Origin of the sequence: Labrys sp. WJW (genome assembly GCF_001676615.1) — a bacterium.
Taxonomy (GTDB): Bacteria; Pseudomonadota; Alphaproteobacteria; order Rhizobiales; family Labraceae; genus Labrys; species Labrys sedimenti.
Genome location: NZ_LYXZ01000022.1, coordinates 169,411 through 226,882, shown reverse-complemented (window position 1 = coordinate 226,882; position 57,472 = coordinate 169,411). Strand labels below are relative to the sequence as shown.

The window sequence follows — 57,472 nt, the reverse complement described above, 5'->3', positions numbered from 1 at the left end:
CAAAGCTGGCGCGCTCGGTTCGCCAACTTCAAATCCAGCAAGCCCTGCTTTTACGCAGCAAGCCGGTGCGTCTCGACTATTTACCGGCACTGCGGAAGGGAGTGAAAGCCAGCTATCTTGCAATATCACTGCCAAGATTACCGTGCATGTCGCAATGAAGCTCCAAGCAGTTTTGGCATCGAAACTGGAAGGCCGATACAGCAGGCGGGATAGCCGTCATGCAAGGGGAACTCGGGCCAGAGGCTCAGTGGTTCGCGCCCCCTGGCCGTCTCTCACCGGGGAGAGCGAATCCCTGTGACCAGTCCAAATACACCGATCAGTTAGGCCGCGGCGTGTCCGATAAATCGAGGGATTATCCAAATGGCATTGAAATGCATCCCAGCGGGTCCATTTGGCGCGGCTGGTCCTATGGATCAGTGAGACGGCAACACGCTGAGTCGATTGACGATCTTCATGACGCTCAATTCGGACTCACGGACCCTCCGCTCAAAAGGCTCCCCTATGCTCTTGATCCTGTAAATGGGCTCAGGTCCATCAGCTGGCAACAGCCGTATAATTTCATAAGCCTTGTCTTGCTGGCGGATGGGAGCAAGCTTCAAGACAACAAAATCGCCAATCCCGAAAGTGTGTATACCCATCCCCTATCCTTTGTTTCGATCGTGTTCTGGAATGGTTCAGCACTGACACCCCATCTTCCCTTGAATTGGATTTCGGCGTTCGACGAAGCAGGCCAGGAAGGCGGAATGCCTTGAGTTTTGGGAGAGTGAGGCTTGCGGACGAGCATAAGGCCCGCCGCATCATTTCTGCCTCTACTTGGATACTTTCATGCGGTCGACATCCCTCATTGCCAATGACGATGAGCAAGAACTCTCACACGGGATGACTGGCTTGATGAGAATTGTCGAAAGCAATGTTATCAAGCTCCCGCAGCAGCCTCCTGGGCTCAGCCCACCCTGAGGTCGCCGGCCGAAGATTTTCCCGTCTTGCGGTCACGAACCAATTCGAAGCTAACTTTTTGACCTTCAGTCAATTCGCGCAAGCCCGCACGCTCCACAGCGCTGACATGTACGAAAACGTCGGGTGTTCCATCGTCCGGCTGGATAAAACCATATCCCTTGGTGGAATTGAACCACTTCACAGTACCTGTGCTCATATCGTGCCCCTTTGAACTTCCTTCCCACCTTCCAGGTGGAAGACCATGCCAATTCACGCCGGTGAAAGGCTAGCTGATTCAAGGGCTTATTGGCCGCTGAAGATCGAGCTCACCGGCCAAAATCGACTTCACCAGTGTGCGCCGCACGTTGGAGTCCGTCAAGCTGCAAGTGGCAATCGGCTTCTCACTGCACCTGAACCTGCAGCCTTCATGCTCCCTTTGATCAAGAGCCTGGAAAAGGCAAGATGGCCGCTCTGCCGCCGTCGTCGCCCCAACCGCTGTGACAACCCGGAGCCTGCCATGCCCAAGGTCGACCTTGCCGCCGTCCCCAGCCACAAGGGTTCGGGTTACCCGCCGCCCTTCGATGTTCCCTGTGCGGAACGGGTGCGACAGCGCCTGGGCGATGCCGGCGGTCTCCAGGATTTCGGGGTCAATCTCATGCAGTTGCCACCGGGCAACTGGTCGAGCCAACGCCACTGGCACACGGCCGAGGACGAATTCGTCTATGTCCTGCAAGGCGAGCTGACGCTTGTCGAGGATTCCGGCGAGACCATCCTGCGTGCCGGCGATTGCGCCGCCTTTCCCAAGGACTCCGGCAACGGCCATCACATGATCAACAGATCCGGTGCCATGGCGGTCTATCTCGAAGTCGGCTCGCGCTCGTCCGCCGACGTGATCCACTGCTCCGACATCGACATGATGAGCCCCAGCTCCGACGGCCGCTTCCTGCACAAGGACGGCACGCCCTATGCCGAGGCCTGAAGCCGCCTTGCCATTTTCGAACCGACCGGCGTGCCGGCGCCATGTCGCAGCAGATAATGATATGGTTCAGATCCCGGACCGCAATGCGGCCACCCGAGGCCCTCAGCCGTGATGCGAACCAGCCCAGGCCTCGAGCCAACCGATGGCAAATTCGAGCATGGGCTGTGCATCCACCAGCAGGGACGGCGCCTGGCCAATGAGCCCTTGCCGGCCGCCGCCTTGCGCAACGAAGGCCGTCACGATCTGCTCGATATAGTTTGCAGGCATGCCGTCGAGAACGGGCTCGGACGTGTCGAATTCCTCGATGAAACGCCAAACTACGCCATGGTCGCCGGCGAAAGGCACCTCATAGCGCAGGATGCGCTTGCCGGGCATACGCGCCAGATGGTCGGCGTGGTGGATCAAGGTCATAGTGTCCCAGGGCGCTCCAGCCATCAGCACCCGGCCGCCGCCCGCGACGAGCTTGGCCAGAGGCGAGCCCTCGCCATAACCGTAGTCCTGCGGGTGATCGGCCGTCAGCCAGGCCGCACGGCCGCCGATCGCTGCCATCGAAGCGCCGGGATTGCCGCTGCGATGAGCGCCGGGCATGGTCCGCACGAATTCGGCGATCACCCCATTGGCGCGGACGGCGCGCGAGGCCTGCGGGTCGAAGCCCGGCACATGATCGCGCCATGCCGGCAGGACGCGCCCTTCCCGATCGAGGAAATCGGTGTGGACGCTGTCCCAATCGGTATAGACCATCATCGTTCCCTGTGGGCCGACGACATCGAGCAGGGCATGGGACAGCGCATCCGGACCGTTGAGCAGCAGCCCGACCCTGCTCATGGCGGCATGCAGCATGACCGTATCGCCCGCCCGGATGCCGAGCCGGCACAGATCATCGCGCAACGAGGCCCGGCTGCGATAGACCGGCAAGGCTCCCGACATGACAACACTCCACGGAGCCGTCCGCGTCAGTCACGCAAGGCGGCGCCCTGCCCCGCGCTCTGCGACGACAAATATTCGGCATATTCCGCCATCAGCGGCTGATAGAGCTCGGGTGCCGGATAATGCTCGAAACTATGCCGGGCCGAAGTCGAGGCCCAGCCCAGCTTCTCCGAAGTGCAGGTTTCGATGAAGGGTTCCGTCCATACCGGCTCGGCCAGCATGGTCGGGCGGACATTGACGAAGAAATCCATGCCCTCGGGCCTGGTGAACAGCCAGCTCTTGCAATGATCGCAGTAGAAATGCCGCGTCGGCCCATGCAGGGCGCCGATCACGGGCTCGCCGCGGGTGACCCGGAAGCCTTCCGAAGGAATTGCCGCGCTGAGGGAATAGGCGCTGCCGGTCATCTTCTGGCAGCCGCGGCAATGGCAGGCCATGGTGATCAAGGGCGCAGCGGCAACCTCGAACTCGACCTGCCCGCAGCGACAGCTTCCTGTCATCGGCGTTGATTGATTCGGCATGCGTGCACCTACCCGGTCATGGCTGCGATCGTCACGCCCCTGCTACTGCGCCGGCATGGGAATGTCGAGCCGGGGAATCGGTCTCGCCCAGCCAGCCCTCGAACAGCGTGACGATGGAATCATGATAGCTGACGTCCGGGCCGGCCTCGAGGCCGAGCTTGCGGGCGATCCGGATCGAAGCCGTGTTCTCCGGCGCGATGATTGCCGTGACCTTCCGGCCCGGATGCATGCCGCGCGCCCAGTCGAAGGCGGCCTGGCTGGCCTCGAAGGCGATGCCCCGGCCATGGGCATGGGAGGCGAATACCCAGCCCGCCTCCAGCGTGCCCACCAGGCTCGGCTCGATGGCGCGCATCGCATCCTGGAACCCGGTCATGCCGAGATAGCGCCCGCTCGCCTTCTCGATCACCGAAAAATAGCCGAAGCCGAAGAAGTGCCAGGTGCCATGGGCCTGGAGAAAACGCTGCCACAGTTCCTCGCGACTGCGCTGCTTGCCCGAGATATGCCTGTAGACCTCCGGCTCCGCCCACATGGCGGCATAGGGCTCGAAATCGTCGAGAATGGGCTTGCGCAAGAGAAGGCGCGGCGTCTCGATCATCTTGGAAACTCGCTCCGATATGAAATTTCGCGTGTTTTCCTGCAGGACCCGCTCAGACCTTGATCCGCCATCCGGTGCGGAAAATCACCGCGATCGCAGCCAGGCATAGCAGCATGAAGACCAACGTCATGCCCAGGCTCTGCCCGAAATCGACATCGGAAGCGGAAGCGCCGTAGAAGGCCCAGCGAAAGCCGCTCACCAGATAGAGAACCGGGTTGATGTAGCTGACGCCCTGCCAGAAGTCGGGCAGCATCTTGATCGAATAGAAGCTGCCGCCCAGGAAGGTCAGCGGCGTGATGATCAGGGTCGGCACGATCTGCAGTTTTTCCCAGCCATCCGCCCAAATGCCGATGAGAAAACCGAACAGGCTGAAGGTCACCGAGGTGAGCACCAGGAAAGCCAGCATCCAGAACGGGTGCTCGATGGAATAATGCGAAAAGGGCCAGGCGGTGATCAGAATGATGAAGCCGAGCAATATGGATTTGGAGGCGGCCGCGCCGACATAGCCGATGACGATCTCCACCACCGAGACCGGGGCCGACAGCACTTCGTAGATGGTGCCGATGAACTTCGGCATGTAGATGCCGAAGGAGGCGTTGGAAATGCTCTCGGTCAGGATCGCCAGCATGACCAGGCCGGGCACGATGAAGGCGCCGTAGTTCACACCGCCGACCATCGGCATATGGTTGCCGATGGCCGAGCCGAACACGATGAAATAGAGCGAGGTCGAGATCACCGGCGAGGCGATCGACTGCAGGAGCGTGCGGAAGGTGCGCGACATCTCGAAGACGTAGATGGCGCGAATGGCGTGAATGTTCATCAATGCGCCCCTACCAGGCTGACGAAGATGTCCTCGAGCGAGGACTGGCTGGTCTGCAGGTCCTTGAAGCCGATGCCGGCTTCGCCGACATCGTGGAGCAGGCGCGAGAGCACTTCCGGATCGTCCTTGGCGTCGAAGGTGTAGACGAGCTGGTTGCCGTTGTCGGCGATATCGAGCCGGTAGGCGGCAAGCGCGGCCGGCACCGCTTCGAGAGGCTGCTGCAGGCTGAGGGTGAGCTGCTTCTTGCCGAGCTTGCGCATCAGCTCGGTCTTGTCCTCCACCAGGATGATCTCGCCCTTGTTGATCACGCCGATGCGGTCGGCCATCTCCTCGGCTTCCTCGATATAGTGGGTGGTGAGGATGATGGTCACGCCGTTCTCGCGCAGCCCGCGCACCATCTCCCACATGTCGCGGCGCAGCTCGACGTCGACGCCCGCCGTCGGCTCGTCGAGGAAAAGGATGGTCGGCTCGTGCGACAGGGCCTTGGCGATCATCACGCGGCGCTTCATGCCCCCCGACAGCGCCATGATCTTGCTGTCCCTCTTCTCCCACAGCGAGAGGTCGCGCAGGATCTTTTCGAGGAAGGCCGGGTTGGACGGCTTGCCGAACAGGCCGCGCGAGAAATTCACCGTCGCCCACACGGTCTCGAAGGCATCGGTCGACAATTCCTGCGGTACCAGCCCGATCTTGGTGCGGGCGGCCCTGTAGTCCCTGACGATGTCGGAGCCGTCGGCACGGATGGTGCCACTGGAGGGATTGACGATGCCGCAGATGATCGAGATCAGCGTGGTCTTGCCGGCCCCGTTCGGGCCGAGCAGGGCGAAGATCTCGCCGCGGCGCAGGTTGAGATCGATCTGCTTCAGGGCCTGGAAGCCCGTCTTGTAGGTCTTGCTGACGCCGGACACCGCGACGATGACGTCCTCGGCGGACGGTGAATTGTTGGCTTTCATGCGTGCCTCCCTGCGGGGAAATGGCGTCTTTCCAAACCAAGTGCAACCATGTTTCTTGAAAGATGCGGAAGCGCTTTGCGATCTGGCTGTATCGCCAAGAAGCGCAAAGGCGCGTCGCAACAAGGAGCTAGAGCAAAGAGCCGTTCATGCCTGAAGGCGCTTTGCTCTAGTGACCGGGAGGGGTCTTAGGGGGAATGAAGATGATTAGCCACAGCCTGAAGGCAGGCTTGTTCTGTACGGTCTTCGCCGCAATCTCGGCACTCGGTTCAGCCGGCGCCAATGCCCAGGAGAGCAGACCCGCCGATACTGTCTATCTCAACGGCACGATCTACACCGCCGACAGCAAGGACAGCATGGCCGAGGCCCTGGCCGTGCGCGAGGGGCGAATCGTCTTCGTCGGTACGGGTGCGGATGCCAAGCCCCATATCGGTCCCAAGACCAGGGTGGTCGATCTCGGCGGCCGCATGGCCATGCCCGGCCTGATCGACGGCCATATGCATCCCCTCGGCGGCGGCAAGAGCCTGACGGGATGCAATCTCAACTATGCCGCCCTCACCCTCGACCAGACCCTGGCCGCCATCCAGGCCTGCCTCGACCAGGAAGCGAAAGCGGGGGACGACGACTTCCTGATCGTCAACAACTGGTTCCGCCAGAAGATGCTGCCCGCCGGCACCGACATGGCCCGCGGCGAGCTCGACAGGCTCAAGACCAAGCGTCCCATCCTGGTGATCAATTTCGACTACCATTCCAAGCTCGCCAACAGCCGGGCCCTGACGCTGGCCAAGGTCACCAAGGACACGCCGGACCCGAAGGACGGCAAGATCGTGCGCGACGCCGCCGGCGAGCCGACCGGCATGCTGGAAGATGGCGGCGACGCGGCCGTGATGGCGGCGATGCCCAAGCTCTCGCCCGAACAGGAGGCCGAGCAGAATCTCGCCTTCGGCCGCACCGCGCTGGAGGCCCTGCGCAAGGGCGGCATCACCAGCTTCCTCGAAGCGGCCGCCGAGCCCGGCGAGATGAACGCCTGGGCGACCTTGCAAAAGCAGGGCGAGCTGACGGCGCGCGCCCATCTGGCCCCGAAGATTCCCACCGATTCCGACCAAAGCGCCGACGCCCTGGTCAAGACCATCCGCGACTACGCGGCCAAGTTCGATCAGGGTCCGCTGCGGCCGGAGCCCGGCATCACGCTGCGCAACGCCAAGATCTTCATGGATGGCGTGATCCAGGCGCCGGCCCAGACCGGCTATACGTTGGCGCCTTATTTCGTCAACAAAGGCAGCGCAGAGAAACCCGACTGGCAGCCGGGTACGGAGCGCGGCGCACTCTATGTCCAGCCCGACCGCCTCACCCCGCTGCTGATCGGGCTCGCCGAAGCCGGCATCGATCCCCATCTGCACACGGATGGGGACGGCGCCGTCAATGTCACCCTCAACGCGATCGAAGCCATGCGCGCCAAGGTGCCGGGCAAGGACATCCGGCCTGCGCTGGCGCATAACGAGATGGTCGATCCGGCCGACCTGCCGCGCTTCGCCAAGCTCGGCGCCATTCCCGTGCTCTCCTTCCAATGGGGCGCAGCCTCGCCCGACCAGGTTGCGGCCATCAAGGAACAGGCCGGCCCCAAGCGCCTGCCCTTCGTCGAGCCCTATGGCCAGATCTTCAAGGCTGGCGCACGGGTCGCTTTCGGCAGCGACTGGCCGGTGGATCCGCTCAACGAATGGTATGCCTTCCAGATCGCCGTCACCCGCAGCGATCCGAGCAATCCGGGCAAGCTCAATGCCGATCCCGGCCTGAGCATCGGCGAGGCCTTGAAGGCAGCCACCATCCACGCCGCCTATGAGCTGCATCAGGACGAGGTCACCGGTTCGCTGGAGCCCGGCAAGTTCGCCGATCTGATCGTGCTGGATCGCAACCCGCTCAAGATTCCCGTGGAGGAGGTTTCCAGGACCGAGGTGCTGCTGACGGTGGTGGGCGGCAAGGAGGTCTACCGCGCCGAAGGGTTCAAATAGGAGAAGTCATCCCGCACGCATTGCAGTGCATAGCGATGCGATGCAGATGCGGGACCGCCCTCAAGAGAGGGCGCCTTTCTCCTCCCGCGGTCCCGTGTCTGCGCCGCACCGCTCCGCTCTGCAGCGCGCACGGGATGACGCCCTTCAATCTCCTGCCCTTGCCGAATGGCGAAGCATTCGGCTACCAATCCTCGTCAGACAAATCCAGTCAGAGGGAACCTCGCCGCATGGCCTCAGTCGATGTCGTCGACGTCAAGAAATCCTATGGCGCCCAGAAGGTCATCCACGGCGTGTCGATCACCATCGAGGACGGCGAGTTCGTCACCCTGGTCGGGCCCTCGGGCTGCGGCAAGTCCACGCTGCTGCGCATGATCGCCGGCCTGGAACCGATCACCGAGGGCACCCTCAAGATCGGCGACCGCCAGGTCAACGACCTGCCGCCGCGCGATCGCGATATCGCCATGGTGTTCCAGTCCTACGCGCTCTATCCGCACAAGACGGTGGCGGAGAATATGGGCTTCGCACTCAAGATCCGGAAGACGCCGAAGGCCGAGATCGACGAACGCGTGAAGCGGGCAGCCGAGATCCTCGACCTCGGCCCCTATCTGGCGCGCTATCCGCGCCAGCTTTCCGGCGGCCAGCGCCAGCGCGTCGCCATGGGCCGGGCCATCGTGCGCGCGCCCCAGGTGTTCCTGTTCGACGAACCGCTCTCCAATCTCGACGCCAAGCTGCGCGTGCAGATGCGTGCCGAGATCAAGGAGCTGCATCAGCGCCTGAAGACCACCACCATCTATGTCACCCACGACCAGATCGAGGCCATGACCATGGCCGATCGCATCGTGGTGCTGCATGACGGCATCATCGAGCAGATCGGTTCGCCGCTGCAGCTCTACGATCGTCCGGCAAACCTGTTCGTGGCAGGCTTCATCGGTTCGCCCGCCATGAATTTCATCAAGGGCCGCCTGGAAACCAGCCCTGCGCCGCGTTTCGTCACCGATGACGGCGTGGAATTGCCGGTGCCGGCCGTCCCGGCCGGCAGCGAGGGCCGGCGCGTCGTCTATGGCATCCGCCCCGAGCATTTTTCGCTCGGCGGCAGCCTGCAGGCGAGGATCACCGTGGTGGAGCCCACCGGCGCCGAAACCCAGGTCTTTGCCCAGCTGGGTGCGCAGAAGATTCTGGGCGTCTTCCGCGAACGTGTCGGCGCGGGTTCTGGCGAAACCCTGGCGCTGCAGCCCGATCTGGCCGCCGTGCACCTGTTCGATGCCGAGAGCGGTTTGAGATTGAATTGAGACCCGAAATGGTCTGACCTTTTTGTTGACGAGAGCGGGGTGCCTTCCTAGCATCCGCACACTTCGCCACAACCCGACGTTGCCGAAGCTTCAGAAAAAGACACCGTCCGCTGCCACACGGCCAAGAACAAGACCAGCCATTCAGACCGGGAGAATCGACGTGAAAACGGAAGACTACAAACATCTCCTCGCCCTGCAGGCGAGCCGCCGCGGCTTGCTCAAGGGAGCCGCCAGCGTCGGCGCCATGGCCGCCATGGGCAGCCTCGGGGTCGCCGCCGCCACCCAGCCGGCGATGGCGGACGAAGCCAGCGACCTCAGGGCCAAGATCCTGCAGATCCCCGGGGTCGGCAAGGGTTCGCCCACCGATGCGGACTGGCAGAAGGTCGGCGAGCTCTGCCTCGGCGCCACCAAGGCTTCCATCAAGGAAGGCGAGTTCAAGGGCGTCGAGCTTTCGTTCATGGGGCTCAACAACCAGAACCTGCACAATCTGCTGTTCCGCGGCTTCCTCAAGCCCTGGGAGGCCTATACCGGCGCCAAGATCAACTGGATCGACCTCGCCCAGGCCGACTACAATCCACGCCTGCAGCAGGCCATTGCCACCGGCACGGTCGATTTCGACCTGCTCGAGATGGGCGCCCCCTTCGAGGGCGACGTCTGCGGCAAGGGCCTGGCTTCGGAAATGCCGGACTGGGTGAAGAAGCAGATCGACATGGACGATCTGGTTTCCTACCTCAAGCCGCCCGTCGGCACCTGGGACGGCAAGCAGTACCGCGTCACCATCGACGGCGACACCCACAATTTCAACTACCGCACCGACTACTTCAAGGACGAGGCCCTGGCCAAGGCCTGGAAGGAAGCCGGCAACACCACCGAATGGGCGGTGCCCCGTACCTGGCAGCAGGTGCAGGCGGTGACCAAGTTCCTCAAGGGCAAGCAGGTCGACGGCCAGGATGCCTATGGCTACCTCGACGCCTGCAAGGCCTGGGGGGGCTTCGGCTTCTATTTCCTCGGCAGCCGCGCCACCGCCTATGCCAAGCACCCCGACGACAAGGCCTGGCTGTTCGACGTCGACACCATGAAGCCGCGCATCAACAATCCGGCCTGGGTGCGCGCCATCCAGGACGTGCTCGATGCCCTGCCCTCCGAGCCCGCCGACCAGCTCAATGCCGACCCCAACACCACGGGCTTCCAGCAATTCCTCGGCGGTACCGGCTCGATGTGCGTGTGGTGGGGCGACATCGGCTCCAACGCCAAGACCAACGACTCCTCGGTCATCGGCGACAAATGCGGCTTCGACATCCTGCCTGGCTCCGACGACGTCTACAATGCGAAGACCGGCAAGTGGGACAAGCTGGCAAGCGGCCCCAACTTCGCACCGAACCTGGCCTATCTCGGCTGGGGCGTCTATGTGATGGCCCGCGTCGACAAGGACGAGAAGAAGCATAAGGCTGCCTGGAGCGCCGCCGCCCATCTCGGCGGCAAGGACCTGGCGCTGTGGACGGCGGTCTATCCCTCCGGCTTCCAGTGCTATCGCAACAGCCAGCACAATATCGACGAGTGGGTGGCGGCCGGCTACGACAAGGCCTTCATCTCCAACTATCTGGACTCGCAGTTCAACTCCTACAACCACCCCAACGGAGCGATCGAGCCGCGCATCCCCGGCATCTTCCAATATTACAGCCTGGCCGAGGACATCCTCGCCAAGATCTATGCCGGCCAGCTCAAGGCCCAGGAAGGCGCCGACCAGATCGCCGCGGCCTGGGAAAAGCTGACCGACCAGATCGGCCGCGACAAGCAGATCAAGCTCTACAAGGCCTCGCTGGGGCTGTAGTCTGCGTACTACCGCCGCCGACGAAAGTTCCTTCTCCCCTTGCGGGAGAAGGTCCCGGCAGGGGGATGAGGGGTGGATGCGCCATACCCTGTAAGCTTGGCGAGCCCCCTCATCCGCCCCTTCGGGGCACCTTCTCCCGCAAGGGAGAAGGAAGGCTGCGCCTCTATAATTTGCTGTTGCGTCAACAGGCTCCCGATGTCCTCACTTGCCACGGCTTCCGCCAGGAATTCTTCCGCCATCCCGAGCAGTCGCATCCTCCTTGGGCGCGTCCTGATCGGGCTGGCCTCCGTCCTCCTCGTCGTTGCCGCCTTGGTGCAGTTCCTGCACGAGAACCAGGGCCTGGCCCTCGGCTTCGACAACTGGCGGCCTGTGCTCTACGCCTTCGTGCTGTGGTCGGTGGCGCTCGGCGTCGCCCAAGTGCTGATGCGGGGGGAAGCGGGCGAGCGCGCTTTGTTCATCCTGCCGGCCGTGCTGTTCACCGTGGCGATGGTGATCTTCCCCACCATTTTCGGCTTCTATATCGCCCTGACCGACTGGAACCTCTCCTCCTTCGCCGGCCAGCGCTTCAATGGCATCGACAATCTCGTCACGCTCTTCCACGATCCCGATTTCTGGAACGCCCTCGCCAACATGGTGTTCTACGTGGCTATGGTGCTGGTGGAATACGCCATCGCCTTCGGCCTTGCGCTCCTGCTCAATGCCGAGATCAAGGCCCGCAAATTCTTCCGCGTCGCCTTTCTCCTGCCCTTCATGCTCAGCCCCGTGGCGGTGAGCTGGATGGTCGGCAAGTCGATGATGGAATATCGCTACGGGCCGGTGGCGCGGCTGATGCGGGAACTGGGCTGGTCGCAGCCGACCTTCTTCACCCAGCCCTGGATCGCCCGCCTCTCGATCGAGGCGATGGATGCCTGGGTTTCCATTCCCTTCCTGATGATCCTGCTGCTCGCCGGCCTGCAGGCCTTGCCCAAGGAGGTGATGGAAGCCTCCAAGATCGACGGCGCCTCGGGCTGGCAACAGTTCAAGGAGATGATCTTCCCCCTGATGCTGCCCGTCTCGATCACGGCGATCGTGCTGCGCATCATCTTCAAGCTCAAGCTCGCCGACATCGTGATCAACACCACCTCCGGCGGGCCAGGCGGGGCGACGGATACGGTATCGAGCTTCATCTACCGCGAATACCGGGATCGCTCGAATGTCGGCTACGGCACCATGCTGGCGATGTTCTATCTGGTGGTGATCATCGTCTTCGTCACCGCGCTCCTGAACATCGCCAACCGCTTCATGCAGCGCAGCAGCTGACCGGGAAGGGATCGACATGACGACGACAGCCATCCCGACCGCGGCGCCCCGCGATACCGCCTTCCGCCTGACCACCGTGCTCAGCCGCGTGCTGATCTATGGCGCGCTAATCGCCTGGGCCTTCGTCTGCCTGTTTCCGATCTATTGGACGCTGACCACCTCGATGAAATCGGCGGTCGACGTCACCCAGGGCCATCTCATTCCCTGGCTCGACTTCCAGCCCGACTGGAAGGGCTGGCGCTCGCTCGGCCTGTCGCCCGATACGCTCGGCTCGACCTCGACGGTGCGTTCGGAATTCCTGTCGCGTTTCCTGAACAGCGTGATCACCTCGCTCGGATCCTCGCTGCTCGCCGTGGTGCTCGGCTCCCTCGCCGCCTATGGCCTCAGCCGTTTCCAGTACAAGTTCGGCTGGATGCGCAACCGCGACATCTCCTTCTTCTTCCTGTCGCAGCTGATCCTGCCGCCGGTGGTGCTGGCCCTGCCCTTCCTGGTGCTTTACCGCGAGCTCGCTTTGCTCGACACCCGCATCGGCCTGATCCTGCTCTACACGCTGACCGTGCTGCCGATCGTAATCTGGATCATGCGTGACCAGTTCGACACCATCCCCACCGAGCTCGACGAGGCCGCTTTGGTCGACGGCCTGTCGCTGTGGGGCGCCTTCTGGCACATCATCCTGCCGATCGCCCTGCCCGGCATGGTGGCTGCCTTCATCCTGGCGCTGGTGCTGACCTGGAACGAATATTTCTTCGCCGCCTTGCTGACCTCCTCGGATGCCAAGACCCTGCCGGTGATGGTGGCGAGCCAGACCGGCTCGCAGGGCATCAATTGGTGGTCGATGGCGGCGCTCGCCACCACGGCGATCGCCCCGCTCGCTCTGATCGGCATCTTCCTGGAGCGCTATATCGTCAAGGGCCTGACGGCCGGCTCGGTGAAATGACGGGTAAGCCCGATCGTGGCGTTTGTACCACGGTCGGACTGTCGAAAGGCTTACGTCAAAGTTTCCTCTATCCGACCATCAAAAGTCTCTTGACGTCATCCTCGCCGCAGCGCATACGGGCTGCGGGACATTCCTCCCCAACGAGGAACGCCCATCTGCGAGGATGGAGACATCGCGATGACACTGCAAGTGCCAGCGGCAAAGCCCGCTGTCGTCAACTTTTCGTCCGGCCCCTGCGCCAAGCGCCCCGGATGGACCCCCGAAGCCCTCAAATCCGCCGCCCTCGGCCGTTCGCATCGTGCGAAGCTTGGCAAGACCAAGCTCGAGCAGGCGATCGAACTGACCCGTGACGTGCTCGGCGTGCCGGCGGACTACCGCATCGGTATCGTGCCGGCTTCCGACACGGGTGCCGTCGAGATGGCGCTGTGGTCCCTGCTCGGCGCCCGCGGCGTCGACGTGCTGGCCTGGGAATCCTTCGGTGCCGAATGGGTCACCGACGTCGTCAAGCAACTGAAGCTGGATGATGCCCGCATCTTCAAGGCCGGCTATGGCGACATCGTCGATATCAGCGAAATCGACGCCAGGAATCGCGACATCGTCTTCACCTGGAACGGCACCACCTCCGGCGTGCGCGTACCGAATGCCGACTGGATCCCGGCCGATCGGGAAGGCCTCACCATCTGCGATGCCACCTCGGCCGCCTTCGCCCAGCGTCTCGACTGGGCCAAGCTCGATGTCGTCACCTTCTCCTGGCAGAAGGCCCTCGGCGGCGAAGCAGCCCATGGCATGCTCGTCCTCTCGCCCCGCGCCGTCGCCCGGCTGGAGAGCTATACGCCGGCCTGGCCGCTGCCCAAGATCTTCCGCCTGACGAAGGGCGGCAAGCTGATCGAGGGCATTTTCAAAGGCGAGACCATCAACACGCCCTCGATGCTCTGTGTGGAGGATTATCTCGACGCGCTGAACTGGGCCAAGGCCATGGGCAGCCTCGACGGGCTGATCGCCCGTGCCGACGCCAACCTCGCCGCCATCGAGCGCTTCGTCGAGAAGACGCCCTGGATCGACTTCCTGGCCAAGGACCCGGCTACCCGCTCCAACACCTCGGTCTGCCTGAAGGTGGTGGATGAGCGGGTGGCGGCCCTCCCGCCCGAAGGGCAGGCCGCCTTCGCCAAGGCTCTCTCCTCCGCCATCGAGGCGGAGAAGGCAGGTCTCGACATCGGCTCCTATCGCGACGCGCCTCCGGGCCTGCGCATCTGGTGCGGCGCCACGGTGGAGACCGCCGATGTCGAGGCGCTGATGCCCTGGCTCGACTGGTCGTTCCACAAGGCGATTGCCACGCTCGGCTGAATTCTTCCCTGGGACCGCCGGCATCCTGCCGGCTCTTCGGAAACACGGCGTTTCCGGAATGAGGCCGACAAGAGATCGGCGGCCCCAGCAGCATCATCTTCTGCAAAGAATCCCGTTTCCATAAGCGGGCAGATGCCCGCGCTCCAGGAGAGCTTCCATGACTGCTCCCAAAGTCCTGATTTCCGACGCCCTGTCCCCCGCCGCCGTCCAGATCTTCAAGGATCGCGGCATCGAGGTCGATTTCCAGCCCGCCCTCGGCAAGGACAAGGACAAGCTCGCCGAGATCATCGGCAATTATGACGGCCTCGCCATCCGCTCGGCCACCAAGGTCACCTCTGCCATCCTCGCCAAGGCCACCAATCTCAAGGTGATCGGCCGCGCAGGCATCGGCGTCGACAATGTCGACATCCCGGCCGCCACCGCCCGCGGCGTGATCGTGATGAACACGCCCTTCGGCAACTCCATCACCACCGCCGAGCACGCCATCGCCATGATGTTCGCGCTGGCCCGCGAGATCCCCGCCGCCGACGCCTCCACCCAGGCCGGCAAATGGGAGAAGAACCGCTTCATGGGCGTCGAGATCACCGGCAAGGTGCTCGGCATCATCGGTTGCGGCAATATCGGCTCGATCGTCGCCGACCGCGCGGTGGGCCTGAAGATGCGCGTCATCGCCTTCGACCCGTTCCTCAGCGCCGAACGCGCGCTGGAACTGGGCGTGGAGAAGGTCGAACTCGACGACCTGCTCGCCCGGGCCGAGATCATCACCCTGCACACGCCGATGACACCGCAGACCCGCAACATCCTGTCGCGCGAGGCCCTGGCCAAGACGCGCCCCGGCGTGCGCATCATCAACTGCGCCCGCGGCGGCCTGGTCGACGAGGAGGCTCTCGCCGAGCTCCTGAAATCCGGCCATGTCGCCGGCGCCGCCCTCGATGTCTTCGTCGAGGAGCCGGCTACGGCGAACCCGCTTTTCGGCCTGCCCAATGTCGTCTGCACGCCGCATCTGGGTGCTTCGACGACCGAAGCCCAGGAGAACGTCGCCCTGCAGGTCGCCGAGCAGATGTCGGACTACCTCCTGCGCGGCGCCATCTCCAACGCCGTCAACTTCCCCTCGATCACCGCGGAAGAGGCCCCGCGCCTCAAGCCCTATATCTCGCTCGCCGAAAAGCTCGGCTCCTTTGCCGGTCAGCTCACCGAGACCGACATCAAGACCATCCGCATCGTCTATGAGGGCGATGTCGCCCACATGAAGATCAAGGCGCTGACGTCAGCTGCGGTGGCGGGCCTGCTGCGTCCGGCTTTGGCCGACATCAACATCGTGGCCGCGCCGAGCGTGGCGCGCGAACGCGGCATCGTCATCGAGGAAACCACGCGCGAAAAGACGGGCGACCATGACAGCCTGATCACGCTCGAGGTCGAGACCGAGAACCTGACCCGGGCCGTCGCCGGCACCATCATCGCCGGCACCAAGCCGCGCATCGTGCAGATCAAGGGCATCAATGTGGAGGCGGACCTGCTGCCGCGCATGCTCTACATCACCAACCACGACCGCCCCGGCTTCATCGGCCGCATCGGCACGCTGCTCGGCGAGAACGGCATCAACATCGCCCATATGCAGTTCGGGCGAGATTTCGAGGGCGGCAATGCCATTGCCCTGGTCGGTATCGACCAGGTGGTGGGTGAGACCCTGCTCAAGGAGATCAACACCATTCCGAACGTGGTGCAGGTGAAGGCGCTGACGTTCTGATAGAGCGACAGCCATTGGCAACGCGCCGGTGTCCATTCTGATTGAGGGGACACCGGCAAGGAAGGGTGCAATATGGCCAGCGTAACACTATGGCGCCCTGTCGGTCCGGAGGAACTGGCACTGATCCGCGTAAGCGGGATGAAGGCGTTTCCTCCGCGCCTTCCCGACCAGCCGATATTCTACCCCGTCACGACGCACGCCTATGCCGTGAAGATCGCCCGGGACTGGAACGTACCGGCCAGTGGCTCCGGTTTCGTGACTCGCTTTGAAGTCGAGCAGGCCTTCCTTAAGCGCTATGCGGTCCAAGAGGCCGGCGGCAGGGATCATCAGGAATACTGGATCCCGGCGGACGATCTTCCCGCCTTCAATGCCGCCATCATCGGCGAGATCGAGATCGTCGACTCCTTTCCCTGAGCGAGGCCCTGCTCCGCCCGATCTATGCCGAGAAAATCTTCCAGGGGCGCATACCAAACGCTTCATTTTGCCGCTCTGCCCCCCATCTTGTACGGATCGTTACTCTTCGCTCTTCCCCGCCGGCCCGCAGGCTGCTAAACCCGGTCGCGGCAAAATGTGATCACAGGTGAGCAATGCGTCTCCTCGTCGTCGAAGGCAATGTCCGTGCAGCGCGTGAACGTCATCGCGCGACCTACGGCCTCACGCCGTCGGAATCCTATGCGGCGGTGCTGAAGAGCCTGGCGCCGGACGCGATCTGCGACATCGCCCTGCCCGCCGACGAGGGTGCCAACCTGCCGGATGCTGCCGGCCTCGAGAGCTATGACGGTGTCGTCATCACCGGCTCCGGCCTCAACATCTGGAAGGCCGAGCCTGAATCGATGCGCCAGGTCGAGCTGGCCCGCGAGGTCTATAAATCGGGCACGCCCTTCTTCGGCTCCTGCTGGGGCCTGCAGGTGGCGACCGTCGCCGCTGGCGGCTCGGTGCGATCCAATCCTAGGGGCCGCGAAGTCGGCATCGCGCGCGACATCACGCTGACGGCCGAGGGGCGCGAGCATCCGCTCTATACCGGCAAGGCGCCCATCTTCACCAGCCCGTGCGTGCATGGCGACGAGGTCGAGGCGCTGCCGGAAGGTGCCATCGTGCTCGCCAGCAACACGGTGAGCGACGTACAGGCCGTCGACATCAGCCATGATGGCGGTCGCTTCTGGGGTATCCAGTACCATCCCGAATTCTCGCTCAACGAGCTGACGGTGATCATGCGGCGCTACAAGCCCACCTTGCTCGCCGAGAGCTTCTTCCGCGACGAAAAGGCTGTCGATGGCTGGATCGCCGACCTGGAGGCACTGGTCGCCGACAAGCGCCGCACCGACATCTCCTGGCGCTACGGCATCGGCCCCGACATCCTCGACGCCCGCCGCCGGCTGCGGGAGATCGAGAACTTCATCGAATTGCGCGTGAAGCCGGTGATCTCCGAACGCGGCCGCGGCTGAGACAGACATTACCGCGTCAGCGGTGCTGACGCTCAGAGCGCAAGCCAGCCTTGGTGTGCCGATCTCCAGATCGGCATTCTCGAACGCGTAGCGTCTCGCTGAAGGAATACCGATCTGGAGATCGGCACACCGTGCTTCCGGGGCTTCACCTTAAAGGTACCGCCCTGTTTCCTCCGATACAGCTCAAGGTTGCCGTCGCCATGCCGCCGCAATCCTGTCCTCCGATGGCGGTCCCGCAACGGAGATCCACCATGTCCCCCGTCCCCCGCCTCGCTCTTACCGCCTTTCTGCTACTCGGCACCGCGCCGGTCTTTGCAGGAGATCTGGGGGTGCAGTCGAAAATCGACGCCGTTTCTGTCTATCCCGACGGCGCCACGGTCACGCGCGTGATCGAGTTCGACATACCGGCGGGCGAGAGCGTGCTGGTCGCCAAGGATTTGCCCTCAGGTCTCGACGCCGCCTCGATCCGGGTCGACATGCGCGAGTCCGCTGGTGTCTCCCTGGCGGGAACCGACATCGCCAATGCCCTGAGCGACGGCCCCGTGCCGGATGCCGCTGCCAGCAAGAGCCTGCAGGATCTCAAGGACCAGCGCGAGGGCCTGGCCGGGGTCGGCAAGGCCCTGCTCGCCAAGCGCGGCCTGATCGAGCGCTTCGCCAACGGCGCCACCTTCAACGCTGCCAAGGAGGGCAGCAACGTCGCTGCCCTGCGCGGCGCCTGGAACGCCGTCGGCGACGACATGATCGAAGTCAACGAAGCCCTGCGCCAGAACGCGCTCAAGATCCGCGATCTCGACGAGGACATCGCCAGGCTGCAGAGCCAGCGTGACGGCCGCCCCGAAGGCCAGAAGCGCACGCAGTTGCGCCTCTCGGTCAATGCCGAGCAGGCCATCAAAGGCCGCATCGCGATTTCCTATCTGATCGGCAATGCGGGCTGGACGCCGCTCTATGACGCGCGGCTCGACAGCGAGAAGGGTGAACTCGAACTCGTCAGGCGAGCCAAGGTTACCCAGGCGACCGGCGAGGACTGGAGCGACGTCGCGCTCACCATCTCGACCGCCCGCGCCACCACGGGCGCCGCGCCTCCCAGGCTTGCCAGCTATGTCCTCAATTTCCAGCCCGACTATGACGTGCTGCCGGCCGATGCCCTGGCGCGCAGCCGCGCCGAAGAGAACGAAGCGCGCCAGGCCCCGCAGGCTACCCAGGCGGCACCGGCCAAGCCGCGTCCCGGGCGTGAGGTCGAGGCCCAACTGAACACCGCCGGCTACCAGAGCGTGTGGGCCCTTCCGGCCCGCGCCAGCGTGCCCTCGGGACCGGGCTCCAAGGCGCTCCGCCTCGCCTCCGCCACGCTCACGCCGGACATCGTGGCACGCGCCGTGCCATCCCTGCAGCAGACCGCCTTTCTCGAAGCCAGCTTCAGCAATGGCGAGGACACCCCGCTCTTCCCGGGTTCAGTCTCGATCTATCGCGACGGCCTTTATGCCGGCCAGACCGCCATGCCACTCGCCACCAAGGGAGAACCCGTGCGCCTCGGCTTCGGCGCCGATGATCGCATCAAGGTGGAACGGGCCGTGACGCGCAAGGTGGAAAGCAACACCGGCATCGCCCGCCCCACCACCAGCGAAAGGCGCGACTACAAGATCAGCCTGCGCAATGGCCGCGCCACCGCCATCAAGCTATCGATCGAGGAAGCCCTGCCGGTCGCAGAGAACAAGGACATCAAGGTGGAACCCTCCGCCCAGATGACCCCGCCGACCCAGCGCGATGCCGACAACCGCCGCGGCGTGCTGGTCTGGACGGTGGATCTCGCCCCCGGCGCCGCCAAGGACATCAATTTCGGCTACAAGGTCACCTGGCCGGGCGCCGAGACGATCAATCTGGATTGAGGCTTTTCAGAATGTATCGCGACTGCCTTCTCCCCTTGCGGGAGAAGGATGCGATACCCCCCTCACGCCGTCTCGACCAGCAGCGCCTCCAGGGTCTGGCCGGCGGACGTCGCCTGGATTGAGGCGACATAGCCGGCATAGAGCTTGGCGAATTCCAGATGCTCGGCGAGGCCGAGCTTGGCGAAGGGGCTGGTGCGCAGGAGGTCGAGCGGGTTGCCGCCGCGGACGAGCTCCCAGTCTTGCTCGCTGAGGCGCGGCTCGACGACATCGAAAGCCTCGCCCCTGTCGTCCTTGCCATTGAGATAGGCCCCGAAACAGGCAAGGAAGAAGGCCTCGCGCCGGAGGTCGCCGCCATCGGCCAGCAGCATTTCCAGGGTCCTGGAGTGGAAGACCGGGATCTTGGCCGTGGTGTCGAAGGCGATGCGCAGCAGTTGATCATTGATCGCCGGGTTGGAGAAGCGCTCGAGCACCGCGTTCTTGTACGCCTCCAGCGAGACGCCCTTCGGCCCCTCGATGCGGGGAATCGCATCGCGATCGAGGAAGGTTTCCAGGAGCCGATACAGGCGGGTGTCACCGAGCGCCTCATGCACGATGCGGTAACCCAGGAGGATGCCGGGCATGGCCAGCAGGATGTGTGAGGCGTTGAGCATGCGCCCCTTCATGAACTCGAAGGCCGGCACATCGTCGCGCATTTCGACCCCGACCTCTTCGAAGGGCGGGCGCCCGGCCCGGAAATCGTCTTCCAGCACCCATTGGCTGAAAGTTTCCCCCAGAGCGGGCACGGCATCGTCGATGTCGCTGCGCTTGTTGAGGCGCTCCTTTACCTCGGGCGGAATCTGCGGCGCGATGCGGTCGACCATCGAATTGGGGAAATCGACCTCGGCTTCGATCCAGGCCGCGAGCCCGGCATCGCGAGCGCGGGCAAAGGAGACGATGGCCTTGCGCGCCGTACCGCCATTGTGGCGGAGATTGTCGCAAGACATCACCGTGAACGGTTTCGTCCCCTGTTCGCGCCGGCGCCGCAGGGCCTCGACGATATAGCCGAAGGCCGTGCGCGGCGGACCGCCGGCCAGGTCGAGCGCCACCTCCGGCGTATCGAGCTTGAACACGCCGGTGGTCTCGTCGAGGTTGTAGCCGCCCTCGGTGATCGTCAGCGAGACGATGCGGGTATCGGCATGGCTGAGGCGGGCCAGCACGGCTTCGGGATCGTCGGGCGCATGGAGATAGTCCACCATGGCACCGATCACGCGAGTGGCCGCCGCGCCGTCGGGCGCATATTCGGTGACGGTGTAGAGGCAATCCTGGGCACGATAGGCCTCAGCCTTGGCCCGGGTGGCGGGGACGTCGATCAGTTCGACACCGCAGATGCCCCAGCCTTCATTGCCGGGCTTGTGCAGGCAGCGATCGACATAGACGGCCTGATGAACGCGATGGAAATTGCCGAGGCCGAAATGCACGATGCCCGGACGCACGGCGGAACGATCATACCCGGGAACGGCGATGGCAGCGCCGAGGCTTCCGAGGGTCTTCGAGGAAAGCTTCTTCAAGATCGTCTCCATGATGGCGGCGGCAGCCGCGATCCGGCGCCGTCTGTCGCAAAAGCGTCTTGCGATCCGATGCATCATCAGGAATCGCAAAGGCGCGTCAAAACAAAGAGTTAGAGCAACGAAGCGTTTACGGTTAAACGCGCTTTGCTCTAGCTCGAGCCGGCAAGACGGGCCTGCCCGAGCCTCCATGCTTCGGTGATGGATGCCGGACCGGGAACGGGGCTGCCCCTCCTGTTCTCGTCCAGCTGAAAGCGGCGACGCCCGACCGCAATCCGAAGGCGTGCCTGCAACAACCTATACTTGCCCCTCCTTCCGGCATTTTGGCAAGGACTTGTTGCAGGTGGTCATTTTTCAGCTCGAAAATTCATTTGCACACTAACGAATTTTGCCTAAAATCAGGGCGTCCACCGTGGATCGGTTCTAATTCACGCAATTCCTTGTTTATTTATTTGATTGCCAGATTATTTGCGGATATCTCCTCGGTGAGAATGAGTGACGACCTGGACAGAGTTTCCTGGCGAGGCCCATGGACGAGCCTCGCCAGGACACTCTGGAAAGTTTGATATCCTGCAGGTTCCTCCTGATCGGGCCGCGGTCCGATCAGGAGGAACCTGCCTAGTGGCAAGGCGGCCAGCATGAGCAATTTCAACGAGGAACGGGTTCTGAGCGTCCATCATTGGACCGACAGGCTGTTCAGTTTCACCACCACGCGCGATCCGGGCTTCCGCTTCGAGAACGGCCAGTTCACCATGATCGGCCTGCCGGTCAATGGCCGTCCCCTGCTGCGCGCCTACAGCCTCGTCAGCGCCAACCACGAAGAAACGCTCGAATTCTTCTCCATCAAGGTTCAGGACGGGCCGTTGACCTCGCGGCTGCAGCATCTGAAGGAAGGCGATGCCATCATCGTCGGCCGCAAGGCCACCGGCACGCTGCTGCTCGACAACCTCAAGCCCGGCCGCAACCTCTACCTGGTCGGCACCGGCACCGGGCTTGCTCCCTTCCTCAGCCTGATCAAGGATCCGGAGACCTATGCCCGCTTCGAGAAGATCGTGCTGATCCATGGCTGCCGCCAGGTCCAGGAACTGGCCTATGGTGAGCGCATCACCCATGAGCTTCCCGCCCATGAGTTCCTGGGCGAGGCCGTGCGCGAGCAGCTCATCTATTATCCGACCGTGACGCGCGAGGCGTTCCGCAACACCGGCCGCATCACCGACCTGATCAAGTCCGAAAAGCTGTTCGAGGATATCGGCCTGCCGCCGCTCGACGTCGAGCAAGACCGTGTGATGATCTGCGGCAGCCCCGAAATGCTGCGCGACCTCAAGGGCCTTCTGGAAGAACGTGGGGCCGTCGAGGGCAATCATGGCGAGCCGGGCGATTTCGTGATCGAAAAGGCCTTCGTGGACAAGTAGGCTCGGCGTCCACGCCTCGATTCGCCGCCAGGCAGATTCCTCCCGATCGAACCACAGGCTCGATCGGGAGGAATCTGCAGAATTTCAAACGCTTGCAGAATTTCTCGATATCGCCCATTCGTGGGCAATATCGAGAAATTCTGCTTGGAATGCCATGACCGATTACAGACTGGACGATCAGATTGGCTTCATTCTGAGGCAAGTCTACCAGCGGCATGCCGTCCTGTTCTCCGACGGCCTCGGCGAGGACCTGACTCCGATGCAATGGGCAGTGCTGGCCAAGCTTGCCGAGCTCGGCACCTCCTCCCAAAATCTCCTGGGTCGGCTCACGGCCATGGACGTCGCCACCGTCAAGGGCGTAGTCGAGCGGCTGTCCCGCCGCGGCCTGATCGAGACCAGGCCCGATGCCGAGGATCGCCGCCGCCTCGTCCTCTCCCTGTCCGCTTCGGGCGAGGCTCTCTACGCACAATTGGTGGCCAAGGCCTCCGCCGTCACCGATCTTACGCTGGCGCCGCTCAGCGATGCCGAGCGCGGCACGCTACGCGGGCTGCTGGACAAGCTGCGCTAACCCCCATCTCCAATGCCAGAAGCGTTCCCATCGAGGCCTGTCCCGAACGTTACGGGACTAAAATCGTACCTTTGCTCGATGCCGACGCTTGCGCCGCTACCCGATGAATGCATTCTAGGTTATAAATCTGGGCGTTCGCAACCAGCTTGGGCAAATACTCGGAGGGATGGGACATTATGAGCGACCTCGGAGACCTGCAGAGCCGCAAGCTCGATCTCGCTACCCGCGCGGCCTGGCTCTACTATATCGACGGAGCGACCCAGGACGAGATCGCCGCCCAATTCGATATTTCGCGCCAGAGCGTGCAGCGCCTGGTCGCGCTGGCCGTCTCGGAACGCGTGATCGAGTTTCGCATCCAGAGCCCCGTCGCCGAATGCACTGCCCTGGCCAAGCAGTTGCGCGAACGCTACGGCCTGACCATCTGCGAGGTGGTGCCAAACGGCCTGCACGACCCCTTGGCGGCGGTCGGGCTGGCCGCCGCGCAGATCCTGGAAACCCAGTTCGGCCAGCGCGGTTCGGGCGTATTCGGCTTTTCGACCGGACGTACCTTGCTGCGTATGGTCCGCGAGATCTCGGCCAAGCCACGCCCCGACCTCAAGATGGTCTCGATCGTCGGCAATGCCGCGCGCGACGGCTGCGTCAGCCCCTTCGAGATTGCCATGCGCCTGGCCGACAAGCTCGACGCCAAATGTTACCCGCTGCAGATGCCGGTGCTTGCCGACACCATCGAGCATTGCCAGGCCCTGAGAAGCCAGCCGGTGCACACTTTGCTGCAGGATCTGGTGGAGACGGCGCGGGCCGTCTATGTCGGCGTCAGCGACGTCAGCTACGGTTCTCCGATCCACCAGGACGGCTTCGTGCTGGAATCGGAAATGCACTATCTGATCGAGAACGGCGCCATCGGCGAGATCGCCGCCTGGCCCTTCGACCGTAACGGCCGCATCCTGCAGAACGATTATACCGAGCGCCTGCCCGGCTTCCGTCCCGACCGGCTGGCACGCCTCGTGCCGGTGGTCGGCGTCGCCGCCGGCCAGCGCAAGATCGCACCCATCCGCGCCGCCCTGAAGGGCGACCTGCTTTCCGGCCTGATCACCGACGAACAGACCGCCACAGCTCTGCTCGAACAGACCTAGAGCAAAAATGCGTTCAGGTGTGAACGCTTGCTTGCTCTAGCTCTTTGGTTCGACGCGTCTTTGCGATTCTAGGCGATTCCCTGGGATCGCAAAACGCTTCGCCCCTGCCCAAAACCGAAAATCGACCGACGCGCGGTTCTTTTCCGCGCGCACTGGCACCTGCCTGCCTCTCAGGCGCAATCCCGGCGCATGAGACAACTTGACATTAAGCCGCACCGCTGAGAATATGCTCTTGTATTGGGCGTCTGCCCACGCCCACAAGCCGTGACAAGCGGTGCGCATTTTTAACGGGAGGTTCTGGTGCAAACGGCAAAATCACTGATTTCGCTTGCAGGCGCGCTTGCCTGCGGCGTTTCTCTCGCCTGGTCCTCGATGGCCGGCGCTGCCGAGACGCTGACGATCGCCACGGTGAACAATGGCGACATGGTCCGGATGCAGAAGCTTTCGGAGGATTTCACCAAGGCCAATCCGGACATCACGCTGAACTGGGTCACCCTCGAGGAGAATGCCCTGCGCGAGAAGGTGACGACCGACATCGCCACCAAGGCCGGCCAGTTCGACATCCTCACCATCGGTACCTATGAAGTGCCGATCTGGGCCAAGAAAGGTTGGTTGGTTGCGCTCGACAAGCTCGGCGACAACTATGACGCCAATGATCTGATCAAGCCGATCCGCGACGGTCTGACCTATGAAGGCAAGCTCTACGCCGCTCCGTTCTACGGCGAGTCCTCGATGATCATGTATCGCAAGGACCTGTTCGAGAAGGCCGGGCTGAAGATGCCCGACAGTCCGACCTGGGACTTCGTGGCCGACGCCGCCAAGAAGCTGAAGACCGCCGACACCTACGGCATCTGCCTGCGCGGCAAGGCCGGCTGGGGTGAGAACATGGCCTTCCTCACCGCCATGTCGAACTCCTTCGGTGCTCGCTGGTTCGACGAAAGCTGGAAGCCCCAGTTCGACCAGCCCGAATGGAAGGCGACCCTCACCTTCTATGTGAACCTGCTCAAGGAAGCCGGCCCGCCGGACGCTTCCTCCAACGGCTTCAACGAGAACCTCACCCTGTTCAACCAGGGCAAATGCGCGATGTGGATCGACGCCACGGTGGCCGCCGGCTTCGTGACCGATCCCAAGCAATCGACCGTGTCCGACAAGGTCGGCTTCGCCCTCGCCCCGAATACGGGCCTGGGTAAGAACGCCAATTGGCTGTGGGCCTGGTCGCTCGCCGTCCCCGCCGGCTCGCAGAAGGTGGAAGCCGCCGAGAAGTTCATCGCCTGGGCGACCAGCAAGGACTACTCGGCCTTGGTGGCCAAGACCGAAGGCAACTGGGCTGCGGCACCTCCCGGAACCCGCGCCTCGCTCTACAACAATCCCGACTACCAGAAGGCTGCCCCCTTCGCCAAGCTGACGCTGGATTCGATCATGTCGGCCGATCCGACCCATCCCACCGTCAAGCCGGTGCCCTATGTCGGCGTGCAGTTCGTGGCCATTCCCGAGTTCCAGGGCATGGGCACCTCGGTGGGCCAGCAGTTCTCCTCGGCGCTGGCCGGTTCTGCCTCGATCGATGACGCCCTTGCGGCATCGCAGAAGCTGGTGACCCGGACCATGACCAAGGCCGGCTACATCAAATGACCCCTTCCTCCCGGGACGGGGCTCATCGCCCCTCCTGAAACTTGGCTGTCCCGGCCCTTCATCACCGGGACAGCCCCCTTTCAAAGACTTGAACGAAAGCGTTTTGCGCTTCGTGGAGATCGCCGGGACCGTGCGGGATCACCAGGAATGCCAGGACGCATCAAAGCAAAGAACCAGATCAAATAGGCGTTCGAGCCTGAACGCGCTTTGCTCGGGAACATTCAAGATTTGGTCTGTGGGGAGGACCTCAAGATGGCAACGCAGCAGACGCGTGTGCTCGCCAGGGTGGCCGTCGCGCCCTCGGTCATCATGCTCTTCATCTGGATGATCGTTCCGCTCGTCCTGACGATCTATTATTCTCTGAACAACTATACGCTCGACGATCCGACGAATTTCTACTGGAACAGCTTCGGGAACTACACTTACTTCCTGACGGACCCCACCTTCTTCAAATCGCTGGGCGTCTCGCTGCTGATCGTCGGCTCCGTGCTTGCCATCACCATCGTCGGCGGCATCCTGATCGCCCTCCTGATGGATCAGCCCTTCGCCGGCCAGGGCATCGTGCGCCTGATGGTGCTGGCGCCGTTCTTCGTGATGCCGACGGTGGCCGCGCTGATCTGGAAGAACCTGTTCATGAATGCCGACGGCGGCATGCTGACCTGGGTGTCGCAGGTGCTCCACCTGCCTGTCGTCATCTGGTTCACCAACTGGCCGCTCCTGTCGATCATCATCATCGTGGCCTGGCAGTGGTTGCCCTTCGCCACCCTGATCCTGCTCACCGCCATCCAGTCGCTGGACGAGGAGCAGAAGGAAGCCTCACAGCTCGACGGCGCCAAGCCGCTTTCCTACTTCTTCTACATCGTGCTGCCGCATCTCTCGCGCGCGATCACGGTGGTGATCCTGATCGAGACCATCTTTCTCCTCAACATCTTCGCCGAGATCAAGGTCACGACCAATGGCAGCCTGAACACGGCCAACCTGCCCTTCCTGGTCTATCTCACCGAAGCGGGCGACCACGATATCGGAGCGGCCTCGGCCGGCGCATTGGTCGCCGTGGTCCTGGCCAATATCGTCGCCTTCTTCCTCGTCCGCATGATCGGCAAGAATCTGGAGGCCTGAGCCATGGCACGCGCAGTTTCCACCCGGCGCAAGGTCGTCGTGACAACCGCCGCCTGGATCGTCGGCTTCCTGATCTTCTTCCCGATCCTGTGGATGGTGATCACCAGCTTCAAGACGGAAGGCGAGGCCGGCATCCTGCCGCCCAAATTCCTGTTCTTCAGCTGGACGCTGGAGAATTACCAAAACATCTTCACCCAATCGAACTATGGCAGGGCCGCGCTCAACTCGATCTTCCTGTCGGTCGGCTCCACCCTGCTCGGCCTGATCTTCGCGGTCCCGGCCGCCTGGGCCATGGCCTTCGCACCCGGCAAACGCACCAAGGATCTCTTGATGTGGATGCTCTCCACCAAGATGATGCCGGCCGTCGGCGCCCTGATGCCGCTCTTCCTGCTCTTCAACCGCTGGGGCCTGCTCGACAGCCGCTGGGCAGTCATGGTCGTCCTGTTCCTGATCAACCTGCCGATCGTGGTGTGGATGCTCTATACCTATTTCAAGGAGATTCCCGGCGAGATCCTGGAAGCGGCACGCATGGACGGCGCCTCGCTCTGGCGCGAAATCGTCTATGTGCTGACGCCGATGGCCGTCCCCGGCATCGCCTCCACGCTCTTGCTCAACACCATCCTGGCCTGGAACGAGGCGTTCTGGACCCTGAACCTGACCACTTTCGACGCCGCGCCGCTGCCGCAGTTCATCGCGGGCTACTCGGCCAAGATGGGGCTGTTCTGGGCCACGCTGTCGGCCGCCTCGACCCTCGCCATCCTGCCGATCGTGGTGCTCGGCTGGTTCTCGCAAAAACAACTCGTCCGCGGCCTCACCTTCGGCGCCGTGAAATGACGAACAACAACATGTCAGAATGGGGAGCTGCATAAATGGGCCGCTTCAATCTTCGCAATGTGCGCAAGGCCTTCGGTGAAGTCGTGATCATTCCCGATCTCGACCTCGACATCGAGGATGGCGAGTTCGTGGTCTTCGTCGGTCCGTCCGGCTGCGGCAAGTCCACTTTGCTGCGGCTGATCGCCGGCCTGGAGGACACCACCTCGGGCGAGATCAAGATCGACGGCGTCGACATGGCGCAGGCCCCGCCCTCCAAGCGGGGGCTGGCCATGGTGTTCCAGTCCTACGCGCTCTACCCGCATATGAGCGTGCGCAACAACATCGCCTTCGCCCTGAAGATGGCGGGCGAGAGCAAGGACATCATCGACCAAAAGGTCGCCAAGGCCGCCGCCTCGCTCAACCTCACCAATTATCTCGACCGCAAGCCGCGCCAGCTCTCCGGCGGCCAGCGCCAGCGCGTCGCCATCGGCCGCGCCATCGTGCGTTCGCCCAAGGCCTTCTTGTTCGACGAGCCCTTGTCGAACCTCGACGCGGCGCTGCGCGTCAACATGCGCATCGAGATCTCGCAGCTCCACAAGGACCTGAAGACCACGATGATCTACGTCACCCACGACCAGGTCGAGGCCATGACCATGGCCGACAAGATCGTGGTGCTCAATGCCGGCAATGTCGAGCAGGTCGGTTCGCCGCTCCAGCTCTACAACAAGCCGAGGAACCTATTCGTCGCCGGCTTCATCGGCTCGCCCAAGATGAACTTCCTCAAGGATGGCGCAGCGGCCAACTACAACGCCACCACCATCGGCATCCGCCCCGAGCATCTCAACCTGTCCCCGACCGAGGGGCAATGGAAAGGCAAGATCTCGATTTCCGAACATCTGGGCTCGGATACCTTCTTCTATATCGACCTGGACGAGGGCACCCGCGTCACTGCGCGGGCACCCGGCGAGTTCGGCCTTACCACCGGCGATACCATCTATCTCACGCCCCAGCCGGACCGCCTGCATCGCTTCGACGACAAGGGCCTGTCCCTGGCCTGATTTTCGGGCGCGTTGGCTCCGAAACTGGCCGAATGATCGCGGGCACCTCGACCTTTGTCATCACCGGGTTCGTCCCGGGCATCCAGGCGCCGCGATCTCGACGAATTGCGGTATCTGGATGCCCGGGACAAGTCCGGTGATGACATGGAACTGAGCTCCTCAGCGCCTTGATGCGCATCCGGGCAACCTCCACGCCCGCCGCCCAAATGGTAAAGCCAATGCAGGATTGGCTTCGTCGAATCAGCATGCGACATTAGATTGACTGCAGCTGCACGAGCATTTGTTCCGTTTGCAAAATCGATGCAGCAAACGGGAGCGACGCATGGAAAGGATCCGCGATGTATAAAAAGAAACTCGATCTCACTGGCCGGCATGCCCTCGTCACGGGCGGCGGGCGTGGCATAGGCCTGGCCTGCGCCGAAGCCTTGGCCGAGTTCGGGGCCGAAGTGGTCATCGCCGATTTCGACATGAAGGTCGCGGCGGAGGGGCAGGCCGCCCTTGCAGCCAAGGGTTACAAGGTCGAGACGGTGAAGATGGACGTCACCAATTCGGCGGAAGTGACTGCCGTGGCCGACGACCTGGCCGCCAAGGGGCGCGCTATCGAGATCCTGGTCAACAATGCCGGCATCGCCCGCTCGATGACCCCCGCCGAGGACGTCGCCGACGAGCATTGGCTCAACGTGCTCGACGTCAATCTGAACGGCGTATTCTGGTGCTGCCGCGCCTTCGGCAAGCACATGCTGGCGGCCAAGAAAGGCTCGATCATCAATATCGGCTCGATGTCCGGCATCATCGTCAACAAGCCGCAGGAACAGTCCTACTACAACGCCTCCAAGGCCGGCGTGCATCACCTCACCAAATCGCTGGCGGCGGAATGGGGCCTGCGCGGCGTACGCGTCAACTCGGTCGCTCCCACCTATATCAACACGCCGCTGACCGCCTATGCCGCGACCGACCCGGCCAATGCGGAGATGTTCAAGACCTGGCTGGAGATGACGCCGCAGGGGCGGATGGGCGAGCCGGAGGAAATCGCCTCCGCCGTGCAGTTCCTGGCGTCCGATGCCGCCAGCCTGATGACCGGCTCGATCGTCACCGTCGATGGCGGCTACACCTGCTGGTAAAAAGACAAGAAAAAGGGAGGGGCGAAATCCCCTCCCTCATATCGTCGCGACCTCATATCGAGCTTCGAAAAGATCGATCGATCCGTCATTGCGAGCGCAGCGAAGCAATCCAGTCTTCATCCGGCCTCAAACGAATATCTCCTGGATTGCCGCGTCGCTCCGCTCCTCGCAATGACGCGACTTTGCAGGAACAAATAATTCCAATCGCGCCTCACGACGCCGCGCGGTTGTAGATGTCCTCGATGCGGATGATGTCGTCCTCGCCGAGATAAGAGCCGGTCTGCACCTCGATCAGTTCGAGCTCGATCTTGCCGGGGTTCTCCAGCCGGTGGGTGGAGCCGATCGGGATATAGATCGACTCGTTCTCATGCAGCGTCTTGATCTGGCCGTTGATGCTGACATTGGCGACACCGCGCACCACGATCCAATGCTCGGAGCGATGGTGATGCTTCTGCAGCGAGAGCTGGCCGCCGGGCTTGACCACGATACGCTTGACCTGGTGCCGTGCACCGAGATCGAGCGACTTGTAGTGCCCCCAGGGGCGGTAGGACTGCAGGTGATCCTGGGTCAGGCCATTGTGGCTCTGCTTGAGCTTCTCGACCAGCGCCTTGATACCGGCGGCATCGTCGCGGCGGGCCACCAGCACCGCATCGCCCGTGGTGATCACGGCGAGGTCGTCCAGGCCGACCACGCAGACGAGCTGGCGTTCCGAGGACACCAGATTGTTGCGGGCGTTGACGAACAGGGCTTCGCCCAGCTTGGCATTGCCGGCCTCGTCCTGCGGCGAGAGCTCGCGCACCGCGCCCCAGGAGCCGACATCCGACCAGTCGAAGCTCGCCGGGACCACGGCGGCGGCCTGGGTCTTTTCCATCACGGCATAGTCGACCGAGCGCTTGCCGCAGCGTCCGAAAGCCTCGGCGTCGAGACGCACGAAGCCGAGATCAACCGTGGCCTTGGCTACCGCCTCGTTCACTGCTTCCACCGTATCGGGCTCGCAGCGGGCATATTCGGAGAGGAAGAAGCCGGCCTCGAACAGGAAATTGCCGGAGTTCCACAGATAGCCTTCGCGCACATAGCGCGTGGCGGTCTCGGCATCGGGCTTCTCGACGAAGCGGCGCACCTTCAGGACGCCGTCGACCAGGGGCTCACCGGCCTCGATATAGCCATAGCCGGTGGCCGGCTGGTTGGGCACCACGCCGAAGGTCACGATGTGCTTCTTGGCGGCGCCGCGCCGTGCCGCCACGCAGGCAGCGCGGAAGCCTTCGATGTCCCGCACGCGGTGGTCGGCGGCAAGGGTCAGGACCGGCGTCTTGGCGCCGTCACGCGCAGCGATGAAGGCCGCACCGGCAGCGATGGCCGGCCCGGAATCGCGCGCCTCGGGCTCGAGCACGATATCGGCCTCGACACCGATCGACAGCAATTGGTCGGCCACCAGGAAGCGATGATCCTGGTTGGTGACGATGACCGGCCGGCCGAACAGCTCGGTGCCGCTCACGCGCCGCATCGTTTCCTGGAAGGTGGAGAGATCACCGAATAAAGGCAGGAACTGCTTGGGTCGGCTGGCCCGCGAGGCCGGCCACAACCGCGTTCCGGAGCCGCCGCAAACGATCAGGGGAACGATCTGGGTAGACATCATCCGCTCATATTTGAATTGGAGGAGCCATCAACCGATTAGCTCTATGCCACGATTATATCGACAGAGTCAGATGATTTTCAGGCCTGCTTTGGTTTATTGCGCTCATCCTAGGGGGTTTTTGGTCAGCGTCGCACTAATGCTTCCGGATAGTGCGAGGTCTCCTGCGGCTGATGCAGCGCCCGCCCGCCCTCACTCGGCGGCGGCCAGGCTGTCCCTGTCCAGCGCGGGACCATTGGGGTCGCCGGGGGCGGTCTCCCAACCAAGATCCGGAATCACCGCGATGCGGGCACCGCGCATGTCGACGCGCGTCATCACGAAGTCCGCATTCTGCAGATGGCGGATCTGGCTGCGGGCGCGGCCGGCCGAATGGCTGCCGCAACGCCTGGCGATCTCGGCGTCCGGCGGGCATGGCGCGCCCGTCATCGCCGCCGCCGCGAGAATCAGGAACACGGCCTGGAGATCGGCCGGTACCAGGCGGGCATGGTCGAGCGCACGCTGCCATTGCTCCTGGTCGATACCGTCGGGATCGAGACCGGCGCGGGCTGCGCTGAGCAGGAACTTGAACTCAGCCATGGCCGGCGGCGAGCCGCCGAGCCGTTCGATGCGGCAACGTACGATGAAATCCTGATAGAGCACGGCATCGGTGCGGAAACTGGCATCCGGCTCCTGCATGATCGCAAAGGCGATACGGGCATGGGCCTGCTGCAGCTCGGCCGGTGGCATGGCAGGCAGGGCTTCCTCGCCGGCGGCCTCCGCCGGTCGCTCGCGCACGAGTTGTTCGAGGATCTCGGTGGTCGACATCGGTGGCGGTGTCACCACGCGGCGCTCGGGGCGCGGACGCGGCGCCGCCATCGGCACGGGCGCCAGGATGAGATCGCGCGCCGCCTCGCCCCCTTCCGGCAGCGGCGTCAGCTTGGGCGTCGCCACCTTGGGGCGCGTCTCCACCGGACCGACCTTGATGGGAAGCGGGCGGCGTGACAAGGCCGGGCCGAGCGCCACGAACTGGCCGCGCTGCAGTTCCCGGAAAGTCTCGGCCTGGCGCCGGTCGAGGCCGAGCAGGTCGGCGGCGCGCGCCATGTCGATGTCGAGGAAGGTACGCCCCATCAGGAAGTTGGAAGCCTCGGCGGCGACGTTCTTGGCGAGCTTGGCCAGGCGCTGGGTGGCGATGATGCCGGCAAGGCCGCGCTTGCGGCCGCGGCACATCAAATTGGTCATCGCCCCGAGCGAGACCTTGCGGGCCTCCTCCCCGACCTCGCCGGAGGCGGCAGGCGCAAAGAGCTGGGCCTCGTCGACCACCACCAGCATCGGGAACCAGAAATCGCGCTCGGCATCGAACAGGGCATTGAGGAAGGCGGCGGCGGCCTTCATCTGCATTTCGGCGTCGAGGCTTTCCAGCACCAGCACGGCCGAGACGCGATGCTGGCGCACGCGCTGGGCGATGTGCTCGAGTTCGGCCAGGCTGCGCTCGCCATCGATGACGACATGGCCGTAGCGGTCCGACAGGCTGGCGAACTCGCCTTCGGGATCGACAATGACCTGCTGGACATGCGGCGCGCTCTGTTCGAGCAGCCGGCGCAGGAGATGCGATTTGCCGGAACCGGAATTGCCCTGCACCAACAGGCGGGTGGCCAGCAACTCCTCGATGTCGAGCATTGCAGGCGCACTGCCGGCGGCAGACGCGACGCCCATCTCGATTTCGATCTTCATCTCAAGCAGTGATTCCGGTTTCGCCCCAGCCATAGCGCCCCTGAGGGGTGATCAACAACCCCCGCCCGCGCATGGGAGGGGATTTCCACATGCGGGCATCAACCCAGGCCTGTGGTCTTTCAACAACGCCGTGTCCACAAGGGGCGAAGGCCGGGCGGGGAGACTTGCTTTCGCTCTCGCCCTCGGAGAGGATGCCTTGGGGGGAAGCTTCATCTAAATCGTGTGCACAATGAAGAAACTGGTGTTCGGTCTCGGCCTGCTCGTGATGGCGCCGCCGACGGCTCTCGCCGAAGGCACTGCGCCCAACTGGCGCCCGCCGCCAGCACCAGTGGCCTCCGCCGAACTCCAGGGACCGTCGAATGGTAAATGGCGCCAGGCATGCGGAACGGCCTTGGTCCCCCTTCCCACATCTGGCTTGCGTTTGACCGGGGAAGTTCACGTATCTCTATCCACAATGGCAGCTACCCGCTTTCTTCGCCGAGGAGAGAGATTTCTCGACGTCCCGGTCAATCCGAAATATTTCGCGTATGAACGGTTCGGTATATTGGTCGGTGGCGGTAGCTCGCCACAACGTTGGAGCGCGGTCGCGCCTCCCAGCATGAAGGTACAACCAGGCGACATCGTGACGATTGTCACCCGCCATCAGGACGATACCCTGCCCTGCCATTTCGTACCGAACCTTTTGATCTCTGTCCGGCATAAGAAAACATAGCATCCCGCAGCCGGACTACTCGCCGATACGGTATTCAGCCAACTTGCGCTTCATCGCCTGGAAGCGCCGGACATGGGCCTCGTCGCGGCGCAGGGCAACCGCGGTAGAGAGCACGTCGATCACCACCAGCGCGGCAATGCGTGAGGTGGTGGGCGTGTAGATGTTGGTGTTGTCGAGCGTCTCCACCAGCAGGGCCACGTCGCAATGGGCGGCGAGCGAGGTCTCGAATCCGGTCAGGCCGATGACCTTGGCCCCGTTCTCGCGCGCAGTGCGGGCCACCTCGATGATCGAGCGCGAACGCCCGGTATGGGAGATCACCACCGCGACGTCGCCCGGCTTCATCATCGAGGCGACCATGATCTGCTGGTGGGTGTCGTGCTGGGCACCGCAGGGCACGCCGAACAGCGGGAATTTCTGCTGGGCGTCGCGCGCCACCACGCCCGAGGCCCCCAGGCCGAAAAATTCGATGGCCTTCGCCTTTTCCAGGATGTCGATCGCCCGGGCCAGGGCTGCCTTGTCGAGATGATGGCGTGCCCAGTCGAGGCTGGTGATGGTGTAGTCGAAGATCTTCTCGACCACGGTTTCCGGCGTATCGGTGCCGAGCAGCACCGAATGGGTGGCCGGCGTGCCCAGCGCCAGGCTCTGGGCCAGGCGCAGCTTGAAATCCTGGAAGCCGTTGCAGCCGATGGCGGCGCAGAAGCGGATGACCGTGGGCTCGCTCACCCCGGCGGCGAGCGCCGTCTCCGCCACCGTGGCGTTGAGGATGCGCTGGGGATCGGCCAGGATGAGGTCGGCGACCTTGCGGTCGGACTTGCGCAACTCGCCCAAGGTCAGCCGGATCACCTCGAGCACGTTCTGGATCGTGGTCCGAGGCCCGGGCTGAGATGCGGTCTGATCCGGCAAGGTCATCAACGGCTTCCCCTTCTGGCTCCCTCTTCGGATCGGAGGGCTCAGCCCGCCACCTTGGACGGCCCCGTCAGCCTATACTCGATTCCCGTCCCGGCCCGAAGCAGCCGGGTCGGCCCGGTCATTGCGGCAGCCTTTGCGTCGATCCGCTCGGGTGCAAGCGTGTTGAAGGCAAACATGCCGTAGTGATGGGCGAGCACGGCATCGATGCCGCAGGACGAGGCCAGTTCGACCGCCTCGTCCAGGGTAAGATTGCCAGCGATGCCGGCAGCGGCGAGTGCCGGCGAGCGTCCGTTCACCGGCAGCAGTGCCAGATCGGCCGCCAGAGCCTGCACCTCTTCGACCTGTCCGGCGAAAGGAATGGTATCGCCGGAATGGAAGACGCGGATACCATTCACCCCGAGAGCGTAGCCGAGAAAGACATGATGGCCCCGCTCGTCGCGCTGCAATTCCTCATGGGCAGCCCGCATGGCGCGCACTTCGATGGCCTGGTCGAGCAGGAGCGTTTCGCCGGCATCCATGCCGATCAAGCGGTCCGCATCGAGCCCGGTCCTCTCCTGCGCCAGCTTTAGCGAGGCCGTGGGCACCACCAGGCGCAATTGCGGAAAGCGCCGGATGAGCGGGGTCAATGTCGCCGCGTCGAGGTGGTCGGTGTGGTGGTGCGTGCAGAGGATGAAGTCGAGCGGCGGCAGGTCGTCGATCCCGATCGGTGCCGGCATCATGCGCTCATGCGAAGGGCCACGGTCGCGATATTTCTGCGCCAGCGAATCCGAGAGATAGGGGTCGATCAGCAGGCGGTGCCGGCCGCTGTCGAGGAGGAAGCCGGCCTGCCCGAGCCAATAGAGCGAAAGGCCGGCTTGCGGCCGGCTCGCAAGTTGTCCGGCCAGCGGGCCGGCAAAGGGCAGGACCTCCAGCATTCCCTCACGCCCTCCCCTGCAGGGCATCCATCAGATTGGCGATGGCGACCTCGGTGGCCCTGTCCACGCTTTCCTGGGTAAAACCGCCGATATGGCTGGTGGCAATCACCCTGGCATGGCCGGCGAGAGCGAGGCTCGATGGTGGCTCTTCCTCGAAGACATCGGTGGCGTAACAGCCGAGACGTCCGTCTTCGAGCGCCTGGAGCAAAGCTGCCTCGTCGACCAGCGACGACCGGGCCGTGTTGATCAGCACCGCGCCACGCCGCATCGCCGCGAATTCGGCCGCACCCAGCAGCGGACGGCCATCCGCCGGCGCCGGACAATGGAGGGTCACGACATCGGCTGCCGCCAGCATGTCCGATATCTCGACCCAGCGCAGGCTGCTCGCCTCGACATTGACGGCAGGACGCTGCGGATCATAGGCGAGAATATCCGCCCCCAGCGCGGCGGCCAGGCGCGCGACCTCGGCGCCGATGGCGCCGCAGCCGACCACGCCAACCTTGCGCCCCCGGATCTCGGCACCGATCCGGCGCGGCCAGTTCCCCTGCTTGATGCCGGCATCGCACAGGGGAATCTGGCGGAGCGTTGCGAAGATCAGGCCAATGGCAAGCTCGGCCACACCAGCCGCATTGGCACCGGCGGCGATGCGCACGGCGATCTTGCGCGCGAGCAGCGTATCGATCGGCAGATTGTCGGTTCCAGTGCCGTTGCGGCTGATCGCCCGCAGCGAACCGGCCGCGGCGATGACGCGCGGCGAGATCTTCTCCACCCCCGCCAGCCAACCGGTCACGCCGGGCACGAGCGCGAGCAGGTCCTCCTCGTCCGGCAATTTGCCGGGTGCCGGCATGACGATCTCATGGCCCTGTTTCCTGAGGCGTTCGACCAGGGGATGGGCCGCCGATGTCAGCGAGCGCGGCGTGACCAGGATGCGTTCCATGTCTTCAACTCTCGGTCCCTATAGACTCGCGAAAAACAAGTGAATTGACGGAGTTGTCATCCCCGGCGAGCCACATAGTGGCGAGGGAAGGGGATCCAGGGCTATAAACGCCGCCCTTTGGCCCCTGGATCTCAGTCACAAGCAAAGCTTGTGACGATACCTTCGCCCTCTACTCGCTTCGCTCGCGAGCGGCTCAGCCGGGGATGACAGAGCACTTATTTCTGAACTTCGTCTTCATCCCTTGGAAGCGGCGATGGCGATCTCGCCCAGCCGATCGAAGGACGGGCCGGAAGTCGGGATTTCGATGTCGAAGACCTCGGCGATCACCTGGGTCCAGCCATGCAGGAAATAGGTCCAGCCATCCTCGATCTGGAGATGGCGTGCTGCCTGCTGCCGCCGGGCCTGGTCGAGGAAGACGAGGTCGCCGCGATAGTTGAGGTCCCACACGATCGCGCGTTCCGGAAAGACCACCGCATCGGTGAGCGGCGAGCCGGGCGCGTCCTTGCCGAGACCGGTGGCATTGATCACCACCGAGCCCGGCTTGAGCCCGGCGGTGACGGCATCGTTGTCGGCCGCATCGGGCGCCAGCACATAGTCGACCGGCACGGGCATGCCGATCTCCTCGTGAATGCGCCGGATCTCGTCGAGGCGCGGCTGGCTGCGATTGGAGACCACGATACGCGACGGCCGGTCGGCGCCCCGTTCCTCGCGCACCATGTGCCAGGTCAGGGCAATGGTGGAGCCGCCCGCTCCCATCGAGAAGAGCTCGGCGCCGGTGCGCTCGAAATGGCCCTCGGGAATGAAATTGTCGAGGGCGAGCCCGGAGGAGATCGGATCCTTGGCGTGGCAGATCAGGCGTCCGTCGCGCTTGGACAGGCAGCTCGTCTCCTCCATACGCAGGGCGAAATCGTCGACCTCGTCGAACAGGTCCCGGCAGGCCTTGTAGAGGTCGATCTTGTGGGTGGTGACCAGCGCGCCCAGCGAGAGGGGATCGGCCTTGATGAAGGCCACCGCCTCGCGATAGGCGGCGGGATCGGCATGCAGGGGAAAATCGATGCCCTTGATCACCGCATCCTTTAGGCCCAGATGCTCGGCCCAGGCCGGGAAGACCCGCATGATCGAGCTCTTGGTGGTGGTCACCCCAATGAAATAGAGAGTCGGCTGCGTCGCCGGCTGGTAGCTGCTCATGCCGCGCCCGCCCGGATCGCCTTGACACGCTCGACGGCAGCCTTGGCCTTGGCGGTGATCTCCGCGAATTTGCCGCCGCTGATATCGTCGGGCTTGGCGATCCAGGTGCCGCCGACGGCCGCGACGAAGCGATGCTTGAGCCAGTCACCCATCGTTTCCAGCGTGACGCCGCCGGTCGGGATGAAGCGGACGCCCAGATGATTGAAGGGCGCAGCGATGCCTTCCAGCGCCTTCGGCCCGCCGGCGACACCGGCCGGGAAGAACTTGCACAGGCGCAGGCCAGCGCGGGTGGCCGCGGTGAGATCCGTCGGCGTCATGATGCCGGGCGCGAAGGGCAGGCCGATTGCCTTGGCGGCGGCGACGATCTCCGCATCGAAACCGGGGGACAGGGCAAAGCTCGCACCATTGTCCTTGCAAGCCCTGACCGATTCCAGGTCCAGCACCGTACCGGCGCCGGCCAGGAAGTCCGGCCTCTGGTCGCGCAGGATGGCCAGGACTTCCGCGGCCGCCTTGGTGCGGAAGGTGATCTCGGCAACCGGCAGGCCGCCGGCCGTCAGGGCATCGGCCAACGCGACCGCGTCCGCGGGATTGTCGATCGCGATGACCGGCACCACGCCGATCGCCTCGATCCGCTCAATGGGATTGACGGCCATTGTCTGCGCTCTCCTCAGGGCTTGCCGATGACATCGGCATGGGTGTCAATTTTGTAGCAATGCTACATATTTCAATCGGCCCCGGCAAGATACTCGCCTAATTTTATTGCAACGCAGCATAAATATGTCGGAATTTTCAGTTGACCGACCGGAAAACGTGTAGCATCACTCCAAAAAAATGCGCAAACGATGATGGCGGCATACCCCCATCCTTTTTCAACGAGCGAGCCGAGGACACACCCATGACACAGGATCTCATCCTGGCCATCGATGTCGGAACCGGCAGCGCCAGAGCGGCTCTGGTCGAGGCCGGCAACGGTGCCATCCTGGAGATCGCCGCCAGCGAATATGACCAGATCGTACCGGCTTTCGGCTGGTCGGAACAGCGCCCCGCCGATTGGTGGGCGGGCACCGTCTCGGCCATCCGCACCGTGCTCGAACGCCACGCGGGTGCCGCCGCCAGGATCCAGGCTGTCGCCGCCTGCGGCCAGATGCATGGCACCGTGCTGGTCGACAGCCACGGCAATCCCACACGCGATACCGCGCCCTTGTGGAACGACAAGCGCACGGCGGGCCTGGTGGCAGCCTTCGAGCGGGACAATCCGCCCGCCTCCTATCTTTCCGAGAGCGGCAATCCGCCGACGCCCGCCTGGCCCGGCTTCAAGCTCGCCTGGCTGCGCGACAACGATCCGCAAGCCTATCGCGCCGCCGCGACGGTGCTGATGCCGAAGGACTACATCAACCTGCGGCTCACCGGCGAGATCGCCATGGACGAGGGCGACGCCTCCTGCAGCTTCCTGATGAATCCGGCGAGCGGAAACTGGTCCGCCGCGATGATCGACCGCCTCGGCCTCGATGCCGCCATGCTGCCGCCGATCCGCTCGCCGCTCGACATTCTCGGCCGCGTCACCGCCGGTGCCGCGCTGGAAACCGGGCTTGCCGAGGGTACGCCCGTCCTGGTGGGCGGAGCTGACTATCCGGTGGCGGTGCTGGGCTCGGGCGTCGTCCATCCTGGCACGGCGTCGGATGTGATGGGCACCTCCTCCATCATCACGCTGGTGACCGGCGAACCGCTGCTCGATCCAGAGATCTGCAACGTCCGCACCGTCGAAGGCCATTGGGGGCCGTTCACCCTGCTGGAAACCGGCGGCGATGCCATGCGCTGGGCCCGCCGCGCCTTCCACGAGAAGGCCCTCTCCTACGGCGACATCGTCGCCAAGGCGGCCGAGGCGCCGGCCGGCGCCGAAGGCCTGTTCTTCCTGCCTTTCCTGGCCGGCGAGCGGCTCGGCGCCCATCGCAATGCCCGCGCCCAGTTCTTCGGCATCGGCGCCAAGCATGGCCTCGCCCATCTCCATCGCGCCACGCTCGAAGGGGTGGCCTTCGCGGTCAACCGCCATATCCGGGTGATGGAAGTCTCCACCGGCCAGAAGCTCGAACGCGTGGTCGCCTCAGGCGGCGGCGCCAAGACCGAGCTCTGGCTGAAGATCAAGGCCAGCGCCTACAACGTGCCGATCCTCGTACCCGAGGAAACCGAATGCGGCCTCGTCGGCTGCGCCGCGATGGCCGCAACCGCGGTCGGACGGTTCAGCAAGGTCGAGGACGCCGTCGGCCATTTCGTGCGCTACAGCGCCGAGATCCTGCCCGACCCGGCCTGGGCGGAGACCTATGCCCGCATGCAGCCGGTGTTCGACCGCCTCTACCACCATTCCCAGGCGCTCTACGACGATCTCGACCGGCTGCAGCAAGGCTGAGCCGCCGATCATCCCTTTCTCAAAATTGAAGGAAACCTGCATGCAGGACGTGCTCTCCGCCTTCCGTCCCGGCCTGTTCGAAGGCAAGACCGTCGTGGTCTCCGGCGGTTCCAGCGGCATCGGCCTTGCCATTGCGCAGGGCTTTGCCAGCCTCGGCGCCGATGTCATCGCGACGGGCTCCACCGAGGCGCGCCTTGCCGCGGCCAAGGCCGCCAATGGTGGCCGCTCCATCCGTTTCGAGCAGCTCGACGTGCGCGACAAGGCGGCGGTCGAGCGCTTCTTTGCGGCCCTGCCGGCCCTCGACGTGCTCGTCAACGCCCAGGGCATTGCCCGCCCCGACGCCGAGTGGACCGAAGAGACCTATCTCGAAGTCATCGACGTCAACATGAACAGCGCCATGCGCCTCGCCATGGCAGCCCACCCCCTGCTGGTGAAATCGCAGGGATCGATCATCAACTTCGCCTCGATGCTGAGCTATCTGGCCGATGACAGCGTGCCGGCCTATTGCGCCAGCAAGACCGGGATCATGGGGCTCACACGCGCCCTCGCCCACAAATTCGGGCCCGAGGGCATCCGGGTCAACGCCATCGCGCCCGGCTATCACCGCACCGACATGACCAAGCCCTTGTGGTCAGACCCGGTGCCGGCCGGGAAGATCGCCAGCAAGGCGGCCCTCAAGCGCTGGGGCACGGTCGACGATCTCGTCGGCACCGCTTTGTTCTTCGCCTCGCCCGCCTCGATCTTCGTCACCGCGACCACGCTGCCTGTCGACGGCGGCTATGTCGTCAGCGGCTTCTGACGAAAAATACGGCAACCGTCCTGAAGCAACACCGCCCGGCAAGCCGGGCGGTGTTTTCGTTCATTCTCATTCACAAGGCGGTGCGCCCTGGCCGCCACAACGGCGCTGGCGTCCGCCCCCGCCCGCGGCCGGAGCCCCTTCTTGCGGCGGTGGCCGCAGCCGTTGCATCGGCCGGGACGCCCCACCCTCGAGATCGGGCTGCGCGCGCGGCGGCCGAGTCTGACGCGGTGCATTCAGAGCCGGTTCCATGTCCGGCGCAGGCGCCTGGTTCAAGCGCTTCTGGCGCGGCATGGGTGCACCACCCTCGTCACCACCACCCGGCTGGCCCTGCAGGACGCGCGGCCGGCGACCGGATGGCTGGGCCGGTTCGTCCGGCTGAGCAAATCCGGCATCGGGCTGGCGGGGACGACGACGGCCCGGCTGAGGCTGCGGCTGCCCGCTGCCATCCGGCAAAGCCCGTCCGGCTGGTGGCAAGGGTTCGCCAAGGCCCTGTCCATCCTGGGCCGGGCGACGCTTGCGGCCTGCCGGCTGCGCCGGCGCTCCAGCATCTGGCACAGCCTGTTCCTCGGGCGTGGCGCCTGGCCGCGGAGCCTGGGCGCCGTCATCCTGTGGCTGACGCCCCTTTGGCCGTTTGCGACCGGGAAGCGGCTGCGACTCATCGGTTCCCGGCAATGGCTTGCCGAGCTGCTGGCCGTTCCCGAGCGGAGGCTGAGCGCTGCCGTCCGGCTGCGGTTGCCCCGGCTTCACACGGCCTTGGCCCTTCTGCCCCGGAAGGGGTTTTTGGGGCTGGGTCTGATCCGGCTGCCCCTCGGGCTGTGCCCCCGGCAGTGGTTGGCCGAGCTGACCGGGTTTGCCGGCTTTGCCAGCAGGCTGCTTGCGGCCGGGCAGCGGGGTTTCGCCCAATGGCGGCTTGCCATTGTCGAGCGGCAGGGCCTCGCCATTCATGCCCGGCAGGGCCTTGCCCGGCTGGCCTTGTCCAGGCTTCAGGCCGGGCTGGCGCTGGCCCGGCTTGGCTTCATCAGGCTGGGCCGCCTGGCCCGGCAGGAGTTGTCCGGGCTGGGCTCGTCCTGGCTTGGTTTCATCCGGCTGAACGGCTTGGCCCGGCTGGACCCGTCCCGGCAGCAGCCGGCCGGGCTGACCCGGTTGAGCCTGCCCCGGTTTCAGCGTACCGGGCTGCCCGGGTTGACCTTCCTGCCCCGGCAGCAGCCGACCGGGCTGACCTTCCTGGCCGGGAATCGCTTGGCCCGGAAGAGCCTGTCCCGGCAGAAGGCGTCCCGGCTTTTGTGGTTCGCCGGGAGTCGGAGCCAGACCGGGCTCACCCGGCTGCGGCGCCGCAGCCGGCTGCGTCATGCCGGGCTGGCCACCCCGCCCGCCACGATTGCGCAGGAAGGGCGGCAGGGCGACGCGCGCCGCGGCAGCCGCTGCACCAATGGCAATCGCCGCGCCGGCCGCTTTCTCTCCGGTCGTCAGGCCACCCTCGCCCTCCTGGCGCCGCATGCGCTCGGGAGGGGCTTCCAGCGTCTCGTTGATGACGGTGGCGTTGTGGATGTTGTTGAAGATGAAATTCTGCGGTGGCGGCTCCACGTAACGCGGCGGCCGCACCCATTCGGGCACCGCCACATAGCGCGGCGACGGCAGCACATACTCGTCGACCGGCGGCGGCGGCGGCGGCAGCTCCACGAAATCGCGGGGCGGCGGCGGCAGGAAGATCACCGGCGGCGGCGGGGGCGGCGGCAGGTCGAATTCGGGATCGGAGAAGACGATCACCGGGCGTTCGACATAGACGACCTCGACTTCCGGCGGCGGCGGCACGTCATACTCGATCACGTCGAAACGCGCCGGCGGCTCGATCTCGGCCGACAGATATCTCAGGCGGCGGCGGGCGTCCCAGGCATGGGGGCCGCGCGGATAGCGCTTGAGATAGGACCAGTAGGCATTGGGCGTATCGCGCTTCCAAGTCTCGTGCCAGGTGATGGCCTCGCGCCGGGCGGCCACGATAGCGCGCACGCGCTTGGCCATGGGATCGCGCGGAAAGGCGGTCAGGAAGTCCTGATAGCCCTGCATGGTGTCCCGATCCACGGCAGCGACATAGGCATCACGCGCGTCGAAATCGGCGATGCGCTTGGACTGCATCGCCTTGTCCTCTTCGAGGGAAACCTGGGGAGCAGGCGCATCGGCCGCACGGTCGAAGAAGGCGAAGGGCTCGCCGAGCTTCGACGCGCTCCAAGGCAGCACCGCGCCATTGGTCCTCTCGCTCACCCGCAACCGGGTACGGTCGAACACATCGGCGATCGGCAGCCCGCCCGTCCGCATCATTTCGGCGAGGGCCTGGGCATAGGCGCCATAAGGCCCCTGCTCAGCCGGCCCCACCGTGCCGGGTGCCGCATTGAAGGCGATCAGCGAATTGGGCTCGGCATCGACGAGCGCCAGGCCGCCGGCCAGGGGCTGGTCGCCGCGGGCGAACTGGTTGGCGCGCGCGCCGTCGATCACCACGATGCTGGCCTTCAGCTGCAAGGCGCCGAGCGGCCGAGTGAAATCGGAGAGCCGTACCGCCTCTGCCGGCACGGAAGCTGGCGTCTGGATGGCAGCGTCGACGGGCACGAAGTAGTTCTGCCCTTCCGACTGCAGGCCATAACCGGCCAGATAGACGAAAGCCACCGTGTCGGGTCCCGATGCGGAGGCCTTGTCGAGGAATTCACGGAACGCCTTGCGCAGCGAATCCTGGTCCAGGTCGCGGGCGCCTGTCACGTCAAAACCGGCGGCCTGCAGGGTCTGGGCGATAAGGCCCGCATCATTGGCGCTGGTCGCCAATGGTCCGGCCTTGTAGTCGGCATTGCCGATGACGAGGGCAATGCGCTTTTCGCCCTGGCTCTGTGCCCGGGCTGGTTGCAGCGGCAAACTCGCCGCGAGCAGGATGAACAGGAGCGCAAAAGCGCTGCGGAATGTCGCGGACATTGATCTGGCCCTCTTGGTTTCCACCCGGCGTGGGCCGAGCTCGAACGGCTCATGGCCTGTGAGTACAACCTAAGCGATAGCTTGGCCGACTTGTATGGCGTGTGAACCAAAAGGGGCTGTTTTGGGGCGTTGTAGCGGCAATAGAGAGGCCACCGCCTCGAAAGCGGGTGGCAAGCGCTAATTCTGGTCCTGGCAGAGAATGACCGGCGACGCCAGGGCGGCGACGTAGCCGGCCCCCTGATAGACCTGGGCGTTGTTGGCGCCCGGCGGCAGCAGGAAGGAGCCGCTCACCACCTGCGGGACATTGCCGACCTGCAGGAGGCTCCAGCTGAAATTGCACAGCTGCGCCGGTTTGGTCGGTGCCAGGTGCGAGCAATTGAGCAGCGCGGCTCCAAGCATGGCGGCGCCGCCGCAGCTGACGAAGCGCGGCGCGGCGGCCGCCGAATGCGTGCCGAGCATCAGGGCAAACCAGGTCGCGCACAGCAAGCCGGCCCCCGTCAGGGCCGGACCCCGATCAAATCTCGCGTGATCAGCAGCCATTTTGCGGTCCGCACCATCTGGGCGATTGCATTTGAGGCATCCTTGTTATAATCATGGATAAATATAAGCAAGCTTATAATTAGAACGGCATGTTCTAGATATGCTCAACCAGCCCACCCTCGGCTTCATCCTGCATGACGTCGCCCGCCTGATGCGAAAGCGCTTCGAACAGCGGGCCGGCGATATCGGCTTGACGCGTTCGCAATGGCAGGCGCTCGCCTTCCTCTCCCGCAGCGAAGGGATCCATCAGAGCGGGCTGGCCGAACTGCTCGAAATCGAACCAATCACCTTGGTGCGCATTCTCGACAAGCTCGAAGCGCGCGGGCTGATCGAACGGCGCCAGCATGCGAGCGACCGTCGGGTCTGGCTGCTCTTCCTGACGCCGGCCGCCCATCCCATTCTCGCCGAGATGCGCGCTCTCGGCGACCGGACCCGGGCGGAGGCCCTGGCTGGTATCCCGGACGAAGACCGCGTGAAACTACTCGACACCCTGACGCAGATGAAGGCCAACCTTCTCGAAGCCTGCCGCCAGCCGGTCGACGACAAGGAGGCAAAACATGGCTGATGGCAGCAACCAGGCCCAGAAACTCGAAAACCCCATCGAGATCGAGCGGCTTTCCAACGACAAGGCCGGTCAGGATGCGGTCACGCCGCAGCCGGCCAAGATGCGCAAGCGCTCGCTGACCCGCCCCCTGCTCTTTGCCCTGCTTCCCGTCGCCCTCGTCGCCGGCGGCTATTTCTACGTCACCGGCGGGCAGGTGATGGAGACGGACAACGCGTATGTGCAGGCGGCGATGGTCGGCATATCCACTGATGTCGCCGGTACGGTGGTGGAGATCGACGTCGTCGAGAACCAAGCCGTCAAGAAGGGAGACGTGCTCTACCGCATCCGTCCCGGCAGCTACCGCACGGCCCTGGAGGGCGCGGAGGCGCAGCTCGGCACCGTACGCAACCAGGTTCTGACCCTGCAGGCGAGTTACGCCCAGGCCGAAGCCCAGATCGAACAGGCCAAGGCGGACATTCCCTATTACGAGGCCCAGTTCAAGCGCCAGCAGGACCTGCAATCCTCCAGCGCCGCCTCCAAGCAGAGCTTCGATCAGGCCAAGCATGATCTCGATGCGGCGCGCCAGAAGGTCATCGTGGCCCAGGCCAACGCCCAGGCCATGCTGGCCCAGCTTGGCGGCGACGCCTCCCTGCCGGTGGAAAAGAACCCCTTCTACCTCCAGGCCCAATCGGCCGTCGACAATGCCAAGCGCGACCTCGGCGACACCGAGGTGCGGGCACCCTTCGACGGCATCGTCACCAATGTCGATTCCCTGCAGCGCGGCGCCTATCTCAACGCCTCCCAGCGGGCCTTCAACCTGGTTTCCACCACCGATATGTGGGTGGACGCGACCCCGAAGGAAACCGAGCTCACCTATGTCAAGCCCGGCCAACCGGTCGAGATCTCGGTCGACACCTATCCGGGCGTGACCTGGACCGGCAAGGTCGAAACCATCAGCCCGGCCTCCGCCTCCAGCTTCTCCCTGCTCCCGGCGCAGAACAGCTCGGGAAATTGGGTGAAGGTGGTCCAGCGCATTCCCATGCGCGTCAGCATCGATCCCGCGCCCGACAAGCCGAGCCTGCGTATGGGCATGAGCGCGGTGGTCGGTGTCGACACCGGCCATGCCCGCGGCCTGCCCAGCTTCGTGACGAACTGGTTCGGCCAGGCCAAGCCCCAAGGCAACCATCAGGCCGGCTGACGACAACGCCGTCGCGCGTTGCCGCGTGCCGGCCCGCTTTTTGAGCATCTGATTATTTCATCACCTATCGTTGCGAACGAGGCCTGCCATGAGCGCATCCGCCACCGCGAGCGCCGGCCAAATCTCCAGCCCCGCCCTGCCTGCTCCCAAGGTCGCCAATCGCGGCGCCATCACCGCCTGCGTCATCCTGGCCGTGATCATGCAGGCACTGGACACCACCATCGCCAATATCGCGCTGCCCCACATCCAGGGCAGCGTCGCCGCCAGCCAGGACCAGATCAACTGGGTGCTGACCTCCTATATCGTGGCGGCGGCGATCATGACGCCGCCTTCGGGCTTCCTGGCGGCCCGTTTCGGCCGCAAGAGGCTGCTGCTCGTCTCCATCATCGGCTTCGTGATCGCCTCCATGTTGTGCGGCATGGCGCAATCCCTGGTGCAGATCGTCGGCTTCCGCCTGATGCAAGGCGTGTTCGGCGCCGCTTTGGTGCCGCTCGCCCAGGCAATCATGCTGGACATCTACACGCCCGAGGAACGCGGCGGAGCGATGGCCGTGTTCGGTGTCGCCGTGATGGTGGGCCCCGTGCTCGGCCCCGTCATCGGCGGCTGGCTCACCGACCACATTTCCTGGCGCTGGATCTTCTATATCAACCTGCCGATCGGTCTCGTCGCGATGCTCGGCGTGATGGCCTTCGTCACCGAGACCCGCAGCAGCACGGCCGTGAAGCTCGACTGGCTCGGCTTCGGCATGCTCTCCATCGCCATCGGCGCCCTGCAGGTGCTGCTCGACCGCGGCGAACAGCTCGACTGGTTCTCCTCCGGCGAGATCCAACTCGAGGCGCTGATCTGCGCCGCTGCCTTCTACATCTTCCTGGTCCATACCTTCACGGGCAAGGATACCTTCGTGAAGCCGCGCCTGTTCGTGGACCGCAATTTCGCGGTCGGCGTGGTGCTCATATCAGCCGTCGGCCTGACCTATTACGCCGCCATGGCGCTGATGACGCCCTATCTGCAATCGCTGATGGGCTATCCCGTGGTGACCGCCGGCCTGGTGATGGGGCCGCGCGGCATCGGCACCATGGTCTGCATGTTCATCGTCGGCCGCCTGGTCGGAAAGCTCGACACCCGCCTGCTCCTGCTGATCGGCTTCGGCCTGACGGCCTGGTCGCTCTACGACATGACCGGCTGGACCCCCGACATCTCGCAATGGCAGATCATCGTCACCGGCTTCGTGCAGGGGGCAGGCCTGGGCTTCCTGTTCGTACCGCTGACCACCGTGACCTTCCAGACCCTCGATGCCAGCCTGCGCGGCGACGGCACCGGCCTCTACAACCTGTCGCGCAATATCGGCTCCAGCGTCGGCATCTCCATGACCTCGGCCCTGCTGATCGAAAGCACCCAGGCCAACCACGCCGATCTTGTCACCCACCTCACGCCCTACAACCAGGCCCTGCAGGACATGGCCCGGGCCAAGCTGATCGACCCACTGAGCGCGGCGGGGCAGACCATGCTCGACGGCATGGTCGGCCAGCAGGCGACCATCATCGCCTATATCAATGATTTCAAGCTGATGATGCTGCTGACGTTGGCCGCGATGCCGCTGGTTTTCTTCCTGCGAAAGGCGGCCAAGCCTCCGGAAATGGACCACAGCATGGCGATGGAGTGAGAGCCTGATGCGGTTCGCTTGAGAGCAAAAGCTCCGATTTGAGCCTCCGGGACTTTATGCCATGTTGTCCGGAGGCGGCACCTGCCGCGCTCGAACCACAGGCGATGGCCGTGCCATGGAACCAGGGCTCCCTCTGTCCCGCTTTGTGCAGTGGAATCGCGGCCTCGCCGAGGCATTCGCCGCGACCTCCCCGGCGCAGTTGGCGGTTCGCTTCGCACCGGGCGCACGCAACCTCCTGGCGGCGGACAGCTGCCATGTCGGCCTCTACTTGCGGGAAGGCGCCTGCGTCACCATCGACGGCGACCGGCCCGACCGCTGGAACCGCCAATATGACAGGGGCCTCTTTCGCCAGGATCCCTTCTTCCAGAAATTCGCTGCCACGCGGCACGATTTCCTGCTGCCCCTGTCCAGCTTCGACAGCTTCCATTTCGAGAAGACGCCCTATTATCGGGACTTCTACCGGCCGTCGCAGACCATCGACGAGATCACCGGCGTGTTCAATCTTTCACCCGTCGCCGCGGGCTATGTGACCTTCTTCCGCCATCGGGGAAGCCCCGGCTTCATCCCTGCCGACCTCGCACTGGCCGAGGGGGCCGGCGATGGCATCCGGTTGGTGCTGGAACGGCTTTGGCGGCTATGGCAGGCTGGCGACCGGACTGGCCGTATCGGCGGCGAGACCGGGCTGAGCGCCCGGGAACGGCAGATCCTGGACCTCTTGCTGGAAGGCGGCTGCGCCAAATCCATCGCCCGCAGGCTTGTCATATCGCCCGGCACCGTCCGCAACCACATCAAAAGCATCTATGCCAAGCTGGGTGTGCACTCCCAGGTCGAACTGCTTGCCGGCGAAGGCGGCAGGCGCTCGCTCTGAGGCGTCTTCTCACGACAGCTTCACTGCCCCGTCAGGATCCGCGTCCAGGCCCTGGTCTGGCGGCGCAGCACCGCCACGTCGGAATTGGTCACCACGAACAGCCGCGCCTTCACGTCCTCCGGCGGATAGATGCCGGGGTCCTTGGCAATCGCCTCGGTCAGCAATGGCCGCGCTTCCGGCACCGCATTGGCATAGGATATGAAATTGGAATTGGCCGCCGCGATGTCCGGCCGAAGATTGAAGTCGATCCAGCGCATGGCGTTGTCGGGATGCGGCGCGTCCTTGGGCACGGCCATGGTGTCGAAATTCACCAGCGTGCCCTCCCGCGGAATGGCATAGGCCACCTCGACCGGCTTGGCCGCCGCCGCTCCGCGCGTCTTGGCCTGCAGGATATCGCCTGACCAGCCCAGCGCCAGGCAAATGTCGCCATTGGCCAGATCGTTGATGTAGCGCGAGGAATGGAAATAGCGGATGAAGGGCCGCACCTTCTTCAGCAGGGTCTCGGCCTTGGCGAGATCGTCCGGAGCGGTCGAATGCGGATCGAGCTTGAGATAGGCCAGCGCCATCGGAATCACCTCGGTCGGCGCATCGATCATGGCAACGCCGCAATCGGCGAAGCGCTGGACGATCGCCGGGTCGAAGATCATGGCGAAGGAATCGACGGGCGCATCCGGCATGCGGCGCTTGATGGCCTCGACATTGTAACCGATGCCGTCGGTCACGCCCATGTAAGGCATGGCGTGCTGGTTGCCGGGGTCTGCCTTTGCAATCAGGGCCAGCACCTGAGGGTCGACCTTGGCGGCATTGGGCATGGCATCGCGCCGCAAGGGCTGCAGGGTCTCGGCCTTGATCTGGTTCCTGAGGAAGGGAAAGGCGGAGGGATATACCACGTCATAGCCGGAACGACCGGCCAGCAGTTTGGTCTCCAGCATCTCGTTGCCGTCGTAATTGTCGTAGGCGACCTTGATGCCGGTCTCCTTCTGGAATTTCTCCACCGTGTCGGGGGCGATGTAGTCCGTCCAATTGTAGACGTTGACTACCGTCTCGTCCTCGGCCTGGACCGGCGCGAAGCCGATAATGGCAAGACCTGCAGCAAGGGCAATCGAACGAAGCAGGGAGCGCATGTGAACCTCCTTGGCAGCTTCCAGGGCACTTCCGATCGGATCGGAACAGAGATGGCCGGTTTGAAGCTCGCTAGCCGTGACGGCCGGCATAGACGGGCAGCGTGATGCAGGCGACATTGCCGCCGCCGAGCAGGATCTCGCGGGAATTCTCGATTCCGACGATGGCGTGGTCCGGGAAGAGCCCGGCCAGGACGGCCTTGGCGGGACGATCCAGGGCGCAGCCGAATTCGGGGACTACCACCACGCTGTTGCCGGGATAGTAGTTGATGTAGCTCGCCGCGATGCGGTTGCCCGCCGGCCGCGCCCAGCTCGTCTCGACCTGGTCCACGCCCTCGCTTTCCTCGGCCGTGACCTCGATCGGCAGGGGATGGGGCAGCTTGTGCACTTTCAGCGCCCTGCCCCGGCCGTCGCGCGCCGAGCGCAGCACGTCCTCGGCCTCGCGCACGATCTCATATTGCGGGTCGTCTCTCTCGTCGGTCCAGCTCAGCACCACCTCACCGGGGCGCACGAAGCAGCAGATGTCGTCGACATGGCCGTCGGTCTCGTCGAAGGCGAAGCCTCGGGGCAGCCAGACGATGGTGTCGATGCCGAGATAGTCGGCGAGCTGCTGCTCCACCGCCGCAAGGCCGAGATGGCCGTTGCGGTTGGCATTGAGCAGGCATTGCGCGGTGGTGATCAGCGTGCCCTGTCCGTCGCATTGCAGGCCGCCGCCCTCGGCGATCAGGCTGGAGCGATAGCGGTGCATTCCCTCCATTTCGAGGATCTTGTGGGCAAGCTGGTCATCGAGGTCCCAGGGGAAATAGAGCCCGCCATTCAGCCCGCCATAGGCGTTGAAGCTCCAGTCGACGCCGCGCACCTCGCCCTGGTCGTTGATCACGAAATTGGGTCCGCTGTCGCGCAGCCAGGAATCATTGCTCGACATTTCGACCAGCCGCACCGTGTCGGGCAGGCAGGCCCGGGCATGACGCCACTGCCGCGCCGAGACGATCACCGTGACCGGCTCGCTTGCGGCGATCGCGGCGGCGACCCTCGCGAACAGCTTCTGTGCCGGCTTGGCCCCCAGCCGCCAGGTATCGGGCCGCTCGGGCCAGATCAGCCAGCAACCGGCTTTCGGCTCGAACTCGCCGGGCGCGCGGAAACCATCCTGCCGCGGCGTGGTGGTGAGCGTCTTCGACAAGGCCTTCCCCTCAGATCCGGTACCGCCTCAGCGGCTTGCCCGTCATCGTAGGAGCCCTGCCGGGGCCGACGCCATGTCCCATTTGGGATAGAGCGTCTTCCGGAGAAGTCATCGAAATCATGCTTGCGCCGGACGGCTCACCCCGCCTTTCGCCGCGCCTCCACCGCCGTGATGAAACCGGCATAGCTCCAGGCCAGATGCTTGGCGGAAGTATGCTCGCCGGTCACCCGGTCGAACTGCTCGGACATTTCCCCGTCATCGGGCGTGAAGGCGCGGATGGTCTCGAGATAGGCGTCCCCGCGCGCCTTCAGGCGATCGGCAGCGGCAGGATCCGCCGCACGCAGGGCCGCCGCGCGCAGATAGCAGAATTCGGCCGCCGCCTGCGTCGAGAAGTAATAAGCCCCGCCGGAGTAATATTCGTCGCCCCGGTAGCGGCCGAGGGCGATGCCGCGTCCCTCCGGCCGGCCTCGGTTGATCGCATAGTCCTCTTCGAAGATCGCATCGAGGCGATCCAGCGTCGCTTCCATCCGGGTGTCGTGGGGCGAATGCGTGGGCAGGGCACCGCCGGCATGGATCGCGGCGAGGATGACGGCGATGTCGAGATCCTTCGGCGTCGGCTTGCCGTCCTCGGTCAGGCGGGAGCGGTAGAAGCCTGCCTCGGGCTGCCAGAAATGATGGAGACGGCCCTGGATCTCGGCGGCATCCGCCCGGGCGCGCTGGGCGGTCGCGGCATCTCCCTGCGCCGCCAGCCAGGAGGCCCCCTCCTCCAGCGCCGCCGCCTCGATGCGCAGCGTATAGTAGTGATGCGCCTTTTCCTCCTCCCAGATGTCGTAGCTCGGCTCGCGCCAATGGGCGAGGACGAAGCGGATGTCCTCGTCCAGCAGGGTCGCGACGGCATCGTCATGCCTGACACCGAAGGATCGGCCCGAGGCCCAGCGCAGCACCGTCAGCACGCGGGCCGCGATACCGTCATATTGCGGGCGGTTCCAGCGCGAGATGTCGAGGGATCCGTCCGGGTTGACCCGCGTTTCGCCGCGGACCACCACGCTGGCCAGATCCGCATCCTCGCGCACGAATTGCCGATAGTCCTCGGCGACCCTGGCTCGCCAATCCGGGTGCTCGACCCAATCGGCGCCCCTGAGGGCGTTGAGCGACAGGCTGAAATCGACGAAATCGCAGAAATGCGCCGCTGCCATGTCGCTGTCGAGCCAGCGGGGATCGATCTGCCGGAGGGCGTCGATCACCACGGCCGAGTCGCGGTACCAGTGAAAGAAATAGTCGGGATCCGGATCGTAGGAGGCCGGCACGGGCGACGCCACCACCGAGCCCCGTACTGGAGTCACGGTCTGGCCGAAGCCCGGCCGCTCCTTCACAGTGGCCGTGGCGGAGATGGCAAGCTGCATGTTCCGGACGGCAATGGGGTATTGCCGCTCGATCCAGCGATCCAGATCCGTGATCACGCTCATCTTCTCTCTCCGATTCCCTGAGCAAAACACGTTAGCGGGAAACGTCATTCTTGCTCTAACTCTTTGTTCCGACGTGTCTTTACACTCTTGGCGATTCCGCCCAACCCCAAAACGTTCCGGTGATGCTACCCAAGGTGGGGGTTGAACAGAAGCGGCGAGGCGTTAAGCAGGAAAGAGAGGCTGATTTGCGCATCGGCCCCGCCGATCCGGCGATCGGCGAAAGTCTGCCGAACGAGGAGTTGTAATGAGCCGCATCGAGACCCTGCTGTCCAAGATGACGCTGCGAGAAAAACTCGGCCAGCTCAATATGGTTGCCTCGGGCTATGCGGTGACCGGCCCCCTGCTCGGCGGGGACTCGCCCGACGCCATCCGTTCCGGCGATATCGGCAATCTGCTCAACATGGTCGGCGTCGATCACGTCAACGAGGTCCAGCGCATCGCCGTGGAGGAATCGCGCCTCGGCATCCCGCTGCTGCTCGGCTTCGACGTCATCCATGGCCACAAGACGGCCTTCCCGGTGCCGCTGGCGGAAGCCGCCATGTTCGATCGCGCCGCCTGGGCCCGCACGGCGCGCATCGCGGCCGTCGAAGCCTGGAACGACGGCCTCGCCTTGACCTTCGCCCCGATGATCGATGTCTCCAGGGACCTTCGCTGGGGCCGTATCGTCGAAAGCGCAGGCGAGGATTCCTGGCTCAATGCCGAAATGGCGATCGCCAAGGTCAAGGGATTCCAGGGCTCGGATCTCTCCGCCATCGGCTCGATCGCCGCCACCGCCAAGCATTTCTGTGCCTATGGCGCGCCGGTCGCCGGGCGCGAATATGCCTCGGTCGACATTTCGGACCGGGCTCTGCACGAGATCTATCTGCCGCCCTTCGAGGCGGCGGTGAAGGCGGGGGTGGCCGCGATCATGCCCGCCTTCAACAGCCTGGCCGGCATGCCGATGACGGCGCATGAGCCGTTGCTCAAGGGCTGGCTGCGCGACAAGCTCGGCTTCGACGGCGTCATCATCAGCGACTACAACGCAGTGGCCGAACTGTTGAACCACGGTGTCGCCGGCGACCTGGCAGAAGCCGCGGCCCTCTCCCTGCGGGCGGGCGTCGACATCGACATGGTCTCCAACGCCTATCGCAAGCATCTGCCGGAGGCGCTCTCGCGTGGCCTCATCACCATGGCGGAGATCGACGCCTGCGTAGGACGCGTCCTCGCCCTCAAGGAGCGGCTCGGCCTGTTCGACCAGCCCTATCGGCGCGGCACGGCACCCCTGGCCGCCATGGCCGGCAAGATCGACCATCACGAGGTCGCCCGCGACGCGGCACGCAAATCCTGCGTCCTGCTCACCAATTACAACGAGGCCCTGCCGCTCACGCGCACCGAGCGTATCGCCCTGATCGGCCCGCTCGCCGACGCCCAGGCCGACATGCGCGGCCCCTGGGGTGGCGCCTCGGTCGCCGAAGATAGCATCACCCTGCGCACCAGCCTCGGCAAGGTCGCCACCGTCGTGGCGCAGGCCGAAGGCGTTAAGATCAGCTCGGACGACATGTCCGGCATCGCCACCGCGGTGGAAGCGGCACGCATTGCCGACACCGTGGTGCTCTGCCTGGGCGAGACGGCACCGATGAGCGGGGAAGCCGCCAGCCGCGCCCATCCCGAACTGCCGGGCAAGCAACGCGAACTTGCCGAGGCCATCCTGGCGCTCGGCAAGAAGGTGGTCGTGGTGCTCTTCGCCGGCCGGCCGCTCACCTTGCCCTGGCTCTTCCACAAGGCCTCGGCCGTGCTGATGGCCTGGTGGCCTGGCGAACAAGCCGGCCCCGCCATCGGCGATCTCCTGATGGGAGAGGAATCGCCGTCCGGCCGCCTGCCGGTGAGCTGGCCGGATGCGGTCGGGCAGGCCCCCCTCTATTACGAACAATACCCGACGGGCCGCCCCTTCAACCCGAACGACCACTACACCTCCAAATATATCGACGCTCCCAATGCGCCGGCCTTTCCCTTCGGCCATGGCCTGACCTATGGCGCCTTCAGCCTGTCCGGCCTGAAGGTGAGCAAGACCGTGTTCGGCCCCAACGACACCATCGAGGTCAGCGCCACGGTTGTTAACACCGGCAAGCGGGCCGCCCAGGAGACCGTGTTCCTGTTCACGCATGACCTGGTGGCGAGCCTGTCCCGGCCGCTGCTGGAACTGCGGGGTTTTGCCAAGATCAGCCTCGATCCCGGCCAAAGCGGCACCGTCACCATCGCTTTGGCGGCGAGGGACCTGGCTTTCCCCGGCCGGGACCTGCAGCCGGTGCTGGAAGCCGGCGATTTCGAGATCAAGCTGGGCTCGAGCGCCAGGCGCAGCCAGCTCCTGAACACCCGGGTGACGCTCAAACTGTGAGAGCTGCGACGGCTTTGATGGGTACGCGGTGAATCGGGAAGAAGCGCTTGTTCTTCGGCGCTTCGTCAGGAACGCAAACGAATGTTCTGGCGTGTGAGCTGGGCGATGGACGTGCAGCCCATCAACTTCATGCCGCGTTCGATCTCGATCCGCATCAAGTCCAGGGCGCGCTCGACTGCGGGCTGCCCGCCGGCGGCAAGCGGGAAAAGGTAATAGCGGCCCAGCCCGACGGCCTTCGCTCCCAGGGACAGAGCCTTGAGGACATGCGTCCCGCGCTGGACACCGCCATCCATCATGACGTCGATCCGGTCTCCCACCGCATCGACGATCTCAGCCAGCTGGTCGAAGGCGCTGCGCGAGCCGTCGAGCTGGCGGCCGCCATGATTGGAAAGCACGATCGCGCTGCAACCGATTTCGGCCGCGCGCCGTGCATCCTCGACCGACATGATACCCTTCAGGCAGAACGGCCCGTTCCAATGCCTGACCATCTCGGCCACATCGTCCCATGACATGGACGGGTCGAGCATCTCGGTGAAATAACGGCTGATCGACAGGGCCCCGCCGTCCAGCTTGAGGTGTTCCTGCAATTGGGGGAGCTGGAAGCTCTCATGGGTCAGGTAGTTGATCGCCCAGGCCGGCTTGATCGCGAACTGGGCCATGCCGGCGAGCGTCAGCCTGAAGGGAATGGCGAATCCCGTGCGTTTGTCACGCTCCCGATTGCCGCCGGTAATGCTGTCGACGGTCAGCATCATCGCCTGCACGCCGGCGCTCTTGGCGCGTGCCATCATATCGCGGTTCAGGCCCCGGTCCCTGTGGAAATAGAACTGGTAGACCTGCGGCCCGTCGCTGATCCGCCTCGCCTCCTCCAGGCTAACGGTGCCGAGCGAGGACACTCCGAACATCGTGCCGTATTTTCCCGCTGCCGCCGCAACGGCCCGTTCGCCCTGATGGTGGAAGAGGCGCTGCAGCGCCGTCGGCGAACAATAGACCGGCATCGCCAGCTTCTGGCCCATCACGGTGACGGACATGTCGACTTCCGCCACACCGCGGAGCACGTTCGGCACCAGGTCGCAGGCCTCGAAGGCAGCGGTGTTGCGCCGATAGGTCACCTCGTCGTCAGCACCGCCATCGATATAGTCGAAGATCGGTCCCGGCAGGCGCTGCCTGGCCATGCGACGGAAATCGTGAAAATTGTAGCACTGCCCGAGGCGCATCTGGTTGCTCTATTGGTTCGGCCCGCGCGTACTCTAGGACAGGGTTCTCATCATTGCCCAGACGCCGTGTCGCAACCCGCGACACGAAGCCGAGGACGACGGCGTGCGCCATCCGGTCGCGGACGTCGCATCGATCCTAGGCCGGCATGGGAGGCAGGCTGAGGCACAGCTCGAAACTGAAGGGACGCACCGTCAGCGGCGCGATCGAGCCCGCCTTGGGATGTCTCGGATTCATCAGGATGAGCCGGGCTTCCGGCAGGACGGCGGAGGGCACCGAGGCGAGCAAGGAGCGGTTTGAGGATAGCCATGCATCTCCCCTCGCCCGCTTCTCGACCGGATCCGGCGTGAAGGGAATGTCCTCCGGTTCTTCCTCGGTCTCCGTCCAGCCCAACAGGTAGTCCTGGTCGATCCCTTCCAGATCCCGCGGCAAATAACGCAGGACGATGAGGACGGAGAGGGCCGCTTCCGAGGCGAAGTTGACGACGGGCCGGCCCGGCGACGTCCAACGGGCGCCATGGCGCTCCGCGCCGCTGCCGTCGAGAGCCAGGAAGGGGCGCCGCGCCAATCGCCATAGCCGCATGTCGGTCCCGCTTCCCTCATTGCCTGCAGTAGGTCGGCGCCGAGAGATAGCCCGGCCGCCGGCTTTTACAATGGAAAAGCGAGCGATCCTGCCGGCACGCCGATCTTCAGCCACCTCCTTCTCGGTGTCTATCTCGGCGAGTTGATGGGGCGCGGGCCATCCTGCCCTTGCTGGGCTGAGGCGGGGGCTGGTTCAGCCCCGCACCATCACCGGGCCGCCGGCCGCCTTTTCGGCCTCGCTGAACTTGGCAGCGGCACACAGGAAGGCGATGCCGCCGCAGACGAGGGCGATCTGGATCCAGAGCGCGTCATGGCCCGTCATCAGCACCACCTGGCCGGCTCCGGCCAGCAGCGAGAGCAGGAAGAACACCAGCAGGCTGTGGCGACCGAGCATGATCAGCGGCTGCATCACCCGCAGCGACGCCAGCTTAGGCGAAATGCCCAGCCCGTAGATAAAGGCGGCCATGCCGAGGAAATGCAGGAGGCGGCCAAGGCCGAGATTGGTCTTGTCGAGGTCGAGCCAGCCATAGACGGCCTCACGCACCCCGAAGGACAGGCCGAAGCCATTGGTGACGACGAAGGCACCCGCGAAGACGACCAGGCCGGCAAGGGCGAACAGGGGCTTGGAGATCGCGAGGCGGCCCTGCTGCAGCAACAGGCC

General features: G+C 64.5%; 49 protein-coding genes (1 of these 49 cut by a window edge). 27 read left to right on the top strand and 22 right to left on the bottom strand.

Translation table 11 applies throughout. From position 1 onward, the window contains the following. Positions 1-943: 943 nt before the first annotated feature. The gene (locus BA190_RS35275) at positions 944-1,153 is read right to left on the bottom strand and encodes a cold-shock protein (RefSeq protein WP_082979781.1); all 210 of its coding nucleotides are present in this window, start codon (positions 1,151-1,153) and stop codon (positions 944-946) included. A 300-nt stretch (positions 1,154-1,453) separates the two neighbouring features. Between BA190_RS35275 and BA190_RS16355 the strand changes: the two genes are divergently transcribed. Then, complete coding sequence (locus BA190_RS16355; protein ID WP_068289400.1) at positions 1,454-1,915, top strand: cupin domain-containing protein; 462 nt, start codon at positions 1,454-1,456, stop codon at positions 1,913-1,915. Positions 1,916-2,017: 102 nt separating this feature from the next. On the opposite strand, the gene aac(3) is transcribed toward BA190_RS16355, so the two are convergent. The 5 genes from aac(3) to BA190_RS16330 are packed head-to-tail and all read right to left on the bottom strand — an operon-like array spanning position 2,018 to position 5,725. Then, positions 2,018-2,842 carry an aminoglycoside 3-N-acetyltransferase gene (aac(3), locus tag BA190_RS16350; RefSeq protein WP_068289396.1) on the bottom strand — a complete coding sequence of 275 codons (825 nt, stop codon included), beginning with the start codon at positions 2,840-2,842 and terminating at the stop codon, positions 2,018-2,020. Positions 2,843-2,868: 26 nt separating this feature from the next. After that, positions 2,869-3,360 (bottom strand): GFA family protein, encoded by a 492-nt coding sequence (locus tag BA190_RS16345; RefSeq protein WP_068289391.1) that lies wholly within the window; start codon positions 3,358-3,360, stop codon positions 2,869-2,871. Positions 3,361-3,391: 31 nt separating this feature from the next. Then, positions 3,392-3,955, bottom strand: a complete 564-nt coding sequence (locus BA190_RS16340) for a GNAT family N-acetyltransferase (RefSeq protein WP_068289388.1) — start codon at positions 3,953-3,955, stop codon at positions 3,392-3,394. A 52-nt stretch (positions 3,956-4,007) separates the two neighbouring features. Next, positions 4,008-4,775, bottom strand: a complete 768-nt coding sequence (locus tag BA190_RS16335) for an ABC transporter permease (RefSeq protein ID WP_068289384.1) — start codon at positions 4,773-4,775, stop codon at positions 4,008-4,010. Then, a complete protein-coding gene (locus tag BA190_RS16330) occupies positions 4,775-5,725 on the bottom strand; it encodes an ABC transporter ATP-binding protein (RefSeq protein ID WP_068289382.1) in 951 nt (316 codons plus the stop codon). The genes BA190_RS16335 and BA190_RS16330 overlap by 1 nt, the downstream gene beginning before the upstream one ends. Positions 5,726-5,925: 200 nt before the next feature. Between BA190_RS16330 and BA190_RS16325 the strand changes: the two genes are divergently transcribed. The 10 genes from BA190_RS16325 (at position 5,926) to BA190_RS16280 (ending at position 19,506) form a co-directional block, all read left to right on the top strand. Beyond that, positions 5,926-7,731: an amidohydrolase gene (locus tag BA190_RS16325; RefSeq protein WP_068289553.1), complete on the top strand. Its 1,806-nt coding sequence runs from the start codon at positions 5,926-5,928 to the stop codon at positions 7,729-7,731. A 227-nt stretch (positions 7,732-7,958) separates the two neighbouring features. Next, positions 7,959-9,020, top strand: a complete 1,062-nt coding sequence (locus BA190_RS16320; protein WP_068289551.1) for an ABC transporter ATP-binding protein — start codon at positions 7,959-7,961, stop codon at positions 9,018-9,020. 244 nt (positions 9,021-9,264) lie between these two features. Then, positions 9,265-10,851 carry an extracellular solute-binding protein gene (locus tag BA190_RS16315; protein ID WP_082979786.1) on the top strand — a complete coding sequence of 529 codons (1,587 nt, stop codon included), beginning with the start codon at positions 9,265-9,267 and terminating at the stop codon, positions 10,849-10,851. Between the two features lie 195 nt (positions 10,852-11,046). Continuing rightward, on the top strand, positions 11,047-12,150 hold the full coding sequence (locus tag BA190_RS16310; protein ID WP_082979780.1) for a carbohydrate ABC transporter permease: 1,104 nt from the start codon (positions 11,047-11,049) through the stop codon (positions 12,148-12,150). 16 nt (positions 12,151-12,166) lie between these two features. Beyond that, positions 12,167-13,087, top strand: a complete 921-nt coding sequence (locus tag BA190_RS16305; protein ID WP_068289376.1) for a carbohydrate ABC transporter permease — start codon at positions 12,167-12,169, stop codon at positions 13,085-13,087. Between the two features lie 177 nt (positions 13,088-13,264). Beyond that, a complete protein-coding gene (locus tag BA190_RS16300; protein ID WP_068289373.1) occupies positions 13,265-14,431 on the top strand; it encodes a phosphoserine transaminase in 1,167 nt (388 codons plus the stop codon). Positions 14,432-14,588: 157 nt separating this feature from the next. Continuing rightward, complete coding sequence (gene serA / locus BA190_RS16295) at positions 14,589-16,178, top strand: phosphoglycerate dehydrogenase (RefSeq protein WP_068289371.1); 1,590 nt, start codon at positions 14,589-14,591, stop codon at positions 16,176-16,178. A gap of 72 nt (positions 16,179-16,250) precedes the next feature. Continuing rightward, the gene (locus BA190_RS16290) at positions 16,251-16,592 is read left to right on the top strand and encodes an ADP-ribosylation/crystallin J1 (RefSeq protein ID WP_068289368.1); all 342 of its coding nucleotides are present in this window, start codon (positions 16,251-16,253) and stop codon (positions 16,590-16,592) included. A 173-nt stretch (positions 16,593-16,765) separates the two neighbouring features. After that, the gene (locus BA190_RS16285; RefSeq protein ID WP_068289366.1) at positions 16,766-17,623 is read left to right on the top strand and encodes a type 1 glutamine amidotransferase; all 858 of its coding nucleotides are present in this window, start codon (positions 16,766-16,768) and stop codon (positions 17,621-17,623) included. 251 nt (positions 17,624-17,874) lie between these two features. Continuing rightward, positions 17,875-19,506: a mucoidy inhibitor MuiA family protein gene (locus BA190_RS16280; protein WP_068289362.1), complete on the top strand. Its 1,632-nt coding sequence runs from the start codon at positions 17,875-17,877 to the stop codon at positions 19,504-19,506. Between the two features lie 62 nt (positions 19,507-19,568). Here BA190_RS16280 and BA190_RS16275 read toward each other — a convergent pair whose 3' ends face one another. After that, complete coding sequence (locus BA190_RS16275; RefSeq protein WP_202908476.1) at positions 19,569-21,053, bottom strand: mannitol dehydrogenase family protein; 1,485 nt, start codon at positions 21,051-21,053, stop codon at positions 19,569-19,571. A 635-nt stretch (positions 21,054-21,688) separates the two neighbouring features. On the opposite strand from BA190_RS16275, the gene BA190_RS16265 reads away from it, so the two are divergent. From BA190_RS16265 to BA190_RS16230, 8 genes are all read left to right on the top strand, one after another. After that, positions 21,689-22,462 carry a ferredoxin--NADP reductase gene (locus tag BA190_RS16265; RefSeq protein ID WP_068289354.1) on the top strand — a complete coding sequence of 258 codons (774 nt, stop codon included), beginning with the start codon at positions 21,689-21,691 and terminating at the stop codon, positions 22,460-22,462. A 154-nt stretch (positions 22,463-22,616) separates the two neighbouring features. Next, positions 22,617-23,030 carry a MarR family winged helix-turn-helix transcriptional regulator gene (locus tag BA190_RS16260; protein WP_068289351.1) on the top strand — a complete coding sequence of 138 codons (414 nt, stop codon included), beginning with the start codon at positions 22,617-22,619 and terminating at the stop codon, positions 23,028-23,030. Positions 23,031-23,206: 176 nt separating this feature from the next. Then, positions 23,207-24,163 (top strand): sugar-binding transcriptional regulator, encoded by a 957-nt coding sequence (locus tag BA190_RS16255; protein WP_068289348.1) that lies wholly within the window; start codon positions 23,207-23,209, stop codon positions 24,161-24,163. 372 nt (positions 24,164-24,535) lie between these two features. Continuing rightward, positions 24,536-25,792 carry a sugar ABC transporter substrate-binding protein gene (locus tag BA190_RS16250; protein WP_082979785.1) on the top strand — a complete coding sequence of 419 codons (1,257 nt, stop codon included), beginning with the start codon at positions 24,536-24,538 and terminating at the stop codon, positions 25,790-25,792. A 252-nt stretch (positions 25,793-26,044) separates the two neighbouring features. Further along, on the top strand, positions 26,045-26,911 hold the full coding sequence (locus BA190_RS16245) for a carbohydrate ABC transporter permease (protein WP_068289345.1): 867 nt from the start codon (positions 26,045-26,047) through the stop codon (positions 26,909-26,911). Between the two features lie 3 nt (positions 26,912-26,914). Beyond that, the gene (locus tag BA190_RS16240; RefSeq protein ID WP_068289343.1) at positions 26,915-27,745 is read left to right on the top strand and encodes a carbohydrate ABC transporter permease; all 831 of its coding nucleotides are present in this window, start codon (positions 26,915-26,917) and stop codon (positions 27,743-27,745) included. Between the two features lie 35 nt (positions 27,746-27,780). Continuing rightward, positions 27,781-28,782, top strand: a complete 1,002-nt coding sequence (locus BA190_RS16235; protein ID WP_068289340.1) for an ABC transporter ATP-binding protein — start codon at positions 27,781-27,783, stop codon at positions 28,780-28,782. A 338-nt stretch (positions 28,783-29,120) separates the two neighbouring features. Beyond that, entirely contained in the window at positions 29,121-29,903 is a 783-nt protein-coding gene (locus BA190_RS16230; protein WP_068289337.1) for an SDR family NAD(P)-dependent oxidoreductase, read from the top strand. Between the two features lie 211 nt (positions 29,904-30,114). On the opposite strand, the gene BA190_RS16225 is transcribed toward BA190_RS16230, so the two are convergent. Next, positions 30,115-31,536 (bottom strand): mannose-1-phosphate guanylyltransferase/mannose-6-phosphate isomerase, encoded by a 1,422-nt coding sequence (locus BA190_RS16225; RefSeq protein ID WP_068289536.1) that lies wholly within the window; start codon positions 31,534-31,536, stop codon positions 30,115-30,117. A 192-nt stretch (positions 31,537-31,728) separates the two neighbouring features. Continuing rightward, complete coding sequence (locus BA190_RS16220; RefSeq protein WP_068289334.1) at positions 31,729-33,246, bottom strand: helicase HerA domain-containing protein; 1,518 nt, start codon at positions 33,244-33,246, stop codon at positions 31,729-31,731. Positions 33,247-33,475: 229 nt separating this feature from the next. On the opposite strand from BA190_RS16220, the gene BA190_RS35935 reads away from it, so the two are divergent. Beyond that, a complete protein-coding gene (locus BA190_RS35935) occupies positions 33,476-33,958 on the top strand; it encodes a hypothetical protein (RefSeq protein ID WP_156771539.1) in 483 nt (160 codons plus the stop codon). 15 nt (positions 33,959-33,973) lie between these two features. Here the strand turns inward: BA190_RS35935 and hexR are convergent, their stop codons facing one another. The 5 genes from hexR to BA190_RS16195 form a co-directional block, all read right to left on the bottom strand. After that, positions 33,974-34,867 (bottom strand): transcriptional regulator HexR, encoded by an 894-nt coding sequence (gene hexR / locus BA190_RS16215; RefSeq protein ID WP_068289331.1) that lies wholly within the window; start codon positions 34,865-34,867, stop codon positions 33,974-33,976. Positions 34,868-34,908: 41 nt separating this feature from the next. Continuing rightward, positions 34,909-35,781: an MBL fold metallo-hydrolase gene (locus BA190_RS16210; protein ID WP_068289328.1), complete on the bottom strand. Its 873-nt coding sequence runs from the start codon at positions 35,779-35,781 to the stop codon at positions 34,909-34,911. Between the two features lie 4 nt (positions 35,782-35,785). Then, entirely contained in the window at positions 35,786-36,718 is a 933-nt protein-coding gene (locus tag BA190_RS16205; protein WP_068289325.1) for a phosphoglycerate dehydrogenase, read from the bottom strand. 234 nt (positions 36,719-36,952) lie between these two features. Next, positions 36,953-37,906 carry a shikimate dehydrogenase gene (locus tag BA190_RS16200; RefSeq protein ID WP_068289323.1) on the bottom strand — a complete coding sequence of 318 codons (954 nt, stop codon included), beginning with the start codon at positions 37,904-37,906 and terminating at the stop codon, positions 36,953-36,955. Beyond that, on the bottom strand, positions 37,903-38,559 hold the full coding sequence (locus BA190_RS16195; RefSeq protein WP_068289321.1) for a bifunctional 4-hydroxy-2-oxoglutarate aldolase/2-dehydro-3-deoxy-phosphogluconate aldolase: 657 nt from the start codon (positions 38,557-38,559) through the stop codon (positions 37,903-37,905). Before BA190_RS16195 ends, BA190_RS16200 begins: the two co-directional genes overlap by 4 nt. A gap of 242 nt (positions 38,560-38,801) precedes the next feature. Here BA190_RS16195 and BA190_RS16190 point away from each other — a divergent pair, with 242 nt between their 5' ends. Next, the gene (locus tag BA190_RS16190; protein ID WP_068289319.1) at positions 38,802-40,310 is read left to right on the top strand and encodes an FGGY-family carbohydrate kinase; all 1,509 of its coding nucleotides are present in this window, start codon (positions 38,802-38,804) and stop codon (positions 40,308-40,310) included. 40 nt (positions 40,311-40,350) lie between these two features. Further along, the gene (locus BA190_RS16185) at positions 40,351-41,109 is read left to right on the top strand and encodes an SDR family NAD(P)-dependent oxidoreductase (RefSeq protein ID WP_068289317.1); all 759 of its coding nucleotides are present in this window, start codon (positions 40,351-40,353) and stop codon (positions 41,107-41,109) included. A gap of 66 nt (positions 41,110-41,175) precedes the next feature. On the opposite strand, the gene BA190_RS16180 is transcribed toward BA190_RS16185, so the two are convergent. Continuing rightward, positions 41,176-44,064 carry a caspase domain-containing protein gene (locus tag BA190_RS16180; protein ID WP_068289313.1) on the bottom strand — a complete coding sequence of 963 codons (2,889 nt, stop codon included), beginning with the start codon at positions 44,062-44,064 and terminating at the stop codon, positions 41,176-41,178. A 177-nt stretch (positions 44,065-44,241) separates the two neighbouring features. Next, positions 44,242-44,604 carry a hypothetical protein gene (locus tag BA190_RS16175; protein WP_156771538.1) on the bottom strand — a complete coding sequence of 121 codons (363 nt, stop codon included), beginning with the start codon at positions 44,602-44,604 and terminating at the stop codon, positions 44,242-44,244. 100 nt (positions 44,605-44,704) lie between these two features. Between BA190_RS16175 and BA190_RS16170 the strand changes: the two genes are divergently transcribed. From BA190_RS16170 to BA190_RS16155, 4 genes are all read left to right on the top strand, one after another. Next, positions 44,705-45,169, top strand: coding sequence for a MarR family winged helix-turn-helix transcriptional regulator (locus tag BA190_RS16170; protein ID WP_068289307.1), 465 nt, complete (start codon positions 44,705-44,707; stop codon positions 45,167-45,169). Next, positions 45,162-46,346 (top strand): HlyD family secretion protein, encoded by a 1,185-nt coding sequence (locus BA190_RS16165; protein WP_082979778.1) that lies wholly within the window; start codon positions 45,162-45,164, stop codon positions 46,344-46,346. The genes BA190_RS16170 and BA190_RS16165 overlap by 8 nt, the downstream gene beginning before the upstream one ends. Positions 46,347-46,434: 88 nt before the next feature. Next, positions 46,435-48,009, top strand: a complete 1,575-nt coding sequence (locus BA190_RS16160) for a DHA2 family efflux MFS transporter permease subunit (RefSeq protein WP_068289304.1) — start codon at positions 46,435-46,437, stop codon at positions 48,007-48,009. A 115-nt stretch (positions 48,010-48,124) separates the two neighbouring features. Continuing rightward, positions 48,125-48,877 carry a LuxR C-terminal-related transcriptional regulator gene (locus BA190_RS16155; protein ID WP_068289300.1) on the top strand — a complete coding sequence of 251 codons (753 nt, stop codon included), beginning with the start codon at positions 48,125-48,127 and terminating at the stop codon, positions 48,875-48,877. A 20-nt stretch (positions 48,878-48,897) separates the two neighbouring features. Here BA190_RS16155 and BA190_RS16150 read toward each other — a convergent pair whose 3' ends face one another. From BA190_RS16150 to BA190_RS16140, 3 genes are all read right to left on the bottom strand, one after another. Then, positions 48,898-50,001 carry a polyamine ABC transporter substrate-binding protein gene (locus tag BA190_RS16150; protein ID WP_068289534.1) on the bottom strand — a complete coding sequence of 368 codons (1,104 nt, stop codon included), beginning with the start codon at positions 49,999-50,001 and terminating at the stop codon, positions 48,898-48,900. Between the two features lie 70 nt (positions 50,002-50,071). Then, complete coding sequence (gene aguA / locus BA190_RS16145; RefSeq protein ID WP_068289297.1) at positions 50,072-51,178, bottom strand: agmatine deiminase; 1,107 nt, start codon at positions 51,176-51,178, stop codon at positions 50,072-50,074. Between the two features lie 137 nt (positions 51,179-51,315). Continuing rightward, complete coding sequence (locus BA190_RS16140) at positions 51,316-52,644, bottom strand: glycoside hydrolase family 15 protein (RefSeq protein ID WP_068289294.1); 1,329 nt, start codon at positions 52,642-52,644, stop codon at positions 51,316-51,318. Positions 52,645-52,888: 244 nt separating this feature from the next. Here BA190_RS16140 and BA190_RS16135 point away from each other — a divergent pair, with 244 nt between their 5' ends. Then, positions 52,889-55,018, top strand: coding sequence for a glycoside hydrolase family 3 N-terminal domain-containing protein (locus tag BA190_RS16135; protein WP_068289291.1), 2,130 nt, complete (start codon positions 52,889-52,891; stop codon positions 55,016-55,018). 65 nt (positions 55,019-55,083) lie between these two features. Here the strand turns inward: BA190_RS16135 and BA190_RS16130 are convergent, their stop codons facing one another. From BA190_RS16130 to opgC, 3 genes are all read right to left on the bottom strand, one after another. Next, complete coding sequence (locus BA190_RS16130; RefSeq protein ID WP_068289288.1) at positions 55,084-56,232, bottom strand: alpha-hydroxy acid oxidase; 1,149 nt, start codon at positions 56,230-56,232, stop codon at positions 55,084-55,086. A gap of 136 nt (positions 56,233-56,368) precedes the next feature. Then, entirely contained in the window at positions 56,369-56,812 is a 444-nt protein-coding gene (locus BA190_RS16125; RefSeq protein ID WP_068289283.1) for an RES family NAD+ phosphorylase, read from the bottom strand. 192 nt (positions 56,813-57,004) lie between these two features. Next, on the bottom strand, positions 57,005-57,472 hold the final stretch of the coding sequence (opgC, locus tag BA190_RS16120; protein ID WP_162275124.1) for an OpgC domain-containing protein. Its footprint extends 957 nt past the window's final position; the window shows 468 of its 1,425 coding nt (coding positions 958-1,425); its start codon lies beyond the right edge, outside the window; the stop codon is at positions 57,005-57,007.

Coding starts and splice junctions, on each gene's coding strand:
- BA190_RS35275 (WP_082979781.1), bottom strand. CDS start 1,153: ATGAGCACAGGTACTGTGAAGTGGTTCAATTCCACCAAGGGATATGGT.
- BA190_RS16355 (WP_068289400.1), top strand. CDS start 1,454: ATGCCCAAGGTCGACCTTGCCGCCGTCCCCAGCCACAAGGGTTCGGGT.
- BA190_RS16345 (WP_068289391.1), bottom strand. CDS start 3,360: ATGCCGAATCAATCAACGCCGATGACAGGAAGCTGTCGCTGCGGGCAG.
- BA190_RS16340 (WP_068289388.1), bottom strand. CDS start 3,955: ATGATCGAGACGCCGCGCCTTCTCTTGCGCAAGCCCATTCTCGACGAT.
- BA190_RS16335 (WP_068289384.1), bottom strand. CDS start 4,775: ATGAACATTCACGCCATTCGCGCCATCTACGTCTTCGAGATGTCGCGC.
- BA190_RS16330 (WP_068289382.1), bottom strand. CDS start 5,725: ATGAAAGCCAACAATTCACCGTCCGCCGAGGACGTCATCGTCGCGGTG.
- BA190_RS16325 (WP_068289553.1), top strand. CDS start 5,926: ATGATTAGCCACAGCCTGAAGGCAGGCTTGTTCTGTACGGTCTTCGCC.
- BA190_RS16320 (WP_068289551.1), top strand. CDS start 7,959: ATGGCCTCAGTCGATGTCGTCGACGTCAAGAAATCCTATGGCGCCCAG.
- BA190_RS16315 (WP_082979786.1), top strand. CDS start 9,265: ATGGCCGCCATGGGCAGCCTCGGGGTCGCCGCCGCCACCCAGCCGGCG.
- BA190_RS16310 (WP_082979780.1), top strand. CDS start 11,047: ATGTCCTCACTTGCCACGGCTTCCGCCAGGAATTCTTCCGCCATCCCG.
- BA190_RS16305 (WP_068289376.1), top strand. CDS start 12,167: ATGACGACGACAGCCATCCCGACCGCGGCGCCCCGCGATACCGCCTTC.
- BA190_RS16300 (WP_068289373.1), top strand. CDS start 13,265: ATGACACTGCAAGTGCCAGCGGCAAAGCCCGCTGTCGTCAACTTTTCG.
- serA (WP_068289371.1), top strand. CDS start 14,589: ATGACTGCTCCCAAAGTCCTGATTTCCGACGCCCTGTCCCCCGCCGCC.
- BA190_RS16290 (WP_068289368.1), top strand. CDS start 16,251: ATGGCCAGCGTAACACTATGGCGCCCTGTCGGTCCGGAGGAACTGGCA.
- BA190_RS16285 (WP_068289366.1), top strand. CDS start 16,766: ATGCGTCTCCTCGTCGTCGAAGGCAATGTCCGTGCAGCGCGTGAACGT.
- BA190_RS16280 (WP_068289362.1), top strand. CDS start 17,875: ATGTCCCCCGTCCCCCGCCTCGCTCTTACCGCCTTTCTGCTACTCGGC.
- BA190_RS16265 (WP_068289354.1), top strand. CDS start 21,689: ATGAGCAATTTCAACGAGGAACGGGTTCTGAGCGTCCATCATTGGACC.
- BA190_RS16260 (WP_068289351.1), top strand. CDS start 22,617: ATGACCGATTACAGACTGGACGATCAGATTGGCTTCATTCTGAGGCAA.
- BA190_RS16255 (WP_068289348.1), top strand. CDS start 23,207: ATGAGCGACCTCGGAGACCTGCAGAGCCGCAAGCTCGATCTCGCTACC.
- BA190_RS16250 (WP_082979785.1), top strand. CDS start 24,536: ATGGCCGGCGCTGCCGAGACGCTGACGATCGCCACGGTGAACAATGGC.
- BA190_RS16245 (WP_068289345.1), top strand. CDS start 26,045: ATGGCAACGCAGCAGACGCGTGTGCTCGCCAGGGTGGCCGTCGCGCCC.
- BA190_RS16240 (WP_068289343.1), top strand. CDS start 26,915: ATGGCACGCGCAGTTTCCACCCGGCGCAAGGTCGTCGTGACAACCGCC.
- BA190_RS16235 (WP_068289340.1), top strand. CDS start 27,781: ATGGGCCGCTTCAATCTTCGCAATGTGCGCAAGGCCTTCGGTGAAGTC.
- BA190_RS16230 (WP_068289337.1), top strand. CDS start 29,121: ATGTATAAAAAGAAACTCGATCTCACTGGCCGGCATGCCCTCGTCACG.
- BA190_RS16225 (WP_068289536.1), bottom strand. CDS start 31,536: ATGTCTACCCAGATCGTTCCCCTGATCGTTTGCGGCGGCTCCGGAACG.
- BA190_RS16220 (WP_068289334.1), bottom strand. CDS start 33,246: ATGAAGATCGAAATCGAGATGGGCGTCGCGTCTGCCGCCGGCAGTGCG.
- BA190_RS35935 (WP_156771539.1), top strand. CDS start 33,476: ATGAAGAAACTGGTGTTCGGTCTCGGCCTGCTCGTGATGGCGCCGCCG.
- hexR (WP_068289331.1), bottom strand. CDS start 34,867: ATGACCTTGCCGGATCAGACCGCATCTCAGCCCGGGCCTCGGACCACG.
- BA190_RS16210 (WP_068289328.1), bottom strand. CDS start 35,781: ATGCTGGAGGTCCTGCCCTTTGCCGGCCCGCTGGCCGGACAACTTGCG.
- BA190_RS16205 (WP_068289325.1), bottom strand. CDS start 36,718: ATGGAACGCATCCTGGTCACGCCGCGCTCGCTGACATCGGCGGCCCAT.
- BA190_RS16200 (WP_068289323.1), bottom strand. CDS start 37,906: ATGAGCAGCTACCAGCCGGCGACGCAGCCGACTCTCTATTTCATTGGG.
- BA190_RS16195 (WP_068289321.1), bottom strand. CDS start 38,559: ATGGCCGTCAATCCCATTGAGCGGATCGAGGCGATCGGCGTGGTGCCG.
- BA190_RS16190 (WP_068289319.1), top strand. CDS start 38,802: ATGACACAGGATCTCATCCTGGCCATCGATGTCGGAACCGGCAGCGCC.
- BA190_RS16185 (WP_068289317.1), top strand. CDS start 40,351: ATGCAGGACGTGCTCTCCGCCTTCCGTCCCGGCCTGTTCGAAGGCAAG.
- BA190_RS16180 (WP_068289313.1), bottom strand. CDS start 44,064: ATGTCCGCGACATTCCGCAGCGCTTTTGCGCTCCTGTTCATCCTGCTC.
- BA190_RS16175 (WP_156771538.1), bottom strand. CDS start 44,604: ATGGCTGCTGATCACGCGAGATTTGATCGGGGTCCGGCCCTGACGGGG.
- BA190_RS16170 (WP_068289307.1), top strand. CDS start 44,705: ATGCTCAACCAGCCCACCCTCGGCTTCATCCTGCATGACGTCGCCCGC.
- BA190_RS16165 (WP_082979778.1), top strand. CDS start 45,162: ATGGCTGATGGCAGCAACCAGGCCCAGAAACTCGAAAACCCCATCGAG.
- BA190_RS16160 (WP_068289304.1), top strand. CDS start 46,435: ATGAGCGCATCCGCCACCGCGAGCGCCGGCCAAATCTCCAGCCCCGCC.
- BA190_RS16155 (WP_068289300.1), top strand. CDS start 48,125: ATGGAACCAGGGCTCCCTCTGTCCCGCTTTGTGCAGTGGAATCGCGGC.
- BA190_RS16150 (WP_068289534.1), bottom strand. CDS start 50,001: ATGCGCTCCCTGCTTCGTTCGATTGCCCTTGCTGCAGGTCTTGCCATT.
- BA190_RS16140 (WP_068289294.1), bottom strand. CDS start 52,644: ATGAGCGTGATCACGGATCTGGATCGCTGGATCGAGCGGCAATACCCC.
- BA190_RS16135 (WP_068289291.1), top strand. CDS start 52,889: ATGAGCCGCATCGAGACCCTGCTGTCCAAGATGACGCTGCGAGAAAAA.
- BA190_RS16130 (WP_068289288.1), bottom strand. CDS start 56,232: ATGCGCCTCGGGCAGTGCTACAATTTTCACGATTTCCGTCGCATGGCC.
- BA190_RS16125 (WP_068289283.1), bottom strand. CDS start 56,812: ATGCGGCTATGGCGATTGGCGCGGCGCCCCTTCCTGGCTCTCGACGGC.